General features: G+C 69.1%; 56 protein-coding genes and 1 riboswitch (1 of these 57 running past the window's edge). Of the genes, 35 read left to right on the top strand and 21 right to left on the bottom strand.

All coding sequences use genetic code 11. The features are described 5' to 3' along the window. Positions 1–57: 57 nt before the first annotated feature. Positions 58–259, bottom strand: a riboswitch (cobalamin riboswitch). A gap of 83 nt (positions 260–342) precedes the next feature. Together ASF08_RS19700 and ASF08_RS19695 are read right to left on the bottom strand one after the other, a co-directional pair. After that, on the bottom strand, positions 343–1,446 hold the full coding sequence (locus ASF08_RS19700; protein ID WP_056148804.1) for a catalase family protein: 1,104 nt from the start codon (positions 1,444–1,446) through the stop codon (positions 343–345). 163 nt (positions 1,447–1,609) lie between these two features. Continuing rightward, complete coding sequence (locus ASF08_RS19695; protein ID WP_056148875.1) at positions 1,610–3,085, bottom strand: glucan biosynthesis protein; 1,476 nt, start codon at positions 3,083–3,085, stop codon at positions 1,610–1,612. Positions 3,086–3,323: 238 nt separating this feature from the next. On the opposite strand from ASF08_RS19695, the gene mdoH reads away from it, so the two are divergent. Next, positions 3,324–5,219, top strand: a complete 1,896-nt coding sequence (gene mdoH / locus ASF08_RS19690; protein WP_156629660.1) for a glucans biosynthesis glucosyltransferase MdoH — start codon at positions 3,324–3,326, stop codon at positions 5,217–5,219. Between the two features lie 249 nt (positions 5,220–5,468). Next, on the top strand, positions 5,469–6,491 hold the full coding sequence (locus ASF08_RS19685) for a helix-turn-helix domain-containing protein (RefSeq protein WP_244474588.1): 1,023 nt from the start codon (positions 5,469–5,471) through the stop codon (positions 6,489–6,491). A 159-nt stretch (positions 6,492–6,650) separates the two neighbouring features. Here ASF08_RS19685 and ASF08_RS19680 read toward each other — a convergent pair whose 3' ends face one another. Together ASF08_RS19680 and ASF08_RS19675 are read right to left on the bottom strand one after the other, a co-directional pair. Further along, entirely contained in the window at positions 6,651–7,112 is a 462-nt protein-coding gene (locus ASF08_RS19680; RefSeq protein ID WP_018045965.1) for a hypothetical protein, read from the bottom strand. Positions 7,113–7,210: 98 nt separating this feature from the next. Further along, on the bottom strand, positions 7,211–8,386 hold the full coding sequence (locus ASF08_RS19675; RefSeq protein WP_056148796.1) for a trans-sulfuration enzyme family protein: 1,176 nt from the start codon (positions 8,384–8,386) through the stop codon (positions 7,211–7,213). A 106-nt stretch (positions 8,387–8,492) separates the two neighbouring features. Between ASF08_RS19675 and ASF08_RS19670 the strand changes: the two genes are divergently transcribed. From ASF08_RS19670 to ASF08_RS19660, 3 genes are read left to right on the top strand one after another with little or no spacing between them, the layout of a single operon-like run. Beyond that, positions 8,493–8,747, top strand: a complete 255-nt coding sequence (locus ASF08_RS19670; RefSeq protein WP_056148794.1) for a type II toxin-antitoxin system RelE family toxin — start codon at positions 8,493–8,495, stop codon at positions 8,745–8,747. A gap of 16 nt (positions 8,748–8,763) precedes the next feature. Further along, positions 8,764–9,192, top strand: a complete 429-nt coding sequence (locus tag ASF08_RS19665; RefSeq protein WP_018045962.1) for a helix-turn-helix domain-containing protein — start codon at positions 8,764–8,766, stop codon at positions 9,190–9,192. Further along, entirely contained in the window at positions 9,189–9,704 is a 516-nt protein-coding gene (locus ASF08_RS19660) for a TspO/MBR family protein (protein ID WP_056148791.1), read from the top strand. Before ASF08_RS19665 ends, ASF08_RS19660 begins: the two co-directional genes overlap by 4 nt. Positions 9,705–9,711: 7 nt before the next feature. Here ASF08_RS19660 and hemA read toward each other — a convergent pair whose 3' ends face one another. Beyond that, positions 9,712–11,055, bottom strand: coding sequence for a 5-aminolevulinate synthase (hemA, locus tag ASF08_RS19655; RefSeq protein WP_018045960.1), 1,344 nt, complete (start codon positions 11,053–11,055; stop codon positions 9,712–9,714). A gap of 343 nt (positions 11,056–11,398) precedes the next feature. On the opposite strand from hemA, the gene ASF08_RS25415 reads away from it, so the two are divergent. Both ASF08_RS25415 and murA read left to right on the top strand, forming a co-directional pair. Further along, positions 11,399–11,566: a hypothetical protein gene (locus tag ASF08_RS25415; protein WP_200931881.1), complete on the top strand. Its 168-nt coding sequence runs from the start codon at positions 11,399–11,401 to the stop codon at positions 11,564–11,566. Positions 11,567–11,704: 138 nt separating this feature from the next. Continuing rightward, the gene (murA, locus tag ASF08_RS19650) at positions 11,705–12,994 is read left to right on the top strand and encodes a UDP-N-acetylglucosamine 1-carboxyvinyltransferase (protein ID WP_056148788.1); all 1,290 of its coding nucleotides are present in this window, start codon (positions 11,705–11,707) and stop codon (positions 12,992–12,994) included. Positions 12,995–13,042: 48 nt separating this feature from the next. Here the strand turns inward: murA and ASF08_RS19645 are convergent, their stop codons facing one another. Next, complete coding sequence (locus ASF08_RS19645) at positions 13,043–13,408, bottom strand: hypothetical protein (protein WP_056148786.1); 366 nt, start codon at positions 13,406–13,408, stop codon at positions 13,043–13,045. A 216-nt stretch (positions 13,409–13,624) separates the two neighbouring features. On the opposite strand from ASF08_RS19645, the gene ASF08_RS19640 reads away from it, so the two are divergent. From ASF08_RS19640 to ASF08_RS19625, 4 genes are read left to right on the top strand one after another with little or no spacing between them, the layout of a single operon-like run. After that, positions 13,625–14,134, top strand: a complete 510-nt coding sequence (locus ASF08_RS19640; protein ID WP_056148785.1) for a DUF2948 family protein — start codon at positions 13,625–13,627, stop codon at positions 14,132–14,134. After that, positions 14,134–15,429 carry a histidinol dehydrogenase gene (gene hisD, locus ASF08_RS19635; RefSeq protein ID WP_056148783.1) on the top strand — a complete coding sequence of 432 codons (1,296 nt, stop codon included), beginning with the start codon at positions 14,134–14,136 and terminating at the stop codon, positions 15,427–15,429. Before ASF08_RS19640 ends, hisD begins: the two co-directional genes overlap by 1 nt. A 7-nt stretch (positions 15,430–15,436) precedes the next feature. After that, a complete protein-coding gene (locus ASF08_RS19630) occupies positions 15,437–15,952 on the top strand; it encodes a UPF0262 family protein (RefSeq protein ID WP_018045954.1) in 516 nt (171 codons plus the stop codon). A 39-nt stretch (positions 15,953–15,991) separates the two neighbouring features. Beyond that, positions 15,992–16,453 carry an arsenate-mycothiol transferase ArsC gene (locus ASF08_RS19625; RefSeq protein ID WP_018045953.1) on the top strand — a complete coding sequence of 154 codons (462 nt, stop codon included), beginning with the start codon at positions 15,992–15,994 and terminating at the stop codon, positions 16,451–16,453. Here ASF08_RS19625 and ASF08_RS19620 read toward each other — a convergent pair. Continuing rightward, positions 16,431–17,342, bottom strand: a complete 912-nt coding sequence (locus ASF08_RS19620) for a C40 family peptidase (RefSeq protein ID WP_443136827.1) — start codon at positions 17,340–17,342, stop codon at positions 16,431–16,433. The genes ASF08_RS19625 and ASF08_RS19620 overlap by 23 nt on opposite strands. Before the next feature lie 280 nt (positions 17,343–17,622). Between ASF08_RS19620 and ASF08_RS19615 the strand changes: the two genes are divergently transcribed. Continuing rightward, entirely contained in the window at positions 17,623–17,955 is a 333-nt protein-coding gene (locus ASF08_RS19615; RefSeq protein WP_018045951.1) for a hypothetical protein, read from the top strand. Positions 17,956–17,959: 4 nt separating this feature from the next. Here ASF08_RS19615 and ASF08_RS19610 read toward each other — a convergent pair whose 3' ends face one another. The 3 genes from ASF08_RS19610 to ASF08_RS19600 all read right to left on the bottom strand — a co-directional run bounded on the left by ASF08_RS19610 (position 17,960) and on the right by ASF08_RS19600 (position 20,402). Further along, a complete protein-coding gene (locus ASF08_RS19610) occupies positions 17,960–18,646 on the bottom strand; it encodes an SDR family oxidoreductase (protein ID WP_056148781.1) in 687 nt (228 codons plus the stop codon). Between the two features lie 88 nt (positions 18,647–18,734). After that, the gene (locus ASF08_RS19605; protein ID WP_056148778.1) at positions 18,735–19,451 is read right to left on the bottom strand and encodes an MgtC/SapB family protein; all 717 of its coding nucleotides are present in this window, start codon (positions 19,449–19,451) and stop codon (positions 18,735–18,737) included. A 48-nt stretch (positions 19,452–19,499) separates the two neighbouring features. Next, positions 19,500–20,402, bottom strand: coding sequence for an alpha/beta fold hydrolase (locus ASF08_RS19600; protein WP_056148776.1), 903 nt, complete (start codon positions 20,400–20,402; stop codon positions 19,500–19,502). A 337-nt stretch (positions 20,403–20,739) separates the two neighbouring features. On the opposite strand from ASF08_RS19600, the gene ASF08_RS19595 reads away from it, so the two are divergent. The 9 genes from ASF08_RS19595 to panC all read left to right on the top strand — a co-directional run bounded on the left by ASF08_RS19595 (position 20,740) and on the right by panC (position 29,075). Next, positions 20,740–21,753 carry an AAA family ATPase gene (locus tag ASF08_RS19595; RefSeq protein WP_056148773.1) on the top strand — a complete coding sequence of 338 codons (1,014 nt, stop codon included), beginning with the start codon at positions 20,740–20,742 and terminating at the stop codon, positions 21,751–21,753. Between the two features lie 26 nt (positions 21,754–21,779). Continuing rightward, entirely contained in the window at positions 21,780–22,712 is a 933-nt protein-coding gene (locus tag ASF08_RS19590) for a DUF58 domain-containing protein (protein ID WP_018045946.1), read from the top strand. 3 nt (positions 22,713–22,715) lie between these two features. After that, on the top strand, positions 22,716–23,183 hold the full coding sequence (locus ASF08_RS19585; RefSeq protein ID WP_056148771.1) for a DUF4381 family protein: 468 nt from the start codon (positions 22,716–22,718) through the stop codon (positions 23,181–23,183). Between the two features lie 4 nt (positions 23,184–23,187). After that, complete coding sequence (locus ASF08_RS19580; RefSeq protein ID WP_056148768.1) at positions 23,188–24,201, top strand: VWA domain-containing protein; 1,014 nt, start codon at positions 23,188–23,190, stop codon at positions 24,199–24,201. After that, entirely contained in the window at positions 24,198–25,127 is a 930-nt protein-coding gene (locus ASF08_RS19575; RefSeq protein WP_056148764.1) for a vWA domain-containing protein, read from the top strand. The genes ASF08_RS19580 and ASF08_RS19575 overlap by 4 nt, the downstream gene beginning before the upstream one ends. Further along, a complete protein-coding gene (locus tag ASF08_RS19570; protein WP_056148761.1) occupies positions 25,127–26,038 on the top strand; it encodes a tetratricopeptide repeat protein in 912 nt (303 codons plus the stop codon). Before ASF08_RS19575 ends, ASF08_RS19570 begins: the two co-directional genes overlap by 1 nt. Before the next feature lie 299 nt (positions 26,039–26,337). Beyond that, positions 26,338–27,591 carry a BatD family protein gene (locus tag ASF08_RS19565; RefSeq protein WP_056148759.1) on the top strand — a complete coding sequence of 418 codons (1,254 nt, stop codon included), beginning with the start codon at positions 26,338–26,340 and terminating at the stop codon, positions 27,589–27,591. Positions 27,592–27,702: 111 nt separating this feature from the next. After that, a complete protein-coding gene (locus tag ASF08_RS19560) occupies positions 27,703–28,119 on the top strand; it encodes a hypothetical protein (protein ID WP_244474587.1) in 417 nt (138 codons plus the stop codon). A 92-nt stretch (positions 28,120–28,211) separates the two neighbouring features. Then, on the top strand, positions 28,212–29,075 hold the full coding sequence (gene panC, locus ASF08_RS19555; RefSeq protein WP_056148758.1) for a pantoate--beta-alanine ligase: 864 nt from the start codon (positions 28,212–28,214) through the stop codon (positions 29,073–29,075). A 13-nt stretch (positions 29,076–29,088) separates the two neighbouring features. Here panC and ASF08_RS19550 read toward each other — a convergent pair whose 3' ends face one another. The 6 genes from ASF08_RS19550 to ASF08_RS19525 all read right to left on the bottom strand — a co-directional run bounded on the left by ASF08_RS19550 (position 29,089) and on the right by ASF08_RS19525 (position 34,211). Beyond that, positions 29,089–30,333 carry an extracellular catalytic domain type 1 short-chain-length polyhydroxyalkanoate depolymerase gene (locus ASF08_RS19550; protein WP_056148756.1) on the bottom strand — a complete coding sequence of 415 codons (1,245 nt, stop codon included), beginning with the start codon at positions 30,331–30,333 and terminating at the stop codon, positions 29,089–29,091. Between the two features lie 180 nt (positions 30,334–30,513). Continuing rightward, positions 30,514–31,239 (bottom strand): DNA polymerase III subunit epsilon, encoded by a 726-nt coding sequence (gene dnaQ, locus ASF08_RS19545; protein WP_056148867.1) that lies wholly within the window; start codon positions 31,237–31,239, stop codon positions 30,514–30,516. Positions 31,240–31,274: 35 nt separating this feature from the next. Next, positions 31,275–31,880, bottom strand: a complete 606-nt coding sequence (gene coaE, locus ASF08_RS19540) for a dephospho-CoA kinase (protein ID WP_056148754.1) — start codon at positions 31,878–31,880, stop codon at positions 31,275–31,277. Continuing rightward, entirely contained in the window at positions 31,877–32,719 is an 843-nt protein-coding gene (locus ASF08_RS19535) for a shikimate dehydrogenase (RefSeq protein WP_056148752.1), read from the bottom strand. Before ASF08_RS19535 ends, coaE begins: the two co-directional genes overlap by 4 nt. Before the next feature lie 26 nt (positions 32,720–32,745). Beyond that, entirely contained in the window at positions 32,746–33,360 is a 615-nt protein-coding gene (locus tag ASF08_RS19530) for a Maf family protein (protein WP_056148750.1), read from the bottom strand. A gap of 20 nt (positions 33,361–33,380) precedes the next feature. Next, positions 33,381–34,211, bottom strand: a complete 831-nt coding sequence (locus tag ASF08_RS19525) for a pyruvate, water dikinase regulatory protein (RefSeq protein WP_018045933.1) — start codon at positions 34,209–34,211, stop codon at positions 33,381–33,383. A gap of 604 nt (positions 34,212–34,815) precedes the next feature. Between ASF08_RS19525 and hemE the strand changes: the two genes are divergently transcribed. From hemE to ASF08_RS19505, 4 genes are all read left to right on the top strand, one after another. After that, positions 34,816–35,886: a uroporphyrinogen decarboxylase gene (hemE, locus tag ASF08_RS19520; RefSeq protein ID WP_056148748.1), complete on the top strand. Its 1,071-nt coding sequence runs from the start codon at positions 34,816–34,818 to the stop codon at positions 35,884–35,886. 9 nt (positions 35,887–35,895) lie between these two features. After that, positions 35,896–36,348, top strand: coding sequence for a protoporphyrinogen oxidase HemJ (gene hemJ / locus ASF08_RS19515; RefSeq protein ID WP_056148746.1), 453 nt, complete (start codon positions 35,896–35,898; stop codon positions 36,346–36,348). Next, positions 36,345–36,701 carry a lysozyme inhibitor LprI family protein gene (locus ASF08_RS19510; RefSeq protein WP_056148744.1) on the top strand — a complete coding sequence of 119 codons (357 nt, stop codon included), beginning with the start codon at positions 36,345–36,347 and terminating at the stop codon, positions 36,699–36,701. Before hemJ ends, ASF08_RS19510 begins: the two co-directional genes overlap by 4 nt. An 81-nt stretch (positions 36,702–36,782) precedes the next feature. Next, complete coding sequence (locus ASF08_RS19505) at positions 36,783–37,121, top strand: hypothetical protein (RefSeq protein ID WP_056148738.1); 339 nt, start codon at positions 36,783–36,785, stop codon at positions 37,119–37,121. Between the two features lie 55 nt (positions 37,122–37,176). On the opposite strand, the gene hisG is transcribed toward ASF08_RS19505, so the two are convergent. From hisG to hemH, 3 genes are all read right to left on the bottom strand, one after another. Next, positions 37,177–38,196, bottom strand: coding sequence for an ATP phosphoribosyltransferase (gene hisG, locus ASF08_RS19500; protein WP_056148736.1), 1,020 nt, complete (start codon positions 38,194–38,196; stop codon positions 37,177–37,179). Further along, positions 38,189–39,343: an ATP phosphoribosyltransferase regulatory subunit gene (locus ASF08_RS19495; protein WP_056148734.1), complete on the bottom strand. Its 1,155-nt coding sequence runs from the start codon at positions 39,341–39,343 to the stop codon at positions 38,189–38,191. Before ASF08_RS19495 ends, hisG begins: the two co-directional genes overlap by 8 nt. A gap of 98 nt (positions 39,344–39,441) precedes the next feature. Continuing rightward, the gene (gene hemH / locus ASF08_RS19490) at positions 39,442–40,524 is read right to left on the bottom strand and encodes a ferrochelatase (protein ID WP_056148732.1); all 1,083 of its coding nucleotides are present in this window, start codon (positions 40,522–40,524) and stop codon (positions 39,442–39,444) included. 127 nt (positions 40,525–40,651) lie between these two features. On the opposite strand from hemH, the gene ASF08_RS19485 reads away from it, so the two are divergent. The 10 genes from ASF08_RS19485 to ASF08_RS19440 all read left to right on the top strand — a co-directional run bounded on the left by ASF08_RS19485 (position 40,652) and on the right by ASF08_RS19440 (position 50,797). Next, positions 40,652–41,605 carry a class I SAM-dependent methyltransferase gene (locus tag ASF08_RS19485; RefSeq protein ID WP_056148730.1) on the top strand — a complete coding sequence of 318 codons (954 nt, stop codon included), beginning with the start codon at positions 40,652–40,654 and terminating at the stop codon, positions 41,603–41,605. Between the two features lie 120 nt (positions 41,606–41,725). After that, positions 41,726–43,246: a bifunctional metallophosphatase/5'-nucleotidase gene (locus ASF08_RS19480; RefSeq protein ID WP_056148729.1), complete on the top strand. Its 1,521-nt coding sequence runs from the start codon at positions 41,726–41,728 to the stop codon at positions 43,244–43,246. Next, positions 43,243–43,932 (top strand): uracil-DNA glycosylase, encoded by a 690-nt coding sequence (locus ASF08_RS19475; RefSeq protein ID WP_056148727.1) that lies wholly within the window; start codon positions 43,243–43,245, stop codon positions 43,930–43,932. Before ASF08_RS19480 ends, ASF08_RS19475 begins: the two co-directional genes overlap by 4 nt. Before the next feature lie 115 nt (positions 43,933–44,047). Beyond that, a complete protein-coding gene (locus tag ASF08_RS19470) occupies positions 44,048–44,467 on the top strand; it encodes a hypothetical protein (RefSeq protein ID WP_056148725.1) in 420 nt (139 codons plus the stop codon). 95 nt (positions 44,468–44,562) lie between these two features. Next, the gene (gene rlmN / locus ASF08_RS19465) at positions 44,563–45,849 is read left to right on the top strand and encodes a 23S rRNA (adenine(2503)-C(2))-methyltransferase RlmN (RefSeq protein ID WP_056148723.1); all 1,287 of its coding nucleotides are present in this window, start codon (positions 44,563–44,565) and stop codon (positions 45,847–45,849) included. A 9-nt stretch (positions 45,850–45,858) separates the two neighbouring features. After that, on the top strand, positions 45,859–46,341 hold the full coding sequence (locus ASF08_RS19460; RefSeq protein WP_056148720.1) for a hypothetical protein: 483 nt from the start codon (positions 45,859–45,861) through the stop codon (positions 46,339–46,341). A gap of 81 nt (positions 46,342–46,422) precedes the next feature. Then, positions 46,423–48,159: a gamma-glutamyltransferase gene (gene ggt / locus ASF08_RS19455; protein ID WP_056148717.1), complete on the top strand. Its 1,737-nt coding sequence runs from the start codon at positions 46,423–46,425 to the stop codon at positions 48,157–48,159. A gap of 72 nt (positions 48,160–48,231) precedes the next feature. Next, entirely contained in the window at positions 48,232–49,011 is a 780-nt protein-coding gene (locus ASF08_RS19450; RefSeq protein ID WP_018045919.1) for a lysophospholipid acyltransferase family protein, read from the top strand. Between the two features lie 199 nt (positions 49,012–49,210). After that, a complete protein-coding gene (locus ASF08_RS19445; RefSeq protein WP_051074345.1) occupies positions 49,211–49,594 on the top strand; it encodes a hypothetical protein in 384 nt (127 codons plus the stop codon). 105 nt (positions 49,595–49,699) lie between these two features. Then, positions 49,700–50,797, top strand: coding sequence for a DUF2125 domain-containing protein (locus tag ASF08_RS19440; RefSeq protein WP_056148714.1), 1,098 nt, complete (start codon positions 49,700–49,702; stop codon positions 50,795–50,797). A gap of 248 nt (positions 50,798–51,045) precedes the next feature. On the opposite strand, the gene ASF08_RS19435 is transcribed toward ASF08_RS19440, so the two are convergent. Together ASF08_RS19435 and ASF08_RS19430 are read right to left on the bottom strand one after the other, a co-directional pair. After that, positions 51,046–52,005 (bottom strand): prephenate/arogenate dehydrogenase family protein, encoded by a 960-nt coding sequence (locus tag ASF08_RS19435; RefSeq protein WP_056148712.1) that lies wholly within the window; start codon positions 52,003–52,005, stop codon positions 51,046–51,048. Further along, positions 51,998–52,497, bottom strand: partial view of a pyridoxal phosphate-dependent aminotransferase gene (locus ASF08_RS19430; protein WP_056148710.1) — the end only. 622 nt of this gene lie beyond the right edge of the window; the window shows 500 of its 1,122 coding nt (coding positions 623–1,122); its start codon lies off the right edge, out of view; the stop codon is at positions 51,998–52,000. Before ASF08_RS19430 ends, ASF08_RS19435 begins: the two co-directional genes overlap by 8 nt.

Below are 52,497 nucleotides of genomic sequence, written 5' to 3'. Positions count from 1 at the left end.
TCGCGACATGCGAACGCCCCGACACCCCACCAGGACACCCCGCCCGATGCGTTTCGCGTGTGACCACGACTGACGGCAGGTCTCCTGGCTCGCGGGTCACCGCCCTCTCATCGTCTTCCCAGAGGCCGGAGGCTCCAGTGACGTGTTGATGATGGGCTCGCCGCTTACAGTTGCGGGGGCAGCCGCGGCATCGGACGCAAGATCCTCACCCCGTTCCCTTTTGATCCCCCGAGGGGGAACCGTCATCGTCAGGCTAGGTCGGCCGCGACGGGAGGGTCAATGGCGAGATGTTCCCGCATCGACCATCGCCGCCGCCCTGTCGCATCACGGCAACGTCCGGCATCACTCCGGGAGCGAGTCGAGGTTCCTCGGCTCCTCGATGCGGCGGCCGTTTGTCTCGGCCCGGAAGCGCTTGCCCATCTCGTAGGCCGATTTGCGCATGCGCATGATGCCGCCCAGCGGCCGGTGCGCGGCCAGCCCGTGCCACGGGCTGAACGACAGGCCGTCATCGACGAAAGCCGCGCGGGCCTCGCTCCAGCTCGTCTGCGGCGCGGCGGTGAGGGTGGCGATGGTGCGGTAGGGGCTCGTTGCCTCCGACCAGACCACGGAGGCGTCCTCCACCGGCATGTCGTCGAGGTTCAGGCAGAGCTGCGCCCGCAACTCCCAGGTGCCGCCATGGCGGCGGAAATGCGCCAGCACCGCCTCGCGGATCGCATTGGGGGCGCTCGTGTCGTCCAGCGGCTTGTCGGTGAGCGCCGTCAGGTCCGGCGAGACCGGGACGAGCGCGATCTTGGCGATGTGATCGCCGAAGCGCAGCGGAACCTGGCTGTAGAAACTGTCGCCCAGAATGTGCGTCTCGGGCTGTCCGCCCAGCGTCGCCAGGGCCGGGCTCGGCGAACCGGTGGCCGCCACGACCGCGCTCTGCACGCCGCGCAACGCCGCCGAGGCGACCTTCTTGAGCCCCTCCGCCCGATCCGTGGTTTTGGCGAGGAGCTTCAGGGTCGCCAGGAACTGCTTCGGTCCCGGCGCCGAGAAGGCCGGCCCGTTGACGAGCACGAAATCCTGGGTGGCGTCCCCCTCCGACCCCTCCAGCCGTTCGCCTTCGACACCGACGATCTTGATCGCCACGCCGCGCGGAGTGGAGACGCTGTCGTCCAGGATATCACCGGGGATGGTCGAGAAGCGCATCACCACGGGGTAGCGCCCCGCCTGCGCGAACAGGCCCTGCGCCAGTTCGGGGGATAGGCCGGGCGCCACCTCCAACTCGGCCCTCAAGGCGCCATGCGCCTTGGCATGGACGCTGCGGATGGCATGACCGCCATGGGCGAGGGTCGTCTCGCTGATGGAGCGCATGGTCTCGTTCAGGGACCGGCTGGTCTCGGCCTCGTCGGCGTCAGGGGTCTCGACGGCGGGCGTGTAGCGCAGGTAGGGGGTCTCGATCGCCAAGGGTGCTGCTCCGGGGGATGGCGGATGCCGCGCCCCGAGGCGCTTCTAAGGCCTTGAGGGAACCGGGCGGCTCCGCAACTTGGTGGTGTTCCAAGTTGAGAATCCCCGACCGGTGCTCCCGTTCCGATCCCTGCGGCAACTCGCCAAGTCGTGAAATCGGCGATCAGGCGGCGTTGTCCCAGGTCTCGCTGATCGGACGCCCGCCGCGCATGAGGCGCGCGCGCAGGATGACGTCACCGGGCGGCAGCGGCGTCGGCGGACGCCATTCCACGTAGAGGCGCCAGCCCCCGGTCTGGGGCACCCGCTCCACCACCGGATCGACCATGGCGCCGGCGCTGGCCGAGACCTCGGCCGCGATGTCACCGTCTGGGCCGGTGGGCAGGCCCGGTCCTTCGAAATCGATGACGTAGAGGCGCCGCTCCGGACTCGGCGGCGTGGTCGGCCGCAGGCGCTCGGCCGAACCGACATGGGTGGAGACCACCCGGGCGAGCGCGCTCAGTACGGCGGTGTCCGGTTCGGCCCCGATGGTGGCGAGCGTGTAGGCGAGGTCGAGGGCGCTTCCCGCCGTGACGGGTGCGGCCGGCACGAAGGCGGCGACGATGTTGTCCATGTACTCTTCGCGGGACGGGATCTCGAAGAGCTGCACCGCCCCGGCGCCGAACCCCGCCTGGGGCGTGACCCAGAGGCCGGGCCGGGCCTCGTGTCGGGCCTGGACGTCGAGATAGGCGGCAAAGCTTCGCTCGCGCTGGAGAAGTCCGAACCCATCGAGGGGATCGACCCGGAACGCCGAGATCTGCGGATCGCGCCGTCCGTTGCTCAAGGGACGCCATAGGCGGTCGTCCTTGGTCGCCACCACCAGCCCGTCGGAATCGTGAACCTGCGGCCGGAAATCGTCGAAGGGCGCGGCTCCGCGCGCGCCCGGACCGTTCGCTCCGTGCAAGAACATGCTGGTGAGCGGCGCGAGGCCGAGACGCGGGATCGCGGCGCGGGGATGCAGCGAGGCGGTGACGACCATCCGCGAGGTCTCGCCGGGTTCGACCACGAAGCGGTAGGCGCCCGCGAGGCTCGGCGAATCGAGGAGCGCCAGGATCGTGACGGCGCGGGCCTCGGCCTTCGGCTCGCAGATCCAGAACGCCGTGAAGTCCGGAAACTCCTCCGCTCCCGGACCGCCGGTCTGGATCGCGGCACCGCGCGCCGACAGGCCGTATTCCTGCGTCTTTCCGCGAAGCCGGAAATACGAGGCGCCGAGGAAGACCAGGAATTCCTCCTGGTGAGCCGGCTTCCTATCGTCGAAGGCGTGATGCAGCCGGAAGCCGGCAAAGCCGAGATCGCGGGAAAAGTCCTGCCCGGCGAGGTCGGAGCCGAGATCGAACAGGCCCGACTGGTACAGGATCGGCTGCGGCGGCCCGTCCGGCGGCTGGAGGAACAGGGCGACGCGCTTCTTCTGCAGGAAGCCGCGATGGAACAGCTGCAGCGAGAACGAACCACCGAGGCGAGGGGCCGCGTCGGGGCGGAAGGTGATCGCGCGGTAGCCGTCGTAGCTGAGGCCGGCGAGCGGGGCCGGGAGATCGTCCGGAGCGGGCCGGTAAGGTGAGGCCGCGAGGCGGCGGGCCTGGGCCACGACGCCCTCGAAGGTCATCGGCGCGTCGCGCGGTGGGTCGAGAGTGTCGGCGGCCATCGTTCTGGCGGTATTCAGGTCGACGGCACTAGGCATTATGATGCCTGCTGTCAGACCGAGCGCGGTTCGCAAGGTCTGCCGCCGCGAGAGGGGCTCGCGTCCCGAACGCTCGTCTCCACCGTCGTCCCGTGTCATCGATGCCCTTCGTGTCGTGACGGATGACGGCCCATCTCAGCCTTGATCGAGTGTCCATCGCCCCATGTCCATCACCCGGTTGTCGCACGACGCATCCCAAGCCGGAATCCCGGACCCGGTGATTCCCGCGAGCCGGCCGAGCGAGACGCCCTCGTTCGAGGCGCCGTCGCTCCTGTGGCGGCGGCTCCTGCTGGCGGTGCCGACCCTGGCCACCGCGGCGGCGATCGCGTGGCTCGCCGTGTCCGCCTATGGACGCCCCGACGGCGCCTTGGGCTGGGCCGTGCTGGTCCTGTTCGGCCTCGTGATGGCGTGGCAATCCTTCGTCGCCTGGCAATACGTCTACGGACTCGTGGCGGTCGCGTTCGGCGATGCGGCCAAATCCGCGATCGAGATCCGCTCGGCCACGGTGCCGGCCACCGCCTCGGGCCTGAGCCGCACGGCGGCCGTGGTGGCGATCCATGCCGAAGATGCGGTGGCGGTGTTTGCCGCCCTTCGCGTCATGGCCCGCTCGCTCCAGCGTGGGGGCGGCGACGGGTCCGATATCGACATCTTCGTCCTCTCCGATACGCGCGACGGCGCCATCGCGGCGGTGGAGGAGCATGAATTCGCGCGGATCGAGGCCTGGGCGCGCCTGAACGGCCCCGGCCTGCCGCGCTTCCGCTACCGGCGGCGCCAGGACAATGCGGGCCGCAAGGCCGGCAACATCGCGGAGTTCTGTCGGAGCTACGGCGACGAGTACGATTTCATGATCGTGCTCGATGCCGACAGCCTAATGACCGGCGCCGCCATGCGCCGCCTCGCCCGGCTGATGGAGGAAGCCCCCCGTGTCGGGCTGATCCAGACCGTCTCCTACGCCACCGGCCGGGACACGCTGTTCGCCCGTATCCAGCAATTCGCCGTGCGGCTCTACGCGCCGCTGTCGATCCGCTGCCTCGAGACCTGGCAGGGCGCGGATGGAAGCTATTGGGGCCACAACGCGATCCTGCGGGTCGCGGCCTTCGCCGACAATGCCGAACTGCCGGTGCTGCCCGGCAAGGCGCCGCTGGGCGGCGAGATCCTGTGCCACGACATCGTCGAAGGAGCGCTCCTGCGCCGGGCCGGATGGGAGGTCCGCCTCCTGCCGGAGATGGGCGGCACCTGGGAAGAGATGCCGACGAACCTCGTCGATCTCCTCGGGCGCGAGCGGCGCTGGTGCCAGGGCAACATGCAGCACCTGCGCGTCACCACCCTGCCGGGCCTGCGGGCGGCGAGCCGCTGGCACCTCATCGTCGGCATCCTGTCCTACCTCGCCTGCCCGCTCTGGGTGCTGTTCCTCGCCGCCGCCTCGATCCAGGCCGCCGTCACCGGCGATCTCGGCCTCCTGGCCTATGGGCTCACCGGGACGGGCCTCGCCGCCCATGCGCTGGCCGCCCTCGTCGTCGTCGTGATGGCCCTGCCGAAGCTCCTCAGCCTCGGCCATGTCCTGGCCTCGCCGACCCGCCGCGCGGCCTTCGGCGGCACCGCCTCGTTGCTGAAGAGCGCCGTGCTCGAACAAATCGTCTGGGTGCTGCTCTGGCCGGTCATGACGGTCTTTGCCGCGGGTGCCGTCGCCACCACCTTCATCGGCCGCGTGGTGCGCTGGGATTCGCAGGTGCGCGACGACCGTCGGGTGCCGTGGTCCGAGGCGATTCGCCTGCAGGTGGACGCCCTCGTGGCGGGTGCGCTGCTCGCCGGCCTGCTCGTTTATGCCGGCGATCCCTGGCTCGCCCTGTGGATGGGGCCGGTGGCCCTCGCGCTCCTCACGAGCCCGGCCTTCAGCGTCCTGACCAGCCGCGCCGATCTCGGCCGTGCCTCGCAGAAGAACGGCCTGTTCCTCTCCATCGACGACACGGACCGCGCCCCCGAACTCCTCGACCTGGCCTCGGTCCGCCGGGGCGAGGAGCGGGGCCTGCGCCTCCATCAGGAAGCCTGGGCGAACTGAGGAACCGGCCTCTCCGCGCCACGATGAGGCCGAAGGGGCGACGAAGGGGCGAGAGGCTGGAAGCCAGGTCCGAACCCGATCCGATCTTGCCGTGGATGCGGGCGCGCGGTGTCGCCCGGAGCGGTCATCCGCCCGCTTGCGACCCTTTTACGCTCCACGGACCCCCAACATCCATTTCGGTTGCCTCATCAAGGACTTCATGCCTAACGTCGTGGCTCGGACGGGTCGGGTGACGAAGGATTTGGCTCGTTGGGTGCAGACGACACGACGGCTGAACCGGGCCTGCCGTACTTCTGCCTGACGACGTCGGGCTTGCCTCCCGGAGAGGCTTTCGAGCGATGGCGCACACTCCTGGCGCCGATGTACGAGGTCAGTCCGACGACGCGATCCGCCGTCCTGCCTTTCGGCACCAACATCGCGTACCCGATCGACGACCTCGTCGCTCATCGCACCCTGCTCTCGACCCAGCGGCTCCAGCGCGATCGCCGACGTGTCGATGCCGGTTCCGACCAGTACATCGTCCAACTCTATCGGTCCGGCCGCTTTCAGGGCACCGTCGCCGGCAAAGCGGTCTCGGCCTCGGCCGGCACCGTGACCTTCATCGGCCGCCGTCATCTGCTCGATGGCATGCTCGACCGGGCCGATACGACCGGCATCGTGATCCCCTGCTCCCACCTCCACGGGCTACCGCTCGAGGACCATGACATGCTCTTCGATGCGGCCCGCAACCGGTTGCTCGCCGCACGCATTCTGGACCTCTACCGCCGCTTGCCGACCACGCGCCCCGACGACGCCCCGGCTCTCGCCGTCGAGTTCGTTGGCTTCCTGCGCCGCCTGCTCGATCCCTCGCGGGCCAAGGACGTGCTCGAAGGCCGCGAACTCGACGGCGGCCTGATGGCGCTGGCCAGGATGATCGTGCGGGAAAACCTGTCCCGGTCCGATCTGTCGCCCGCCTTCGTCGCCGGACAGATGCGGGTCTCGCGGGCCACGCTCTACCGGCTGTTCGAGCCGGAAGGAGGCGTGATGCACTTCGTGCAGGGCGAGCGCCTGAAGGCCATGCGCGACGCGCTGGCCGATCCGATGGAGACGCGCACCCTTGCCCGCTTGGCCGAGGTCTTCGGCTTCAGCAGTGCCTCGCAGCTCAGCCGCAGCTTCCGCAACCGCTTCGGCGCGCCACCCCAGGCTTGGCGGGTCGAGCGTCGGGTGGTTCAGCAGATCAGCGGTCAGGGGACGGTGCAGCACGTCTGGAAGTGGCTTCGCGAAACGCGATGACCTCGTCCAGATGGACCCGGTCGATCGACGCCGAGAGACGGCGGCCGCATGTCATGCCACGCCTCAGAGTTCCTGCCCCGCAGGTCAGGCCCACCGAGGTCCGGTGTGAGGCGCACTGATCCGGGCCTTCGAGCAGGCACCGGCGGGAGCCCCGATAAGCTAGGGTTTCTCCAGCACCTCGATCGGGTTGGTGCGCTGGCTCGGCCTGGGCTCGGCGGTGGCCGCACCGGCATTGCCGTCCGGCTTCTCACGCCGGGCGCCGGAGCTGGTATCGGCGCCGGGTCCGGTGCCCTGGGTCGGCACCGTGCCGCTGGCCAGTTCGAGGCAGGTCACCATCTCCACGTAGGACGGGAAGCCGCCGGCCTGGAACTGCTTCTCGCACTGGGTCTTGGCGGCCGGCGAGTAATCGCCCCAGCGGCGCTGGGCTTCCTTGCGCGCCGCCTCCTCCGAACGCAGGCAGCCCTCGACGGTGGCGTTGTCGCTGACGCTGGCCTCCGCACGGACCGAGGATTTGCAGGTCGCCTGAACGTCGAGCTTGGGCGGCCCATCGGCGGCCGGGGCCACATTCGTGAGGGCGACGAGCGCGAGGGCTCCGGTCAGGAGGGGAACAGGGTATCGCATTGGGTCGTCCTCGCTCGCATCGCGGCGACCGCCCGGCGGCGGTCCGTCCCTCGCACAATGCGCGAAGGGCGGGATCGCACCAAGAACCGACGAGGAAATCAGCCCAGCGCCACGTCGAGATCCGCGAACAGGTCGTCCACATGCTCGATTCCCACGGAGAGCCGCAGGAGATCGGGCGGACACGGCGTGCCCGGCCCCTCCACCGAGGCGCGATGCTCGATCAGGCTCTCGACGCCGCCGAGCGACGTGGCGCGCTTCCACAGGCGCACCCGCGCCGCCGTGGCGATGGCCGCCTCCTCGCCGGCCGCGACCCGGATCGACAGCATGAAACCGAAGCCGCCCTCCATCTGCCGCGCCGCCACCGCGTGGCCGGGATCGCCCGGCAGGCCGGGATAGAGCACCGAGGCCACGCGCGGATGCGCCGAGAAGCGCCGGGCGAGGTCCGCGGCGGAAGCCGATTGCGCGGCGACGCGAAGCGGCAGGGTCCGCAGCGAGCGCATCAGAAGATAGGCCTCGAACGGCCCGAGGATCGCCCCGCCGCCGGCCCGGATCGCGCCGATGCGCTCCCAGAACCCATCGGCGCGGGCCGAGGCCAGGACGCCGGCGACCACGTCGGAATGCCCGTTCAGGATCTTGGTGGCCGAGTGCATGACGATGTCGGCCCCGAGCCGCAGGGGCCGCGTGTGGATCGGCGAGGCGGCGGTGGAATCGATGGCCAGACGCGCCCCCGCCGCGTGCGCGATCTCGGCTGCGGCGGCGATGTCGGTGATGGTCCAGAGCGGATTGCCGGGCGTCTCCACCCAGACGAGCTTCGTCGTGCCCGGCCTGATCGCGGCGCGCAGGGCGTCGAGGTCGTCCATGGCGACGAAGTCGAGGCCCCAGCCCCGGCGCGGCGCTTCCTGCTGGAGCCAGCGCTTGAGCGCCCAATACATCACCAAGGGTGCGACAATGTGGTCTCCGGGCTCCAGGGCCGAGAAGACGGCGGTCGCCGCCGCCATGCCGGAGCCGAACAGCATCGCGCCGGCCTCCGCCTCCTCCAGCATGGCGATGACGGCCTCGGCCTCGCGGGTCGTGGCGTTGTCCGGCCGGGCATAGGAGAAGCCCGAACTGTAGCCGTTGTCGGGATCGCGGAGGAACGTCGTCGAGACATGGAGCGGTGCCACCACCGCCCGCGTCACCGGATCGACATGGCCCATGGCCTGCGCGGCCAGGGTGCGCTTGGTGAAGGGGGGGGTGGGATGTGCGGAGGAGGGGCCGTCGGCGGATTCGGACATGGGTTTCGTTCCGGCAGATGGGCCGCTTGACCCTTGGGAGAGACGTGGCGAAACAATAGCGGAATGCTATGTTCGACCGCGATGAGTTTCGCTATCCGCTAACGTTATGATGCAGGTCGCCTACAGCAAGGATGCCGTGAGGGCACTGACCCGCATGCCGGCGAACGTAGCAAGACTCATTCGAGCGAAGATCGACGAGTATGCCGGACATCCGGCCTCTCAGGCCAACAACGTCAAGGCTCTGAAGGGCCAGCTCGGCTTCTACCGCCTGCGGGTCGGCGACTGGCGAATTTTGTTTACCCAGGACGGGCAGATCGTCGCCATCATCAAAATCGCGCCTCGCGGCAGCGCATACGATTGAATCAGGACGGTTCGCCATGGGTGCCCAGACGATCGTGACGGCAGGAGGCGAGCGGCTCGTCGTGTTGCCGGAAGCGGAATACGAAGCTCTTCTCGAAGCCGCCGAGAATGCGGAGGATCGCCTCGCCGTCACCGAGTTCCAGCGCAAGCTGGCCCTTGGTGAAGAGGAGCTCGTGCCCTCGGCGATCGTCGAACGACTGCTCTCGGGCGAGAATCGCATCCGTGTCTGGCGCGACCATCGTGGAATGACGGCGGCAATTCTCGCGGACAAAGCCGGCATCGCACAGGCCTACCTGTCGCAGATCGAGACGGGGAAACGGGAGGGGACGATCGAGACCCTGCGCAGGCTCGCCTCGGCCCTGGCCATCTCCCTCGACGATCTCGTCGGGTTCGGCCCCCACGTCACCGGAACGGAGGATCGCGATACGGGTAAGACATCGGCATGACCACGTCTCACATTCCGTATCGCTCGCCGCTCTCTCCGATAGCGAGACTCGCGGTCGCCATCCTGCCCGTCGTGGCCACGTCGGTGATCGGCTCGCTCAGCACCACGCCGAACATCGAGGGCTGGTATGCCGGCCTGACGAAGCCCGGCTTCAACCCGCCGAACTGGCTGTTCCCGGTGGCCTGGACGATCCTCTACGCGATGATCGCGCTGTCGTTCTGGCGCTTGCTCGGGGTGTCTCCGGCGACGGGTCCGACGCGGCGGGCCTGGGGGCTGGCGGTCGGTGCCTTCGCCGCCCAACTGGCGCTCAACGCGGCCTGGTCGCCGGTCTTCTTCGCGGCCCATGCCCTCGGCTGGGCGGGGATCGTCGCCGCGGCGATGCTGGTGATGATCCTCTGGACCATCCGCCTGTCCTGGCGCTTCGACCGGTTGGCGGCGTGGCTGCTCGTGCCCTACGCCGCCTGGGTCACCTTCGCGACTCTGCTCACCGTCACGCTCTGGCGGCTGAACTGACCGCTTCCTACTCCGCCGCCTCGACGAACACCGTGCCGGCGCGGGGCAGGTCCAGGGTGTCCCAGGTCTCGGTGAGCGCCGCCGTCAGCCTGGCGATGCGGGCCGCGTCGTGGAACGGCGAGGGCGTGATCCGCAGGCGCTCGGTGCCGCGCGGCACGGTGGGGTAGTTGATCGGCTGGATGTAGATGCCGTGCTGCTCGAGGAGATGGTCGGCCGCCGCCTTGCACAGCTCGGCATCGCCCACCATCACCGGCACGATATGGGTCTCGGTGGGGAGCACCGGCAGGCCCGCCTCTTCCAACGCCACCTTGGTGAGGGCGGCCTGGCGCTGGTGCGCCGTCCGCTCCACCTGCGAGCGCTTGAGGTAGCGCACCGAGGCGCGGGCCGCGGCCGCGATGGCCGGCGGCAGAGCGGTGGTGAAGATGAAGCCCGGCGCATGGCTGCGCACGGCGTCGCACAGGACCGTCGAGGCGGTGATGTAGCCGCCGACACAGCCGAAGCCCTTGGCCAGCGTCCCCTCGATCACGTCGACCCGGTGCATCACCCCGTCGCGCTCCGCGATGCCGCCGCCGCGATCCCCGTAGAGGCCCACCGCATGGACCTCGTCGAGATAGGTCATGGCGCCGTATGTGTCGGCCAGATCGCAGATGGCGGCGATGTCGGAGACGTCGCCGTCCATCGAGTAGACGCTCTCGAAGGCGATCAGCTTGGGGCGGTCCCCGGCGGCGATCAGCAGTTCCTCGAGATGGGCGAGATCGTTGTGGCGGAAGATGCGCTTCTCGCAGCCCGAATGGCGCACGCCCTCGATCATCGAATTGTGGTTGAACGCATCCGACAGGATCAGACAGTTCGGGATCAGCTTGGCGATGGTGGAGATGCCGGCCTGGTTCGAGACGTAGCCCGAGGTGAAGACGAGGCCCGCCTCCTTACCGTGCAGGTCGGCGAGCTCGCGCTCCAGGTCCACCAGCGGCGAATTGTTGCCGGCGATGTTGCGGGTGCCTCCGGCGCCGACGCCGCAGCGGGCGGCGGTCTTGGTCATGGCCGAGACCACGTCCGGATGCTGGCCCATGCCGAGATAGTCGTTGGAACACCAGACGGTGATCTCGCGGGTGCTGCCGTCCGGACGGCGCCAGTTGGCCGTGGGGAAGCGCCCGGCGATCCGCTCGATATCGGCGAACACCCGGTAGCGGCGCTCGTCGTGCAGACGGTCCACGGCCTTGCGGAAGTAGCTCTCGTAATCGGTCCGGCCCTGCCCGAACGACGCGCGGGTGGACGATCCCTGGCTGGAGGAATCGCGGGGCGTCGTCGTATCGCTGATCATCGTCATCGCGGGCATCCGATTCACGGGCATCCGTCCTTCACGCTATGGCCGACCGCATGGCAGCGCCGCTCTCGGCGGCTCCGGCATCCGCTCGTCTGCATTCAGCAGCAGCATCGTTACAAAGGGCTTGTTCCGAAGCACCAAACTCTCCGCTGCGGGTCTCGACGACCATGATTCCCGCTGGCGCAACGATCTCGCTTCGCATGGCGCGGAAGGAATCAGACGGTGCTGATTTCGACGCCACGAGCCCGACGATACAGGCGAACTTGGAATTGGTTCAAGTCGACTCCTGCATTCCAGCTCTGCGCCTGTTGAGACCGGGTGGCAAAGCCGGTATTTCGCCCTGGCGACGAAGGGTCGCGCAGTGATCGCCATGAAGAACGACACCACGCGCAACGAACGGCTGAAGGCGGCCCTGCGAGACAACCTGAAGCGCCGCAAGGCCCAGACGCGGGTCCGCGGGCAGGCCAGCGCCGCGGCGGAAACCGGCGATGCCGGCGAGCGACCGGACGCGAAGCCGGATCGCGACGGAGACGGCTGACGATCCTTTTTCGGACAAAACTCACGTATAGGCGGCTCGATAAGGCCGTGCCGCGAGCGCACCGCCACTGTTTGCAGAACCAGGACGGCACCGCCCTCCCGTCACGGGAACGGGCAGGACGCCGCGCGAAGGACGACGATGGACCGGATCAACATCATCGGCGGAAAGCCGCTCCACGGCGTGATCCCGATCTCGGGCGCCAAGAACGCGGCCCTGCCCCTGATGATCGCGAGCCTGATGACGGGGGAATCCCTCGAACTCATGAATGTGCCGCGCCTCGCCGACATCCACGCCCTGCTGCGCATCCTCGGCAACCACGGCGTCGACCACATGGTGGTAGGCAAGCGCCCCGGTGATACGACGGAGACCGGCCAGACCATCCGGCTCACCGCCTCCAACGTCATCGACACCACCGCGCCCTACGAGCTCGTCTCCACCATGCGGGCGAGTTTCTGGGTCATCGCGCCGCTGCTCGCGCGCTTCGGCGAGGCCCGCGTCTCCATGCCCGGCGGCTGCGCCATCGGCACCCGGCCCATCGACCTGATGCTGATGGCCCTGGAGCGCCTCGGCGCCACCGTCGAGATCGATGGCGGATACGTGGTGGCGAAGGCCAAGAACGGCCTGCGCGGCGGCGAGATCCACTTCCCCAAGGTCACGGTGGGCGGCACCCATGTGGCGTTGATGGCGGCATCGCTCGCCAACGGCTCGACCCTGATCGAGAATGCCGCCCGCGAGCCGGAAGTGGTCGATCTCGCGGATTGCCTCATCAAGATGGGCGCCAGGATCTCCGGGGCCGGCACCCCGCGCATCACCATCGAGGGCGTCTCGCGCCTCAACGGCGCCCGCCACACCGTCCTGCCGGACCGGATCGAGACCGGCACCTACGCCATGGCGGCCGCCATGGTGGGGGGCGACGTGACCCTGGAGAACACCCGGGCCGACCTGCTGCACAGCGCACTCGACGTGCTGACGACGACGGGTGCCGAGATCACCAGCACCGCCGACACGATCCGCATCCGGCGCAATGGCGGCGGCATCGCTGCGGTGGACGTGACCACCGACCCGTTCCCGGGCTTCCCCACCGACCTGCAGGCGCAGTTCATGGCGCTGATGACCCTGGCCAAGGGCCAGTCCCACATCCGCGAGACCATCTTCGAGAACCGTTTCATGCACGTGCAGGAACTGGCGCGCCTCGGCGCCAAGATCCGGCTCGAAGGGGATCTGGCCATCGTCGACGGCGTGGAGCGCCTCAAGGGCGCCCCGGTCATGGCGACCGACCTGCGTGCCTCGGTCTCCCTCGTCATCGCCGGCCTCGCCGCCGAGGGCGAGACCAGCATCAACCGGGTCTACCATCTCGACCGCGGCTTCGAGGCGCTGGAGGCCAAGCTCGGCCGCTGCGGCGCCGAGATCAGCCGGGTCCGCTCCTGACCACCCTGTCCGACCCGGGAGGCGGTCCGCGCCTCCCGGACGAAGGCCCTATTCCAGCACGTTGCCGCGCTTGGGGCCGAAGCCCGGGATGTCGCAGCGGCAGGGCGACTGGATCGGGCTCGGATAGGCGGGGCAATTGCCGCGCGAGGTGACGCAAACGCTGCCCATGCGCTGGCGTCCGTATCGCGGCGGCAGGGGACGGCGCTCGCCATCGTCGTACGGCCGGGCATAGCGATCGTAGCGATCGTAGCCGCGCGACCGGTCGTCGCCGTAGGGCGACCGGTCGTAGGTGGGCCGGTTGTAGCCGTCGTCGGGATAGTGCGGAACCTGGGCTTGGGCTGACCCTAGGCCGGCCGCCACCGTCAGGACGGTGACGGCAGCAAGGGCGATACGACGTACAGGTCCGGCGGTCATGGCTTTGGATATCCCAATTCGGAAGTCTGCGAAGGCATAGTTCCTTCCGCATGAACGTCGTCTGACGTCGCCGCGGCGAACGGCCCGTCTCGCCGGCACGCTGCAATTGTTCCGGGCCGCGCGGTTGCCGCAGGGCGGCCGCCTCGCTACCTACGGCCGACCCACTTTCACACCCGGCGCCCGATCCGGCGGTGTCCGGCCAGATGCGAACCCGACATGGAGCTCCTCAAGCTCGCTGCCCTCGACGCGGAGGATCTCGCCATCCTCTCGGCTCATCTCCAGGATGCGGTCCTGCGCCCGCAGGACCTCGCCTATCTGGCGTCGTCGCACCGCTTCGTGCTGGTCGGGCGGCGTTTCGACTGGTCGACGCCGGATGCCGAGGCCCCGCGCCGGCGCCTCACCGGCCTCCATTTCGAGCGGGTCATGGCCGTGCGCGCACGCGGGATCACGCCCGGCTCCACCTCCGACGAGCCGCTCAGCCTGCTGGCCGTCACCTTCGAGCCGAAGGAGGACCCCTCCGGCACCGTCACCCTGGTCTTTGCCGGCAAAGCGGCGATCCAGCTCGATGTGGAATGCATCGAGGCGCGGCTGAAGGATCTCGGTCCGGTCTGGGAGGTGGAAGGCCGCCCCGACCACGAGGCGGCGGAAGCCGGCCGTGCCGCGATCCGGGGACAAGCGGGCACGGTCCCCTCCGCCAAGGACAACGTCTTGAAAGATTCCGCCTGATGATGCGCCTCGACAGCCGCGACGCCGATTTCGCCGCCGCCTTCGCCGGTCTTCTCAGCGTCAAGCGCGAGATTTCCGAGGATGTGGACGAGACCGTGCGCGGGATCATCGCCGGCGTGGTCTCCGGGGGCGACGCGGCCCTGGTGGACTACACCCGCCGCTTCGACCGGCTCGGCGAGGATTTTTCCGCCACCTCTCTTCGGGTGACGCCCGATGAGGTGCGGGCGGCCATCGCCGCCTGTCCGGCCGACGCCCTTGACGCCCTGCGGCTCGCGGCGACCCGCATCGAGGCCTTCCATCGCGGCCAGGTACCCGGCGACCACATGGCCACCGACGCGATCGGCGTGACCTCGGGCTGGCGCTGGACGGCGCTCGAATCGGTCGGCCTCTACGTGCCCGGCGGAACCGCGAGCTACCCCTCCTCCGTCCTGATGAACGCCATTCCCGCCCGCGTCGCGGGGGTGCCGCGCGTCGTCATGGTGGTGCCGATGCCGGAGGGGCAGATGAACCCCCTCGTGCTCGCCGCCGCCGACCTCGCCGGTGTCAGCGAGATCTACCGCGTCGGCGGCGCTCAGGCCGTGGCGGCGCTGGCCTACGGCACCGAGACCATCGCCCCCGTGGCCAAGATCGTCGGACCCGGCAATGCCTGGGTTGCGGCGGCCAAGCGCCGGGTCTTCGGGCAGGTCGGAATCGACATGATCGCCGGCCCGTCCGAGGTGCTGATCCTCGCCGACGGCCACGCCAACCCCGATTGGGTCGCCGCCGACCTCCTCGCCCAGGCCGAGCACGATGTGGCCGCCCAGTCGATCCTCATCACCGATTCGTCCGAGCTCGCCGACGCCGTGGAGAGCGCCGTGGAACGGGCTCTGGCCACCCTGCCCCGGGCCGACATCGCCCGGGCGAGCTGGCGCGATTACGGGGCGATCGTCCGCGTCCGCGATTTCGACGAGGCCGTCCCCCTGGTGGACCGCCTCGCCCCGGAGCATCTGGAGATCGAGACCGCCGACCCGGAGGCCCTGGCCGCCAAGGTCCGCAATGCCGGCGCGATCTTCCTCGGCAGCCATACGCCGGAAGCGATCGGCGATTACGTCGGCGGCCCGAACCACGTGCTGCCCACCGCCCGCTCGGCCCGGTTCTCCTCGGGCCTCGGCGTGCTCGACTTCATGAAGCGGACGACGATCCTGCGCTGCGATCCCGCGGCGCTGAGGGCCTTGGGGCCGGCAGCCATCGCCCTGGGACGGTCGGAGGGCCTCGACGGCCACGCCCGCTCGGTGGCGATCCGCCTGAATCTGTGAGGGGACGATGGCCGGCTCAGGACAACCAGAAACGGGACAATCGGCAGAGAAGGCGTCGTCCATCCACCGCCTCGCGGCGGTGACCTTCGACGAGGATTCCATCGGCCGGGGCAACCCCGACCAGGAGCACGAGCGCGCCATCGCGATCTTCGACATCCTGGAGGAGAACCACTTCTCCATTCCCGGACGCGAGGGACCCTACGCCCTCACCCTCGGCCTCGTGGAGAACAAGCTCTCCTTCGCGATCCGCCGCGAGGACGGCGAGCCGGTGATGACCCATCTCCTGTCACTGACCCCGTTCCGCCGGGTGATCCGCGACTACGAGATGATCTGCGAGAGCTACTACAACGCGATCAAGACCGCCTCGCCGACCCAGATCGAGGCGATCGACATGGGACGGCGCGGCCTGCACAACGAAGCCTCCGAACTCCTCCGGCAGCGCCTCGAGGGCAAGGTCGATCTCGACCACGACACCGCGCGACGCCTGTTCACCTTGGTCTTCGCCTTGCACTGGAAGGCGTGAGCGCCCTCCCCGTCGTTTGAAGCCCGAGGCAGTCACCGGATGGCGGAAGAGGCCGGCCCGAAGAAGACGCGCGTGCAGTCGGTGCTGTTCATGTGCAACTTCAACGCCGTGCGGTCCCTCGCGGCGGAGGCGGTGGCGCGCCACTATTTCGGCAAGTCCACCTATGTCCAGTCGGCGGGCGTCCGCTCCGGCGAGCCGGCCGACCCGTTCATGGTGGCGGCCCTCGACGAGATCGGCATCAACGCCTCCAAGCACCGGCCCCGGACCCTCCTCGAACTCGAGGAATGGGAGGGGCTGAACTTCGACCTCATCATCACCCTGTCGCCCGAGGCCCACCACGCGGCCCTGGAGGTCACCCGCACCAACGCCGTGGACGTGGAGTACTGGCCGACGCCGGACCCGACGCTGATGCAGGAAGCCTCCCGCGAGCAGCGCCTCGACGCCTACCGCGACGTCCGCGACGGGCTGATCACCCGCATCAAGACCCGACTGAAGGCGTGATCCGCCGGATCGACGTCACGGCGCCGTAGCTCTTCTCGGCGATGCGCTCCACCGCTCCCGCCAGGGGCTCCACCGCCACCGTCATGTGGTGGCCGTTGGCGTGGATGAGGCGGGTCTCGTCCAGCATCATCCCCACATGGCCTCGCCAGAAGACGAGGTCGCCCCGAACCAAGCCGTCGAGACGCGTGGGCAGCGCCGTGCCGAGACCCGCCTCCTGCTGGTCCGCGTCGCGGGGAGACGGAATGCCCGCCAGGGCGAGGCAGAGCTGGACGAGGCCCGAGCAATCGAGCCCGAGGCTGGTGCGCCCGCCCCAGAGATAGGGCGTGCCCACGAGACGCTCGGCGGTGGCGGCAGGATCGGGCTCCACGATGCCGACGGGCGCGCAATGATCGGCGAAGACGTAAGCGCCGTCGGCAAAGGCACCATCGTGAAAGGTATGGGCACCGTCGGCGAGGCGCAGGAAATCGCCCTCCCGCCCGGCGATGCCGAGCCCGGCGCCGAGGCTCACATGGCCCAGGGGCGGCCGCTTCATGTTGGCGGCCGGATAGAGGAATGTCCGCAGGGCCGTCACCCGGTGGGTCGGGGGCGGAACCTCTGGGGTGATGGCGGCCTCCGGCAGGTAGCCGACATAGCCGTCGTTTTCGAGCTGCACGAAGGCGAAGCCCTCTCCCGTGTCGTAGAGGGTGACGGGATCGCCCATCACCGCCTCGGTCTCGATCCCCGCGTCCCCGCTCGGCCTGCGCCGCAACGGGGCCGAGGCGGCGATGAGGCGGGCGCTTTGCCCTGCGACGTAGCGGGCGGCATCCACACGGCCCCGCAGCCGGATATCGGCCAGATCGGGGCGGGCCGGGACCAGCCTGGCGTCGGTGAGATCGGTAATGGGAAACATGGTCCGGCCAGTATCGGCGGCGGCGTGGCCGCATGCAACGGCGCGAGGATCGGGTCGCTCATCGCTTTACGGATGCGACATATCGACACCATATGATGCCCGTTCCATGGGCAATTTGACGACCATGCGGATGCAGGCAGAGCAACTTTCGCCGGATCTGCGGGAAAATCCGGCGGTGATGGGGGGATGCATGGAACGCGTGGGTGCGTCGTCGAAATGGTGCAATGCACTCTCTCCGCCGTCGCGCTATCCTCGGTCGGTGTGGAGCGCGGGCCGAGTCGTGAAGAAGACGCCGAAATCCTTTCAGGATCTGCCGCCGATCCGTGTCCGGCGCGAACCGCCGACGATCCCCGAGGCGATCGCCGCCGCTCAGGATCTCGCCGACGATCTCGAACAGCAGGTCGAGATCGCCGCCGGCCTGATCGGTCTTCCCCTCGACGAGGTGCGCCCGCACGTGCTCGCCGCCGAGAAGCCGAAGCCCGAGCGGATCTCCGAGCGCATCCTCACCGCCGGCGGCCCGAGCCGGGCGCCGCGTACCGTCATCGTCGAGCGCCGCACCCGCCCGCCGGTGGTGGTGGAGCGGCGCGGCCGCCCCCTCGACGGACGGCGCTGAGCGCCTACCAGGCCAGGGTCGCGCCGGTATAGTCGAGATAGGCGATGCCGGTTTTGCCGAGCCGGGCCTCGATGACATCCGTGAGTCCGGTGACGCTCGTCGTCACGTCGATATCCGCCTCCTCTCCGCCCATCTCCGTGCGGACCCAGCCGGGATGGAGGAGGAGGACGCCAAATCCCTCGTCGCGGTGACGAATCTCGAAGCTGATCGCCAGGGTGTTCAACGCCGCCTTGCTCGCGCGGTAGGTCTCCCATCCGCCGCTCTCGTTGAGGGCGACACTGCCGAGGATGGAACTCATGAAGGCGATGAGGCCGTTGCCCGCCAGCCGGTCGCGGAACAGCTCGGCGAAGCGGATCGGGCTGATGGCGTTGGTCAGGTAGACCTGCGCGGCGACATCGCGCGGGACGTCATGGGCGGGGTCGTGCGCCTGGGTCGCGACGCCCGCCACCACGAAGATCAGGTCGTAGCGCTGGTTCGCAAGCCGGCCATGAAGGGCGGCCACCGCCCCGTCATCGTCGATATCGGCGGTCTCGATGGAGAGCGCATCGGAGGCGAGCGCCGCCAATCCGGCGGAGGGCGAGCGCTGCGTGGCGGTGACCGCCCAGCCGCGGGCGAGGAACGTTTCCACCAATCCGAGGCCGAGGCCGCGCGAGGCCCCGACGATCAATGCGTTCTTGCGTGCTTCGGTCATGGCAAGGGCTCTCCACCACCGGGGCGGAGCCCGGCATCACGGGTCTAGGTTGGTCGTTTCCACGCGGCGGCAATGGCCGCGAGCGCGCTCAATCGGCGGTCTGGACCGACCAGGTCGCATGGCTGATCCGCTCGTCGCGCTCCAACCCGGCCACCACGGCATCGAGTTCGGCGGAGTCCACCGCCGTCGCCACCAGGGTCGCCACCACTTCCACCGTCTCCTCGCCGCGTTCCACCACCTCGGTTCCGCCGACGGGGTAATGCGCCGACTCCAGCCGTTCCACGAGAAGGTCGCGGGCGGGGCCGGCATGTTCGGCCGGAACCGTGATCTGCACTTCGTAGGTGGCCTCGGTCTGGCTCTCGTCGATGGGAACGCGGTTGATGGCGTTGACGAGGGGCCGCAGCAGGGTGTTGCCGGACAGGACCGCCGCCGTGACGAAACAGGCCTCCAGGGGGAAGTCGGCGCCGGCGAAAGCCCCCACCGCCGCCGAACACCAGAGCGTGGCGGCGGTGTTGAGGCCGCGGACGTTCATCCCCTCCTTCATGATGACGCCGGCCCCGAGGAAACCGACGCCCGAGATGACGTAGGCGACCGTGCTCACCGCGCCGCGCGTTCCTTCGAGGCGCATGCCGAGATCGACGAAGGCCGCGGCCCCCACCGCCACCAGCACGTTGGTGCGCAGGCCCGCCGTGCGCTGGCGATACTGCCGCTCGGCCCCGATCATCGTGCCGAGGACGAACGCGACGACGAGGCTGATGGCGGAATTGACGAATTCCGGGAGCGGCGAGGCGAAGAGCGCGGTCATGGGCGCTGCATGTCGCCGGCCCATGACGAAACGGTGACGCTTCGCGCGTCAGTCACCGAGAAAGGACCGCAGGGCCTTGAGGGTTTCGGGAGCGTTCTCCTCAGCCAGGAAATGGCCGGAGGTGATGTCCACGGCCTCGGCCTTCGGCGCGAAGGTGCGCTGCCACGCCGCCAGGGGGGTCTCGTGCGAATGGTCGAGATAACCGTCCCCGGTGAGGATCAGGGTCCGGCAGGACAAGGTCTTGCCCGCCGCGAGGTCGTCGAGATCCGCCTCGCGGTCGCGGGTCGCGCCGGCCCGGTAATCCTCGCAGCAGGCGTGGATGCGCTCGGGAACGGTCCAGTTGTCGCGATAGAGGCGCAAGGCTTCCCGAGCGAAGGGGTCGAGGCTTCGGGCGTTGCTCCATTGCCGGAGGAGCCCCTCGAAATAGGCGACCGGATCGCGGCCGATCTCCTCCTCCGGACGGGGGGCCGGCCGGGCCAGGGATGCCCAATGCGACGACACGTCGGGATCGGCTTCGATCCGCTCCCACTGGACGAGGGTGGGCAGGATATCGAGGAGGGCGAGGCGCTCGATCCGGCCCGGCTCGTCGAGGGCGAGGCGGTAGCCCACCCGCGCGCCGCGATCGTGACCCACGAGTGCGAAGCGGACATGGCCGAGCCGCTCCATGACCGCCACCACGTCGCGTCCCATGCGGCGCTTGGAATAGACGTCGTGGCGGGCGTCACCCTTGGGCGCTTCCGACCAGCCGTAGCCTTTCTGATCCAGGCACACCACGCGATGGGTCTCGGCCAAAGCCGGCGCGATGTGGTGCCAGCAGGCATGGGTCTGCGGAAATCCGTGGAGGAGGATCACGGGAGGCGCATCGTCCCGGCCGCCGCTGCGGGCGAAGAAACGCCCCTCCGGAATGTCGATCCAGTCCGCGCTGAAGCCGGGGAAGAGGTCCGCACTCATGGTCTGCTCCAGTCTGCCCGCTGGGTTGAGACGGAAACCGGGAGGCCGTCCCTCGGTTTCCACCGGCGTCGCGCGGGATGCGACATAACGCCGAATTCCGGCCTAAATCCTTCGGATCGGCAGAGAAATCCGCTCTGCATGCACTCGACTTCATGAAATCCCGGTGGTCGGGCATTCTGCCCGATCTCACCCTCGTGTTTCACGGGAAACGTCCCACGGGATTGACGCCGGTGCTCCGCTGCATGCACACCCGATCGACATAGGGATCTCTTAAGAATCCGCCCGAGGAGACGCGCATGGTGCTGTACGCCGGCCCTGCCACGATCATGACCCGCTCATGAGTAATGCGACATTGGCCACGCGTCCCGCCACCTCGACGGTGCCGGTCGCCGACGAGGCCCTGCGTGCCCGCGTCTTCGCCCTGCGCGATGGGTTGAGCCATGGGCTCATCGGCGCGGAGACCCTGGTGGAGCGCCTGCTCATCGGGCTTCTCACTGGTGGCCATCTCCTCATCGAGGGTGCGCCCGGCCTCGCCAAGACCCGCGCGGTCAAGCGCCTGTCGGACGGGCTCGACGGCAGCTTCGCCCGCATCCAGTGCACGCCCGACCTGATGCCGGCCGATCTCACCGGCACCACCGTCTGGCGCCAGGATGCCGGCGATTTCGAGTTCCTGCCCGGCCCGCTGTTCCATTCGCTGATCCTCGTGGACGAGGTGAACCGCGCCCCGCCCAAGGTCCAGTCGGCGCTACTGGAATCCATGGCCGAGGGCCAGATCACGGTCGCCGGTCACACCCATGTCCTGCCCGACCCGTTCATGGTGGTGGCGACCCAGAACCCCATCGAGCACGCGGGCACCTTCCCCCTGCCGGAAGCGCAGCTCGACCGCTTCCTCCTCCACGTGGTGGTGGAGATGCCCGACGAGGCCTCCGAGCGCCGCATCCTCGACCTCGTCGAGGGCGAACTGAACCACCATGCCGAGGCGATGTCGGTGAAGCTCACCGTGGCGGAGATCCGCGCCGCGCGCGCGGCGGCCTTCAACGTCCACGTCTCGTCGGCCCTCAAGGATTATCTGGTGCGGCTCGTGGCCGGCACCCGCACCGACAAGGCCGCCCCGGATCTCCGCGCCTCGATCGAGCATCCGGCCTCCCCGCGCGGGACGCTGGCGCTGATGCTCGCCGGCAAGGCGCGGGCCTATCTGCGCGGCCGCGACCACGTGATCCCGGAGGATATCTCCGATCTCGCCGCCGACGCCCTGGCGCACCGGATCGGTCTCACCTGGCGCGCCGCCGCCGAGGGACAGACCGCGCGGGGCATCATCACGGGCCTCGTCCAGCGGGTCCGGGCGCTCTGAGGCGGAATGGTCGCGTAGACACAGCCATGGCGTCCAATCCCGGCCTCCCGACAGGTTCCGCGCACGGACCCGGCATCCATCTGTCGGGCGAGGCCCTGATGGGCCTGCGCCACCTTGCGCGGCGCGGGATCTCGCCGGCCACCCGCACCCTGGCGGGCCTTCCCGGCGGCATCGTCACGCGGCGGCGCGGACGCGGATCGGAGCCCGACGACGTGCGGCTCTGGTCCGAGGGCGACGACCGCCGCCATATCGACCGCAACGCCACCGCCCGCACCGGCATCCTCCACGTGCGGACCCACCATGACGAGCGCGACCGAGCGGTGGTGCTGCTGGCGGATTTCCGCCCCTCCATGCTGTTCGGCACGCGCCGCGCCCTGCGCTCGGTGGCGGCGGCCGAAGCCCTGGTGCTGCTGGGCTGGCGCATCGTCGGCGATGGCGGCCGGATCGGCCTCGTGGCCGCGTCCTCGGGGGAGCCGGTGGTGGTCCGTCCCGGCGGCGGCGAGCGGGCCATGACGGCGGTGACGGGTGCGCTGGCCATGGCCCACGCCCAGGCGCTCGCGGCCTCGGACAGGACGGACCCTCCCCTCGACCGAAGCCTCACCGTGGCGGCGAGCCTGCTTCCGTCCGGCGGACATCTCGTCATCGGCAGCGCGCTGGACGCGCCGGGGCCTGAATTCGACCACCTGCTCACCGTGCTGGCCGAGCGCCTGTCGATCCGCCTCGTCCTCGTCAGCGATGCGTTCGAGCGCAGGAAGCCGGCGGGGTTCTTTCCGTTCGCCACGCCGGATGGGCAGCGCGGCACGGTTCAGGTCGGGCGTTCCGCCGCCAATACGGACGGCGCACCCGACGACCGACTCATCGCCTATGCCCGACGCGGGATCGAGGGCCTGCGCCTCGACGCCGAGGCCGGCCCCGAGGCCTATGCTCCGCTGATGGAACGTCTCGATGCGGTGCTGTAGCGCGTGACCCCCCTCGCCTCTCCCACCGATCTCACCCAGCTGCGCGGCCTGCACCTGCCGGCCGATGCGGGCAGCGGCGCGCAGGGCGAGGTGGTGCTGGCCATCGCGCTGGGCTTCGTTGCGGCCCTTCTCGTCGGCCTCGTCAGGCTGATGCGGGCGCGCTCGAAAGCCTCGGTGCGGGCTTCGGCCCTGCGCGGCCTCGCCGAGACGCGGGCGCTTCCCCCGGAGGCACGCCTCATCGCGCAGGCCCGCCTGTTGCGGCGCCTCGCCCGGACGCTCGCCGGCGACGAGGCCGCCTCGACCCAGGGACGCGACTGGGCCGCCACCCTCGACCGCCTCTTCTCCACGGATGTCTTCAGCGAGGGCGTCGGCAGGGTCGTGACGGAGGGCCTGTACCGGCGCTCCTCCCCGGCCGACGTCGAGACCCTCGATTCCGAACTCGGCCGCCTCTTCGCGCGGATCAGGGCCTGAGCCGATGCCAGCCTGGTTCACCGCCTTCCTCTCGGCCTTCGATCTCGCCGCACCCCTGGCGCTGCTGCTCCTGCCGCTGCCCTTCCTCGCGGCCCGGCTGCTGCCGCCCGAGCGGATGGGATCGAGCGGCGCCTTGCGCGTTCCGGCCACCGTCGTGATGGGCTCCGCCCGGGGGGATGGCGTGGCGGCGCGCGGGCGCGGTCGCTCGTTCCTGATCTGGACCCTGTGGGCCGCCCTGGTCGCGGCGCTCGCCGGACCCCGCCTCGTCCTGCCCGCCACCGCGCTTCCGGCCTCGGGCCGTGAGATCATGCTGGTGATGGACCTGTCCGGGAGCATGGAGAGGCGGGACTTCGCCATCGACGGCGAGACCGTGACGCGGCTCACTGCGGTGAAGCGGGTGGGCACCGACTTCATCCGCCGCCGGGCCGGGGACCGGATCGGCCTCGTGATCTTCGCCAACGAATCCTACGTGGCCGCGAGCCCGAGCTTCGACACCAATACGGTAGCGCGCGCCCTCGACGAGGCGACGATCGGCCTCGTCGGCCGTTCCACCGGCATCGGCGACGGTCTCGGCCTTGCCCTCAAGCGGCTGGTGCCGGCGACCTCCGGCGAGGCGTCCGACATTCCGCAGGCCACATCGAAGGTGGTGGTGCTGATGACGGACGGGGCCAACAATGCCGGCCAGACCACGCCGCGCGACGTGGCGGCTCTGGCCAAGGAACTCGGCGTCAAGGTCCACACCATCGCCCTCGGCCCCCGCGACATGTCCAATGCCGACGGCGAGCAGGATGTCGTCGATGCCGAGACCCTACGCGAGATCTCGGCTTCCACCGGCGGCACCTTCTTCCGCGTGAAGACCACCGACGACCTCATCGCCATGGCCGATTCCATCGACGCCATCGAGGGAGGCCGGGCCAAGGCCCCCCCGGTGCCCCTGCGCCAGGACCTCTGGCCCTGGCCGGCCGGCCTCGCTCTCTTGTGCGCGGCGGGCCTGCTGGCGGCGAGGCGCAAGGCATGAGCGCCCTCCTCTCCTTCGCGATCCTGCGGCCCTGGTGGCTCCTGGCGATTCCCGTCATCCTCGTCCTCGCCCTGCGCGCGGCCTGGCGCTCGGCCCCGCTGGGAGATTGGGCGAAGGCCGTCGATCCCGGCCTCATGGCATTCCTCGAGACGCGGGGGGCCGTCCTCGGCGGGCGGCGCCAAGCCAACCTCGCCGCCGCCATCGCGGCCGGGATCATCGCCCTCGCCCTCACCGGGCCGGCCATCGAGCGTCCCGATGCGGCCACCTTCCGCAACCTCGATGCGACGGTGGTCGTCATCGATCTCTCGCGCTCCGTGGCCGAGGGCGGTCATCTCAAGGAGGTCCGCCAGATCGCCGACAGCGTGGCCCAGGCAGCGAGCACCCGCAGCGTCGCCGTGGTGGTCTATGCCGGCGACGCCTATCTCGCCGCCCCGCCGACCACGGACCGCGACGCCCTCAGCCTCGTCCTCTTCGCCCTCGACGGCGACACCGTGCCCGATCGCGGCACCCATCCGGAGCGCGGCCTCGCCATCGCGCGCCGGACCCTGGAAGAAGCTGGGGTCATCGCCGGGGACGTGGTCCTCGTCACCGATGGCGACGGGATCGGCGATGCGGCCCTGCGCGAAGCCACTGCGATCCGGACCAAGGGCTGGCACCTCCATGCGGTGTTCGTGCCGGCCACCAAGGCCCTGCCGGACGGTTCGCCGAAACCCGACCGGACAGCTCTCGACCGCGTCACCGGCGCGGGCAATGGCGTGACCGTCGATCTCGACAGGCCCGCCGCCCTCCTCGACATCGTGGGTGCCAGCACGGCGCAGCATCTGGCGGCGGGCGGCTACACCGTGCTCGCCTTCGCCGATCTCGGACGCTGGCTGATCCTGCTCGCCCTGTTTCCCGCCCTCGTCCTGTTCCGCAGGAGCGCCTGATGAGCACGGCGCGTCTCTCCCTGTCCGATCGTCTTCCTCTCCCCCGGCATTGGACCGGCTGGGCGAGGATCGCCGGCATCGCGCTGGCGGGAGCCGGCATTCTCGGCCTCACCCTGGTCTCCGAGCCGCGCACGACGCTCGGTCGCAGCCTGATGAGCCTCGGCCTGCCCGGTGCCGCCGTCACCATCCTTGCCGATCCGGCCTGGCGCGGCCCCGCGCTCTACGAGGCGGGTCGCTACGAGGAGGCCATCGCCATCTTCCGGAACGGCGGTCGGCGCAACGCCTACAATCTCGCCAATGCGCTCGCGCGTTCCGGCGACTACCAGGGCGCCATCGACGCCTACGACGTCGCTCTGCAATACAACCCGCGCGATGCGGATGCGCAGGCCAACCGCTCCCTCGTCGCGCGTCTCGTCGCCGAGGGGCCGGGCGATCCGGGCAAGGGCGGCGGCCTCGCCAATGCCACGGCGACGGTGGGCTCGCGCTACAACAAGACCTCGAACCAGGACCCGAACGACGACATGAAGGCCTCCTCCGTCGGTGAGGGACTGGCCGGCAACAAGGAGGGGGGCACCTCCTCCTCGACGCCGGGCAACAGCAAGGTGGCGCGGCGCGGCAAGGCCGAGCAGCAATCGGTCGATTCCGGCAAAGGGGAAGCGAGGGGCTCGGCCAGCGATGCCGCCGGTCGTGGACGCACGGGCGCCGGTTCCGCCATGGTCGCCGCCGCTCCGGAACGCGAGGTGCGGCGCGTGACGAAGAGTTTCGAGGCGCACGAAATCCGCCCCGACCGCCTCTGGCTCCAGACCCTGCCCGACGATCCGGGCCGGTATCTCAAGCTGCGCCTGAAAGCCGAGCAGGCGGTGCGTGTGGAAGCGGGCACGGCGGTCCCGGCGGGAAGCAACCCATGGTGAGCTTTAGCGGAGAGATGCCGGTGTATCCCCCCTCTCCCCGCTCGCGGGGAGAGGGCCGAAGGCACCTCGTCGTGCCTTCGGTAAGCGGAGGCGAAAGCCGGAGCGAGGGTGAGGGGGCTCGTCCGAAAGCGACTCCTTCGGACGAGCCCCCTCACCCTCGGCTGCCGCCTCGCCGCGACGACGACGGGGTCGTCGCGGCCCTCTCACCGCGTGCGGGGAGAGGAGAACGTCTCACGCTGTCCGATCATGACCTTCCAGCCCACAAAGGGGGAAGGGATCACGCCCGGCGCGGCATCCTCATGCTCGGCGCGTTCCTGCTCCTCGCCGCTCCGGCCCATGCCGAAATCTCCCCCGGCGACCTCACCCTGACGGTGACGCCGGAGCTCAACGGCAACGCGGCGCCCTTTTCGCGAGAGATGGTGCTGCTCCACATTCGCGGCGTCTACCGGCAGGCAATCCTGCTGGAGGAGGTGGTCCAGCCGTCGCTGGCGAATTTCAGCTGGACCCAACTCGGTCGCGACACTTGGTCGAAGACCCGCCTGCCGGACGGACAGGTGGCGGTGGCCTTCGACCGCACCATCGCGATCTTCCCGCACCATCCGGGCGACTTCACCATCGACCCGTTCATCCACCGCCTCACCATCAACGATGGCGGCACCCGCAAGGTGGTGGACGTTCCCTCCGTCCCGGTCTCGCTGCCCGTCGCCACCTGGACGAAACCGGTGGGCGGTCCGGACGTAAAGGAGCCGTGGTGGCTGCCGGCGCGGGACGTGACCATCACCGATTCCTGGAGCCCCGACCCCGAAACGGTGAAGATCGGCGAGACCACGAGACGCATCGTCACCCTGGAGGCGCAGGGGCTGGTGGCCGAAGGGCTGCCACCGCGGCCAGTGATGCGCACACGCGGCATCCTCACCTTCGCCGGTCCCGTGACCCGCGAGACGATCATCACGCCGACGGGGCCGGTGGCGCGGGCGACCTATCAATGGGACGTGCGCCCCGCCGTCACCGAGATCGTCCCGCTCGATGCCATCACCATTTCCTGGTTCGACACCGTCTCGCGGACCCTGCGCGAAGCGGAAATCCCGGCCCGCCAGATCGGTGGCGGCCTGCCCGATCGGGACGAGGACGCCAAACCCGTCGCTCCGGCCTCGCCGATGCTGGTCGCGGCTGCGGCCGTGGGCGCTTTCGGGTTCGGCCTCGCCCTCATCGGCTTTGGCATTCCGAGACGCTCGCGGACCCTGCGCCTCGACCGTGCGACACGCCGCGAGCTCACACGCCACGCGGAGGCCGGCGACGGACTGGGTTTCCGCGCCGCCCTCGACCCGGTCTTCGAGCGCGAACCCGAACTCGCGCGCCTCTGGCGCTCCACTCCCGTCATCGCCGAGGCGCTCTCGGCCCTCGACGCGTCGCTCTATGGCCGAGCCGAGGAAGCGAAGCCGGACCTCGTTCTTTTAGCCGGCAACCTGTCGAAGCCGTTCAAGATCGACAGGCCTTCCGCCGAGCCGGTCACCCGGTTGGCGGATCTCGATGGTCGGGCTTTGCGGCGGTAACCTTTCATTCACCCTGTTCTGAGAATTTCGAGCCTCGTCCAGGGACGGTGAGTTGGGCGGTGAACGCCTGTCGACAGGGCTTCCGGCAACGGGAGCACGCAGCGGGATGACATGAGCCGAGGGCGCGAGACAGCAGGAGGCCATGCCGCGAGGGTACTGATCGCGGCGAGTTTCGTCGTGACAGGCCTCGTCGCGTCCGTCTTGTGCGGCCCGGCCCGGGCCGCCGACGCGCGGGAGCGCTGGTCCACCCCCTACGGCGTGGAGGCCAACCGCCCTGTCCCGGGAGCCGAGCCGCCGCCGCGTTACTTCCCACGCGCGGACGAGGACAGCACGCCGCGACGGGAGCGTGCGAGACCCCGACGGGTCGCCTGCATCCCGAGAAGCGTGCCCATCCCCACCGACGCGCCGGACGATCCGAGCTATGTCGGATCGACCTACGGGCTCGGGAAACCGAGCTATTACGGCTTCAAGCCGGCGCTGGGCGTGGACGATCCCTTCGGCCGGTCCCTGCTGCCCTATTGCAACTGACCTCTGCCGCTCGCGGCATCTGGCTTTCCGGCGCCGAGTTGGGATAGTCGAAGGCCTATCGACGTCCCTCAGAGCCCTGCCGAAGAGCCCCGATGAGCAGCCAAGCCTCGCCCGTCACCCCGGTCCGGTTCGACGCGGTGGATCCCATTCGGGCCTGCATCCGCGCCTGGAAGGCGGCGGGCGACCGTGTCGTCCTCGTGCCCACCATGGGTGCCCTGCACCAGGGTCACCTCTCCCTCGTGAGCCGGGCGCGGGAACTGGGGGAGCGGGTCGTCGTCAGCATCTTCGTCAACCCGACGCAGTTCGGGCCGAGCGAGGATTTCTCGCGCTATCCGCGCGACACCGAGGCCGATCTCGCGCTCCTGTCGGAGGCGGGCGTCGATGCCGCCTACTGTCCCACCGTGGAGACGATGTATCCGGCGGATTTCTCCACCAGCCTCACGGTGGCGGGCATCAGCGAGGGCTTGTGCGGCGCTTTTCGGCCGGGCCATTTCTCCGGCGTCGCCACGGTGGTGACGAAGCTCGTCAATCAGGTCCAGCCCGATACCGCCCTGTTCGGCGAGAAGGACTTCCAGCAATTGCAGGTCATCCGCCGCGCGGTGCGCGACCTCGACATCCCCGTCGCCATCGGCGGCGTGCCGACGCTGCGGGAGGAGGACGGCCTCGCCCTCTCCTCGCGCAACCGCTACCTCGATGCGGACGAGCGGCGGATCGCACCCCTTCTCCACCGCGAGCTGGTGACCATCGCCGAAGGGTTGAGAGCGGGAAACGCGGCCTCGGCGCTCGTCTCCGCCTCGACCGAACGGCTGATCGAGGCCGGGTTCAGCACGGTCCAGTATCTCAGCGTGTGCGATGCGGACACGCTGGCCCCGGTGGAACACGCCACGGGACCGACCCGCATCCTGGTCGCCGCCTATCTCGGCTCGACGCGGCTCATCGACAACGTCGCCGTTTGACGGGACCGGAGGGTCAGTGGCGCGGCCGGTCCAGACGGTGAGCCATGAAGAAGTCGACCATCGCCCGTGACGCATCCGGGCCGCGCGGATCGGTGTAGCTGCCCGCCGGGTCGCCACCCGACCAGGAATGGCCGAGGCCGCGCACCAACCAGCTTTCCACCACGACCCGATCGGACGCGTCGGCATAGCGCGTGCGGATATAGGCCAGGCCGCCGGGGCCGGTTCCATCCGATACGGACGGCTGCAGGGCCTCGACGCCGGCCTGGATGAGAACATGATCGCCGTTGCGCGGATGGACGGTGCCGTCACTCTCGCCATGGACCATGATGGTCGGCACCCGCGCGGTCTCCGCCGGCGGGACCACTACGGACCCCGACGGCCCGAGACGCATGGTCGTCAGTGCCGAGGAGATGTCACCGGCGCAACCCGCGGCGAGACCCGAATGCACGCCGACGGCGGCATAGAGGTCGGGATAGGCCAGGGCGATGTTGGCGGCGGCGGCGCCACCGGCCGAGAGGCCTGCAATATACACCCTGCGCGCATCGACCTTGTACTGGCTCATCACCGCGCGGGTGAGACCCGCGATGATCTCGGCCTCACCGGAACCGCGTTCCTGGTCCCCGGGCTGGTACCAGTTCCAGCACCGCTGGCCGTGCGCCCTCATGCTCTGGGCGGGATAGACGACGAGGAATCCCTCCGTCTCGGCCAGACGGTTCATGCCGGTGCCGGCCGCGAAATCGTCCGGCGACTGGGTACAGCCGTGGAGCATGACGAGGAGGGGAGGCTGGGCAACCGTCCTGCTCGGAACGTAAAGCTTGTAGTCGCGTGCGCCCGCATCGTTGGCGAACGCATGCTCGGTGAAAGTCCCCTCGCCGGCGGGAGGAGCCGGGACCTTGCCGTCCCGGAACAGGTTGGTGGGATCGAACCCGGAGAATCCCGACGGCGCCGATCCCGGCGCGACCACGCCCTGACCCGCCTGCCCGGATGGCGACGACAACCCGAACTTCCGCGCCACCTGATCCAAAGCCTCGCGCAGATGGTCCTGCAGGCCCTCCGTCATCGAGCCGGCCTTCGGATGGCCGGGCTTTGCGGCCTCGCCGCCTCCGACCTGGACCATCTGTCCCGACGTCTCGGCATCGTGCCGGCCGAAGAGGCCGCGTTGGATGAGATCGGCTGCTTCCTGCAGGCGTCCTGCCCCCGTCAGTTTGGTCGCTTCGACGAGATCGTCCATACGCGTCCGGTTCGGGTGATCAGCCATCGCATGATCGCTTTCTTGGGTGCTGGGAGAGTGGACGACGGATCCGATCGATGCTGGATACACAGACATCCCGCATCGACGATGGGCTTGATTCGCCTCCGCGCCGACTCGATGTGCAAAGATGTAGGCTGGTTCTATTGCATTGCAATATGTCTTTTATTGCATTGCACCTAACGGGTTTCACTCACCGTCGTTCTCGCTGACGTAGTCGCGCCAGATCGGGCTGGAACCGAGGGTAGCGACGAAAGCCGCGTGCTGGCGCACTTCCAAGGGGTCCAAACGGTTGCGCAATCGGCGCGGTTCCACGGCGATGGGTCCGTCGCCCGAGGCGATGGCCCGGGCCGGCTCCGTGGTCTCGACCATGGCGAGGCCGAGGCTCGTCTGCTTGCCGCCGAGGAGTTCGATATAGACCTCGGCCAGGATCTGGGCGTCGAGGAGCGCCCCGTGTTTGGTCCGCCGCGTCGTATCGATCCCGTAGCGGACGCAAAGCGCATCGAGGCTGTTGGAGGCTCCGGTATGCTTGCGCCGCGCCATCTGCAGGGTGTCGACCACCGCCCCCAGGTCGATCTGCGGCGGCCCGCTGTCGCCGAGCCGGGCGAACTCCATGTTGAGGAAGCCCACATCGAAGGGCGCGTTGTGGATCACGAGGGGGGAATCGCCGCAGAAGGCGACGAAATCGTCCACGATCGCCGAGAAGACGGGTTTGTCGGCCAGGAACGCGTCGGAGAGACCGTGGACGCCGAACGCGCCCTGCGAGACCGGCCGTGTCGGATTGACGTAGCGGTGGAAGGTCACCCCCGTCTGGATGTGGTTGATGAGCTCGACGCAGCCGATCTCGATCAGCCGGTCCCCGTTCTTGGCATCCGTCCCGGTGGTCTCGGTGTCGAGGACGATCTCACGGAGCATGGTGCGGTCCATTCGAGGGAATACGAAGCAAGCGGTCAGGCCGTACCTGCGCCGACGAGGCGTTGGATGAGAGCGTCGACCTGATTTTCGGCATCAGCAAGGCCAAGCCCGGTATCGATGAGGAAGTCTGCCCGGGCGCGCTTGTCGGCATCGGGCAACTGCTTGGCGAGGATCGCGGCGAACGCCGCCTCGGACATGCCGGGGCGAGCCAGCACACGCTGCCGCTGAACCTCGGGATCGGCCGTCACCACCAGAACCGCATCGCATCTGTCTTCCCCACCGGTCTCGAACAGGAGGGGGATGTCGAGGATCACCAGGGAGGCGTCGCCGTGCTCCTCGAGGAAGCGCTGTTCCTCCCCTCGGACGAGGGGATGGATCGCGGCTTCCAGCCGGGCGAGAGAATCGGGCCGGCCGAGCACCTGGTCCCGCAGGCGCGCGCGGTCGACGGAGCCGTCCTCCGCGATGGCGTCGGGGAACAGGCCCGCGATGAGGTGCGCACCCGCTCCCCCCGCCGCGTAGAGACGCCGCACCGCCGCATCCGCGTCATGGATCGGGACGCCGCGCCGGGCGAATAGGGAGGCAGTGGTCGATTTCCCCATGCCGATGGAGCCGGTGAGGCCGAGGATGAACGGCCGGGTCATCGCTTCGCGACCAGATCGGCGACGATGAGGGCACGCAGTTCCGGTGTGACCACCGGACGGGTCCCGAACCAGCGCTCGAAACCCGGCACGGCCTGATGCAGCAGCATGCCGAGCCCGTCGACCACACGATGCCCTCGCACCGCAGCTGCCGCCAGAAGCGGGGTCTCCAGAGGCGAATAGACGATGTCGGCCACGGCACATTCAGCCGGCAAACGATCCAGCTTGATGTCGAGGGGCGGCTTGCCGGTCATACCGAGGGAGGTGGTGTTGACGAGAAGCCGTGCGCCATGAAGGGCGTCGTCAAGCCCGTCCCAGTCGATGGCCTCGACGCGGGACGGGTCGAGCTCCACAATGGCCTCGGACCGCGAGCGCGTGCGGTTGGCAACCCGGATGCGGTTCGCCGGACCGTCGAGAAGGCCCGCGACGACGGCCCGTGCCGCTCCTCCCGCTCCGAGGATCACGACGTCTCGCGCATCGGCGCCGAGCCAGTCCGCCCCGAGGGTCTCGTCGAGATGAGCGGTGAAGCCGGCGGCATCGGTGTTGTCGCCGACGAGACGTCCCTGCCCGTCGAAGGAGAGCGTGTTGACCGCGCCGATCCGCCTGGCCGCCTCCGTCAGCACCTCGGCCCCGGCGAAGGCGGCTTCCTTGTGCGGCAGGGTCACGTTTCCGCCGGCGAACCCGGCAGCCTTCAGGCTGCGCAGGAAGGCCTCGAAATCCTCCGGCGCCACGTCGATCCGCTCATAGGACCCGTCGAGCCCAAGGGTCGAGAGCCAGTGTCCGTGGATCATCGGCGACCGAGAATGGGCGATCGGATGACCGACGACGAAGGCTTTGATCATGAAGGGGTCTCGCGCGGCGTTCGGGATCAGAAAGCAAGGCAGCCATGGCTGCGCAACCGGTCGAGCAATCCGGTCAGCGGGAGGCCGAGGATCGTGGCATGGGCGCCCTCGATGTCCGCGAACAGATGGATGCCGAGGCCTTCCAGCTGGTATCCCCCCACCGTGCCGGTAACACGCTCATGCCCGGCGATCGCCAGATAGGTGTCGATGGCGGACGCGCTCAGGTCCCGCATGGTCAGACGGGCCTCGTCGTGGAGGAGATCCGGCTCCCGTCCCGGTACGATGAGGGCGGCGGCGGAATGCAGGGAATGGGTCCTGTTGGATAGCCGGCTCAGCTGATGTTTCGCCGCGTCGAGGGAGGCGGATTTGTGAAACACCTCCCCCTCGCAGGCGAGAACCTGGTCGGCGGCCAGGACGATCCTGTCTTGGGCCTTTCCCGCGACCGCCCGTGCCTTGGCCAGGGCCAGCCGGCGGGCGAGATCGGCGGGAGCGAGGGGGCCTGAATCGGCCTCGATGCCGCGCTCGTCGACATTCGGGACCACGACCTCCACGTCGAGGCCGGCGGCTTCGAGGAGATGCCTGCGCGTCGGCGAACCGGAGGCGAGGACGAGCGGCCGTTCGGGCAGCCAGAGACGGGTCATGACGGATCTCGCTTCGCGTTTCACGCCACGAGGAACTTGAGCCGGTGCTCGCGATGGAGATCGAGGATCGCGGCGGCGGTCTCCTCGATGGACCGCCTCGTGACGTCGATGGTCGGCCAGCGGTGTCGGTTGCAGAGTTTGCGGCAGGCGGCGATCTCGTCGGCGACGGCGTCGCGATCGACATAGAGGGAGGTGTCGTCGGCCTTCAGGCTCAGCAGGCGGTTCTGCCGGATCTGCACGATCCGCTCCGCAGACGCGAGGAGGCCGACCACGAGGGGCTTGCGGGCATTCTCGAGATTGGGCGGCACCGGCATACCCGGCACGAGGGGGAAATTCGCGGTCTTCAGCCCGCGATTGGCCAGATAGATCGCCGTCGGGGTCTTCGAGGTGCGGCTGACGCCCACGAGGATCACGTCGGATTCGTCGATGTCGAAGGGCAGGTTGCCGTCGTCATGGGCGAGGGTGAAGTTCATCGCGTCGATGCGCTTGAAATACTCGGCGTTCAGCATGTGCTGCGCCCCCGGCCGGGCCGTCGTCTCCGCGCCGAGATAGGATTGCAGCAGGGCGTGGACCGGCTGGAGCACGGAGAGGCAGGGCGATCCGGTCTCGCGGCAGGCCGCCTCCAGCCGCTCGGTGAGGTCGTGCCCGACGAGGGTGTAGAGGACGAGGCCCGGCGCCGCCTCGATCTCGGAGATCACCCGTTCGAGCTGGGCCGAGGATCGCACCAGCGGATAGACATGCTCGATGGCCGAGACGCCCTCGTACTGGGCGGCGGCGGCGCGACCCACATTGATGAGGGTCTCGCCGGTGGAATCCGACACGAGATGGAGGTGGAAGTAGCTGCGACTCATCGGAAATTCCCATCCCAGGCCGGCGGACGGGCGTAAGGGATCTCCGGGTTATCCACCACACCTGACGGCCGGAGTCGACAGGTGGGGATAAAGCACCCCTGTCCGGGCCGGGGGCGGAACCTTCCCCCGCGTTGTCGACTCTCGCGTCAACATGCAGAACGACGACCCTCGCCCCGATCCCGATTTGGGAGATTCAGGGAGGGTTCGGGCACGGGGGACCCATCACGGCGCGCAAGTCGCTGATTAGACTTCCCGTTCTCGAAAGTTAGCGCGAACCCGTTAAAGCCCCGTTAACGGCGGTCGCGCGGGGATGGGGTGTGGACAAGTTCGCGGTCCCGTCATCCCCCGTCTAAAAGAAAAAACAGAGTCCTAGAATCTCTCTTTTCTTATTAGATAGACGGGACGGGGACAGGGATTTTCGGCCACCTCCAGAGGCTCTCGCAGGGAAGAGGGCTTTCGGAAGTGGGCATCGGAGAAGCGGGGACGTCCTGCGGTAAAACAACGTCCCTCGGCAAAACATCTTCCCGAGACGGGGCAGGGAGGTCATAGCTCTGTTCCAAGGGGAGGGTACCTTCCCATCAAAATGGACCGGGCGGATACGCGGATGACTCGACGTGACGGCACCGATCGTGCGCTGCTTCAGGTTCTCGACGGCAAACCGTCCCGGATCCCTCCCGCTTGGATGATGCGGCAGGCCGGGCGCTACCTTCCGGAATATCGCGAGGTCAGGGCGAAGGCCGGCTCGTTCCTCGACCTCTGCTACAATCCGGATTTCGCCACCGAGGTGACCCTGCAGCCGATCCGGCGGTTCGGCTTCGACGCGGCGATCCTCTTCTCCGACATCCTCGTCGTGCCGGACGCCCTCGGGCAGAATGTCCGCTTCGTCGAAGGAGAAGGCCCGCGTCTCGACCCGGTCCATGGCCGGGACGAATTCGCCCGCCTGAAACAGGCCGACGATCCGAGCATCTTCCAGCACCTGGAGCCGGTCTTCGAGACCGTCCGGCGCCTGCGCTCCGAATTGCCGGCCGAGACGACGCTTCTCGGGTTCTGCGGCGGTCCCTGGACGGTGGCGAGCTACATGATCGGCGGACGCGGCACGCCTGATCTCGCTCCCGCCCGCGCGCTCGCCGATACCGAGACCGCCCTGGTTGAAGCACTGATCGACCGCCTTGTCTCGGTGCAGATCGAGTACCTGTCGCGCCAGCTCGAAGCCGGCGCCGATGCGGTCCAGATCTTCGAATCCCATGCGGGCTCGCTGCCGCGGGCGCCGGGCGCCACGGCGGACGCCCTCCAGCATTGGAGTTTTGCTCCCATCGCCCGCATCGTCGATGGGGTCAGAGCACGTGTGCCGGGCGCGAAGATCATCGTCTTCGCCCGGGGCTCGGGCCTCGAAGGCCATGCCCGCGTGATGGCGGAGACTGGCGCGGACGCCGTCGGGGTCGATTGGAGCGTCGACCTAAAGGCCCTGCGCGGTGCCGTCACGCCGCGCACGGTGACTCAGGGCAACATCCACCCCGAAACGCTGATCGAGGGCGGTGAGGCCCTCGACGCGGCCGTGGACGGGGTGCTCGAGGCGACGGAAGGGCTGCCGCACATCTTCAACCTCGGCCACGGCATCACCCCACAGACGCCGATCGCCCATGTGGAGCGGATGCTCGCCAGATTGCGGCGCTGACCTCGGACCATGGCCGACACGCTCTATCCTTGGATCAAGGCGATCCACGTCATCGCCGTCATCTCCTGGATGGCGGGGCTGCTCTACCTGCCGCGCCTCTTCGTCTACCACGCGTCCCTGCCCAAGGGGCCGGCCTCCTCGGCCCAGTCCGAGACGTTCAAGGTCATGGAACGCCGCCTGATGAAGGCGATCATGAATCCGGCCATGATCGTCACCTGGCTGCTCGGCCTGTTCCTCGTCTGGCAGAGCGGGTTCTACGCATCGGGCTGGATGCAGGCGAAGTTCGCCCTGGTGCTCGCCATGAGCGGCTGCCACGGCTGGTTCTCGCGGATGGTCAAGGATTTCGCGGCCGACCGGAACGCGCGGAATCACCGTTTCTACCGAATGGTCAACGAGGTTCCGACGCTCCTCATGGTGGCCATCGTCATCCTCGTCATCGTCAAGCCGGGATTCGGGTCATGATCGCATCGCATCGCTTCCGGGTCTGGTGGGGTGCCGCCGCGATGATACTGGCCGCATCCGGCGCCGAGGCCGCGAGCTTCCCGTGCGAGAAGGCGGAAACGCCCGACGAGAAGGCGATCTGCGGCCATCTCTCCCTCAACGACCTCGACGTGGAGATGGCGGTCCGGTTCGAGATCCTGCGCGGGCTCCTGCCCATGGGCGGCAACGCCAAGCTGCGCGACGACCAGGAAGCCTGGCTGCAGGAACGGCACAGCTGCGCGGCGGACGTCACGTGCCTAACCAAGGCCTACGAGGCCCGCCTGAAGACCCTGCGCGGCGTCTTTTCGGAGTTCGCCAAGCAGGGGCCGCTTTAGAATGCCGCCCAACACTCCCGGTCCCGGTCAGTGCTCGCCCACGGCATGACGGCGCAGCAAGAGCTTCGTGAGAGACACCGAGTGGAATGGCTGGAGCCGTGGGAGTCGGTGGAACCGGTACGAACGGATGACCCCTCCGCCTTCGGCCGGGGCTGGGAAGCCGAACTCCGCAAGGAGGTCGTGCCGGGGCACGTCCTCCACGGCCTGGCGGTCACCTTGATCGCCCGTCGATACGATCGGGACGACGCCCTTTTTCAGATGCAGGACGGAAGGGTCGCGCAGGTTCACCTGACATGGAAACAGGCGCCGGAGCTCGACCCGCGCTGGCCGGAAACCGTCCTCTACCCCTCGTTGCAGGCCTGGGCGGATACGGGCCAGCGCCGTGACCATGACGAATGGCTCGCCGACAACGGCCAATGACCGCCTTCAGCGGAGCCGAACCCGGATCCCTCCTGGTGTCGTCGTCGGCCGGGCCTCAGCCCAGCCGCGTGAGCAGGCGGTCGATCAGCGGGTTGTCCGGGCCGAAAGCGTAGTCGATCCGCCTGACGCTGACCGCGCTCGCTCCCGATTTCACGAGATCGTCCACGAGGTCGAACGTGGCGTCCACCGGGCAGTGCAGCACGATCTCGGCGCTCCGGTTTTCCGGCACGCCGTAGGGCAACTGCGCATCGTGCAGGGCGCTGATCCCGGCGAGATCGAGATCGCCGTCGGCCGGCATCGCCGCACGGATCTCGCGGGTGAGGCGCGCGCGCTCCTCCGCCGCGATCCGACCGAGCACGGTGCGCAACGCCTTCTTCTGGCTTTGGCCCCAGGGCGCCGTCAGCGAGGCGACGAGATTGGCCTCCGAGCGCAGGATGATGCCGTCGTCGAGGATCTTGAGGGCGTTGGCGGCGAGCGTCGCCCCCGTGGTGGTGATGTCGACGATGATCTCCGCCGAGCCCGAGGCGGGCGCACCTTCCGTGGCGCCGAGGCTCTCCACGATGCGGTAATCGGCGACGCCGTGCTCGGCGAAGAAGCGCCGGGTCAGGTTCACGTATTTCGTGGCGATGCGCAGGCGGCGCCCGTGGCGGATGCGGAGTTCGGCCGCGACCTCGTCGAGATCGGTCATGGCGCGGACGTCGATCCAGGCCTGCGGCACCGCGACGACGACGGTGGCCTGCCCGAAGCCGAGCGGCGTCAGCAACTCGACCTGGCCCCGCGCGTCGGGAAGGCTCTCGCGGATCAGATCCTCACCGGTGACGCCGAGATGGGCGCTGCCGCTGGCGAGCTGGTTGGCGATCTCGGAAGCCGAGAGGTAGCGCACCTCCACATCCGGCACGCCGACGAGCTTGCCGCGATAGTCGCGGGCGCCCGCCCCTTGGGCGAGTTTCAATCCCGCCCGCGCGAAAAACGCGGAGGCGTTCTCCTGCAGGCGGCCTTTCGACGGGACGGCGAGGACGAGGGGGCCGTCGACCGCGCCTTGCGAAGCCTGGGAAGTCGGAACGGTCTCAGCCACGGGACGATCCTTCCGACGTGAGGACACGGGACAGCCAGACGGCGCAGCCCACGGCCGGGATCGGCGTGGGACTGCCCAGATGCTGGAGCAGGCCGTCGTAGCGGCCGCCGCCGACGAGGGGAGCTGTCCCCTGCCCCCGCGTCACCTCGAAGATGAAGCCGGTATAATAATCGAGGTTGCGGGCAAAACTGCCTGAAAACCGGAACCGCTCCACGTCGAGACCGCGCGCGGCGATGAAGCCGGTCCGCTCCTCGAACAGGGAGAGGGCGGCCTCCAGCGGCGCGTAGGTGATGCCCGCCGAGGCGGCGAGCTCCCGCATGGAGTTGGCGGCCTGATCCGGATCGCCCGAAATGGCGCGGTAGCGCTCGACGACGGCGCGGTTCTCGGCGTTGAGCCCGGCGCCGCCATTGGCCCGTGCCGAGGCCTTGGCGAGGAAGCGTTCCGCGATCTCGCCGGCGCTGCGTCCGCCCACGCGGGAGATGCCGGCGATGGACAACACGTCCTCGACGAAGGCGCGCACGCCTTTGGGATCCTGGCCCTGGATCGCCGCCAGCAACCCGACATGCGGGTCTTCCACGCTCGCGACGGTGGTGACGTCGTCCAGCGAGCGGCCCGCCGCGAGGGCCCGCAACGTCCGCCGCTTGGCGGCGGGCGGCACGCCGAGCCCGTCGAGCAGCGCGTCGATGACGCCCATGTCGCCGAGCCTCACCGAGACCTCACCGGCTCCGAGCAGGTCGAGGCCTTCGAGGGCGAGGCCGAGCACTTCGGCGTCCGCCGCCGGGATGTCGGTGCGGCCGATGGATTCGATGCCGGCCTGGAGGAACTCCTCCGCCTCGCCGGAACCGAGCCGGAAGACCGGGCCGAGATAGCTGTAATCGGCGGTGGCGCCCACGCCCCGCGCCAGATGCTGGCGGCAGACCGGAATGGTGAATTCCGGCCGCAGGCAGAGTTCCGCGCCCGCCGCGTCCTGCGTCACGAAGATGCGACGGCGGATGTCCTCGCCGGAGAGTTCGAGGAACGGCTCCACCGGCTGCAGCACGGCGGGCGTCACCGGGCCGTAGCCGCCTTGCGAGAAATGCGCGAGGAGCCGCGTTCCCTCATCCGCTCGCACGGTGTCGATCGGATCGACTGCCTCCGGTCTCGTCATGGTTCACCCGCCGCCTGATGCCGCGTCCTTTATCAACCGCGTCCGGTCTTGGCGACCATCAACCGCATCCGCTCTCGACGAACGGATCCTGCGGCTTTTCAGAGCCAGCCCTGAAGCTCGCGGCGGACCACGTTCTCGATCACCTTCATCCCGAGATCGCTGTCGTTGAGGCAGGGGATGTAGGCGAAGCGCTCGCCGCCATTGTCCTCGAAATAATGGCGGTTCTCGCCGTCGAGCTCCTCCAGGGTCTCGAGGCAGTCGGCGGTGAAGCCCGGCGCCACGATGGCCATGCGCTTCACGCCGGATTTGGCGAGGGTCTGCACGGTCTCGTCGGTATAGGGCTTGAGCCATTCCTCGTTGCCGAAGCGCGACTGGAAGGTCGTGCGCATCCGTTCCGTCGAGAAGCCCAGGGCCTCGCGGATGAGGCGGCCCGTCTTCACGCACTGGCAATGGTAGGGATCGCCCTTGAGGAGGTAGCTCTTCGGCACCCCGTGGAACGAGGTGAGGATCACCTCCGGCTCGAAATCGAGCTTGGCGAGGCCCTCGCGGATCGAGGTGGCCATGGCCTCGATATAGACGGGGTCGTCGTGATACGGCGCCGAGACTCGGACGGTCGGCTGCCAGCGCATCTGCATCAGCGCCTTGAAGGCCTGGTCGCAGGCCGTGGCCGAGGTGGCGGCGGCATATTGCGGGTAGAGCGGCACCAGCAGGATGCGGTCGCAGCCCTGGTCGAGCAGCGCCTGGATGCGCAGGGACACTTCCGGCTTGCCGTAGCGCATGGCCCAGTCGACCACCACCGAATCACCCATCGCCGCCTGCAGTCGCTCGGACTGCCCGCGGGTGATGGTCTTGAGCGGACCCTCGTTGCGCTCGTTGTTCCACACGCTGGCATAATCCCGACCCTTCGGGCCGGGACGCTTCGTGAGGATGATGAGGTTGAGGATAGGCCACCAGATCAGACGCGGCACCTCGATGACGCGCCGGTCGGACAGGAACTCCTTGAGATAGCGGCGCATGGGCCAATAGCTCGTGCCCTCCGGCGTGCCGAGGTTCATCAGGAGCACGCCGACCCGGCCCCAGCGCACGGGCGGGTGGTCGGAGGGCAGGCTGGCGGTCGCGGAGGAGTTGGTCTGCAACGGCTTGATGTCCTTGAGGGACGTCGGTTCGACGCGTTCGTTCATCGGGTTCCCGAGCGCCCCGGCAGGGCGCGGTTTGTCAAAGCGGTCTTCGTGGCGCAGTTGTCTGGCGCAGCATATCTATCTAGAGCACGAGACCTGCCAGCGACCATCTCGTCAATGAAGGCGCGACATGCCGTCTCCCCGGTACTTCTTCAACCACTTCATGCCGTTCATCGGCTACCCCTATAAGGGGGGACCGACGGTCTGCAATCTGTGCGGATCGGCCGAGACGGTGACGGTGGCCGAGACCGACCGGCGGCTGAAAACGCTGAAATCCGTCGCCTGCGTGCAGTGCGGCCTGATTCGCACCGACCCGATGCCAACGCCGGACGAACTGGCGCATTATTACGCCCATGCCTACCGGGCCGATTACCAGCTCGCCTTCGCCGGCGGACCGCCGCGCCACCACCTGAACCGCTCGGCCCGCGAGGCGACCTTCCGCGCCGACCTGCTGGCGCCGAAGCTGAAGCCCGGCGCGCGGGTTCTCGATTTCGGCTCGGGCTCGGGTGAGTTCCTGGCCGCGGCCCGCGCCAAGGGCTGCGAGGCCATCGGCATCGAGCCCGGCCGCGACTATGCCGCCTATGCCCGCGAGCATCACAAGGTCGAGGTTCTGGACGACGCCGACGACGGACGCTTCCCCGCCGGGCATTTCGACGTGATCTCGACCCATCACGTGTTCGAACACCTGCGCGATCCGGCCGTGGTGATGGAGCGCCTGTCGCGCTGGCTGAAGCCCGACGGCGTCATCTACGCGGCGGTGCCCAACATGGCCGCCACCGGCAAGCCGCCCCACGAGCGTTTCCACTTCGCCCATGTCCACGGCTTCGTGCGCGAGACCTTCGACCTCAACGCCCGCCGGGCCGGCCTCGTCCCGCATCCCGAATATTGGCGCGAGGACACCACCGTGGTCTACCGCAAGACCGACGCCCCCGTGGGCGAACTCGCCAATCCCGGTCTCGCCGAGCGTCTCGTCGTCGAGCTCAAGGGCACGCCGGCCGCCGCCTATCTCGTCTCCGGCGCCTGGATCTGGCCGATGCTCCGCCGCAACGCCAAGGCGGTGCGCGACGGTTTCGCCTCTCGCTGAGGTCCGCGTTCGGGCCTGACGCCGGAACGCGAGGGCCGATGTTGCATCGGCTTCATCGATCGCGTCCACACTGGCTCTAGCCGGAATCTCGATCGCCCGGCCCTTCGGAGACCTGTCGCGATGCCTCGTCCTACCCGTCGTCAGACCCTGAGCCTCGGTCTCGGGGCGGGTCTCGCGGCAGGTTTGGCCGCGCCCGCCGGTGCCGGGGAGATCGAACCGACTTTCACGCTCCTCCTCGTCAACGACATCTACCTGATGTCCGAGGTCGACGGTCGCGGCGGCTTCGCCCGGCTCAACGCGGTGGTGAAGTCCGAGCGGGCGCGCGGCGTGCCGGTGCTCTACGCCCATGCCGGTGACACCCTCTCCCCCTCGCTGATGTCGGGGTTCGACCGCGGCGCGCATATCGTCGAGCTTCTCAACATCGCGCCGCCCGATGTGTTCGTGCCGGGCAACCACGAATTCGATTTCGGCCCCACCATCTTCGCCCAGCGCATGGGCGAGGCGGCCTTCCCGGTCTTCGCCGCCAACCTGCGCGGTGCGGACGGCAAGCCCCTCGCGGGCCTCCGCGACAGGATGGTGGTGACGCTCGGCGGAATCCGGGTCGGCCTCGTCGGCATCACCCTCGCCAGCACGCCGGAAAAATCGCAATCCGGCGATCTCGTCTTCGGTCCCGAGATCGAGACGCTGCGCGCGGCGGCCCAGGCCCTTCGCGACGAGGGGGCCGAGCTCATCGTCGGCGTCTGCCATACGGCCCGCGTCACCGACGAGGCGATCGTGGCGGCGCGGATCGTCGACATCCTGCTCTCGGGCCACGACCACGACCTCATCGTGCAGTATGACGGTCGCAGCCTCCTGGCCGAATCGAGTTTCGACGCCCGCTACGTCACCGCCATCGACATCGCCGTGACGGTGAAGGGAACGGGCAAGACCCGGACCCTGTCCTGGCACCCGACCTTCCGCATCCACGATACCGCCGACGTCACGCCGGACCCCGAGACCCTCGCCCTGACGCAGCGGCTCGAGGCGCGGCTGGCGAAGGAACTCGACGTGCCGGTGGGGACGATCAGCGCGCCCCTCGACAGCCGCATCTCGACCGTGCGCCTCCGCGAAGGCAGTTTCGGCAACCTCGTCGGCGATGCGCTGCGCGCGGCCACGGGGGCGGAGATCGCCATCACCAATGGCGGCGGCATTCGCGGCAACCGGCTCTATCCGGCCGGCACCGTGCTGACCCGGCGCGACATCCTCACCGAGCTTCCCTTCGGCAACTCCACGGTTCTGGTCTCGCTGACGGGCGCCCAGGTGCGGACCCTGCTGGAATCGGCCCTCGCCGATCTCGGCCGCCCGGCGGGTCGTTTCCCGCAGGTCTCGGGTCTCGTCGTCACCGTCGATCCGGGGGCGAATGCGGGACACCGGATTCAGTCCATTCTCGTGGACGGACAGCCCCTCGACGAGACGCGCACCTATACGGTGGCCTCCAACAATTTCCTCTACGATGGCGGCAACGGCTACGGCCTCCTCGCCGACGGGCGCACCCTCATCGGCGCCACGGACGGCAAGCTCGTCGCCAACGAGGTCATGGCCTATATCGCCCGGCATGACCCGCTCTCCGTCCCCGATGGCGGCCGGATCGTGATCCGGTGACGGCGCCCGGCCCGCTGAGCCTGGCCCTCGACGAGTTCCGCGCCACGGGCTCGTCCTGGCTGACGCTGCCCTTCTTCTCCAATGGGGCGGCGGATGCGGTCTGTGCGCGCGTCGACGAGCGGATTGCGCAAGGGGCGAGCGTCCTGCCCTCCCCCGATGCGGTCTTCCGTGCCCTCACGCTGACGCCGCTGGAAGCGGTGAAAGCCGTCATCCTCGGGCAGGACCCCTACCCGACGCCGGGCGATGCCAATGGCCTCGCCTTCTCCTATGTCGGTCCCCGTCGGCTTCCCGCTTCCCTCAAGGTGATCCTCGCTGAACTGCCGGGCACGACGGCGAGCGGCGATCTCACGCCCTGGGCGAGACGGGGCGTGCTGCTCCTGAACTCGGCCCTCACCGTGGAGGCCGGCAAGTCCGGCGCGCATCTGCGCTACGGCTGGTCCGCCCTCACCGACGACGCCGTGAAGGCCGTCTCGGCCCGTCCGACGCCCGCGATCTTCCTGCTCTGGGGGGCGCAGGCCCGCGCGCGGTCGGCCCTCATCGACCGCGAACGATGCGGGGTGATCGAGACCGGGCATCCCTCTCCCCTCAACCGCCTGCGGGATTTCTCGGGCACGCGGCCCTTCGACGAGGCCAATGCCTGGCTGGCGGGCCGGGGCCTTTCCCCCATCGACTGGTCGCTCGGTTGACGCGGTGAAACGGTCGCTTTGACAGGACGGCCCGGCGGTCTATCTCGGATGGGCAGCATAAGCGGAACGTAAGAATCCGCGCCGCCCCAAGAACGCTTCCGAGGAAACGCCGTCCATGCGCCTGAAACCCGTTCTCAGCCTGTGCCTTGCGGCCGGCCTGCTCGCACCGACCCTTGCACAGGCCCAGATCCGCAACGCGCCTCCGCCCCGTGCCCTGGAATTCGCCGCCTACATCTTCGCTGCCGCCAATGTCTGCGGCTACCAGATCGGCGTCGAACAATTCGATGCCCTGCTCCAGAAGCAGAATGTCAGCGCCGCCGATGTCGGCCCGCGCGGACCTTTCGGCAACAAGGTCCAGACGATCTTCGCGCTGATGTCGAATCAGATGCAGCTGAACCGGGAGCAGGCCTGCCTGGCCGTCGCCGGCGAATACGGCCCCGAGGGCAATGTCGTGAAGAATGTGCTGCTTCCCATGGGCACGGCCTCCCCACCCGCCGAAGCGACACCTCCGGCCGAGCCCAAACCGGCGCAGTAGACCCCGCCATTCCGTGCACGCATCGGGACACATTCGCGTTCCGGTGCGGGATCGCCTATATCGGACCGATTCCAAGTCCGAAGGTTGAGTGATCCATGGCGACGGCGTCGGTCGACACCGCCGGCCGCGACGAAAGCGTCGTGGCCGCAATCGAGAAGCTCCCCGAGTTCCAGCCGGACGCCGTTCCGCCGGGCCGCTCGTCCCTCATCGGCCTCACCCGCGAGGAGTTGAAGGGGCGTCTGGCCGTCATCGGCGTGTCGGAGCGCGAGCAGCGCATGCGCTCGGGCCAGCTCTGGCACTGGCTCAACGCGCGCGGCGCCACCGATTTCGACCAGATGACCAATGTCGGCAAGGGACTCAAGGCCGATCTGGCGCGGGCCTACACCCTGGAGCGGCCGGAGGTCGTCACCGAGCAGATTTCCCGCGACGGCACCCGCAAGTGGCTGCTGCGCATGGCGCCCACCGGCAAGCACGACCACAATCGCGGCGCCGAGATCGAGTGCGTCTACATTCCCGGCCGTGGGCGCGGCACCCTCTGCGTCTCGTCTCAGGTCGGCTGCACCCTCACCTGCAGCTTCTGCCACACGGGCACGCAGCGCCTCGTGCGCAACCTGACCGCCGCCGAGATCACCGCGCAGGTGGTGGTGGCCCGCGACCGGCTGAACGATTGGGTCGGCCAGAACCCGGTGGCCGCCGGCGAGGACGAGACCCGCCGCGCCGTCACCAACATCGTCTTCATGGGCATGGGCGAACCCCTCTACAACATCGACAACGTGATCGATTCGGTGGGCGTGATGTCCGACCAGGAGGGCCTCGGCCTCTCCCGTCGGCGCATCACCGTCTCGACCTCCGGCGTCGTCCCGCAGATGCAGCGGCTCGGTGAGGAGGCCCACGCCATGCTGGCGATCTCGCTCCACGCGGTGCGCGACGACCTGCGCGACACCCTGGTGCCGCTGAATCGCAAATATCCCCTGGCCGAACTGCTCGCGGCCTGCCGCCACTATCCCGGCCTCAACAATGCCCGCCGCATCACCTTCGAATACGTGATGCTGAAGGGCGTCAACGATTCCGATGCGGATGCACGCGAACTGGTGCGGCTGCTCAAGGGCATCCCGGCCAAGATCAACCTGATCCCGTTCAACCCCTGGCCCGGCAGCATCTACGAATGCTCCGACTGGGAGCGGATCGAGCAATTCTCCGAGATCGTCTATGAGGCCGGCTACGCCTCGCCGGTGCGGACGCCGCGCGGCCGCGACATCCTCGCCGCCTGCGGCCAGCTCAAGAGCGAGACCGAGAAGCTGCGCGCCCGCGCCCGGATGATGCTGGAAGACGGGATCGGCGCCGAGGGCGTCTATGCCGGGGCCGATGACGACGAAGGCTGAGCGCGTCCCATGCGGTTCCTCGGCCGCCTGATCTGGGCGAGCCTCGCCCTGTGCCTCGCCATTCCCTGCGGGGCCCTGGTGCTCGTCCTTGCCATCCTGGTCGATCCTGTCTCCAGCGAGGCGCTGACCCGGCTCGGCCTGTTCGGGTTCCTGCAGGGGATGACCGACCTCGCCTCCGGGATCGGTCCCGACGCGCTGCTTCTCCTTGCCGCCGGCATCGCCCGCGCCGGGTTCGTCCTGCTGGTGCTGCCGCCCCTCGCCATGGCGCTCATCGGCGAGGCGATGAACCTGCGCAGCGCTCCGGCCTATGCTGTCGGCACGGGGCTCGCCACCGCCCTCGTGCCGTGGCTGATGCGGGGCGCGCCCGCCTCCCTCGCCGCCCCCAACCTCGCCGTCGAGGGACGGGTGACCGCCCTGCTTTTCCTTGCCGGAGCGGCCGCCGGGCTGGTCTATGGCTGGATCGCCATACGCGACCGGCCCGTGGGGGCCTGAACGGGCACCGCTGCCGCTGCGTTGGCTGCGACGGGCATCGGCGCAGGATGCCGTGGGAGAGCCTCGCATGACGGATTGGGCATGACCGGACATCGCTTCAGCCTCGCCCTGACGCTACTCACGATGCTGTCTGGACCGGCCCTCGCCCAGGCGGCCCCGGAACTGCCCCCGATCCCCTCCGACGACGCCCGCATCCTCCCCGTCCTCGGGACCCACGGCATGGTCTCCTCGCAGGACGCCCTGGCGACCCGCGTCGGTGTCGCGATCCTGAAAGGCGGGGGCAATGCCGTCGATGCCGCCGTGGCGGTGGGCTTCGCTCTCGCGGTGACGCTGCCGCAGGCGGGCAATCTCGGCGGCGGCGGGTTCATGCTCGTTCGCCTCGCCGGCACCGGCGAAACCGTGGCCATCGATTTTCGCGAGACGGCACCCGCCGCGGCGACGGCGGACATGTTTCTCGCCGCCGACGGGCAGCCCGATCGCGGCGCCTCCATCCGCACCGGCAAGGCCGTGGGCGTCCCAGGCTCCGTGCGCGGATTGGCCGAGGCTCACCGCCTCTACGGCTCCGGCCGCTTCACCCTCGCCGATCTCATTGCCCCGGCCAGGGCTTTGGCCAGGGATGGGATTCCCGTGGAGGGCGGGCTCGCCGATTCGCTGCCCCGCGCCGCCGACCGCCTCGGGCGCTGGCCTTCGAGCCGGGCCGTGTTCTTCCGCGACGGGCGTCCGCTCCAGCGGGGCGAGACCCTGGTCCAGCCCGATCTCGCCGCGACCCTCGCGGCCATCGCCGAGCATGGACCCGATGCGTTCCATACCGGCCCGATCGCGGAGCGGATCGCGGCGGCGGCGAGACGCGTGGGCGGAGTGCTGACGCCTGCCGATCTCGCCGCCTATCGCCCCGCGATCCGCCAGCCCATTCGCGGCACCTACCGCGGCTACGAGATCGTCTCGATGCCGCCGCCGAGTTCCGGCGGCGTCCATCTCATCGAGATCCTCAACATCCTCGAAGGGTTCGACCTGGCCGCGATAGGCGCGGGCAGCGCCCAGGCCCTCCACATCCTCGCCGAGGCGATGAAGCCGGCCTATGCCGACCGCGCCACCTGGCTCGGCGATCCGTCCCGCTCGGAGGTGCCGGTGCGGGGCCTCACCGCCAAGGCTTATGCCGCGACCCTGCGCGCCGCCATCGACCCCGCTCGCGCCCGCCCGGCCGAGGCGGTGAAGGCCGGCGACCCGCTGCCTTACGAATCCGACCAGACCACCCACTATTCCGTGGTGGACCGCGCCGGGAACGCCGTCTCCACCACCACGACCCTCAACTTCTCCTACGGGCTCGGCCTCGTGGCGGAGGGGACCGGCGTCCTCCTCAACAATGAGATGGACGATTTTTCCGCCAAGACCGGGAGCGTCAACGCCTATGGCCTCGTGGGCGGCCCCGCCAATGCGGTGGCGCCGGGCGCCCGGCCGCTCTCCTCGATGACCCCGGCCATCGTGCTCAAGGACGGGCGCCTCGTCCTCGTCACCGGAAGCCCGGGCGGCAGCCGCATCATCTCCACGGTGCTGCAGGTGATCGTCAACGTCATCGATTTCCGCATGAACCTCGCCGAGGCCGTCACCGCCCCGCGCATCCATCACCAATGGCGGCCCGACGTGCTGTTCGCCGAGGACGGGCTCTCGCCGGACACCCTCGCCCTGCTCCGGGCGAAGGGACACGCGGTGCGGGTGGGGTCGAGTTCGGGCTCGGCTAATTCGGTGATGACGGGTGACGGGCTCGTGGCCGGGGCCGCCGACACGCGCCAGCGCGGAACCCTGGCCGAGGGCGAATAGGGCGGTTCGGGTCGGGCGGATGGTGCGGCGGGACGGCGCGCGCTACAGGAAGGGCATCATTCCGGGTTTCCGATGCATATCCTTCGCTCCATCGCCTTCAACATCGTCTTCTACCTCGCCACCGCCCTCATCGCGATCGGCGGCTTGCCCGCCCTCGTCTCGGAGCGGGCCTGCATCCGTGTCGCCCGGTTCTGGGCCAAGGTGAGCCTGTGGCTGCTGCGCGTGGTCGGGGGCGTGCGCGTGGAGTTCAGGGGGTTGCACCACCGCCCCCCCGGCGCGCTGCTGGTGGCGTCCAAGCACCAATCCGCCCTCGAGACCCTGGCCCTCGTCACCGCCTTCCCGGATTTCGCCTATATCCTCAAGCGCGAGCTGCTCTGGATTCCGCTCTTCGGCTGGTTCCTGTCCCGTTCCGGCATGGTCGCCATCGACCGCTCCAAGGGCACCCGCGCCATGGCGGCGATGAACGAGGCGGCGGCTCGGGCCATCCGCGACGGGCGCCAACTCATCATCTTCCCCGAGGGCACCCGCAAGGCGCCGGGTTCGCCCCCCGCCTACAAGCTCGGCATCACCCATCTGTACGCGGCGCTCGGCGTACCCTGCCTGCCCGTCGCCCTCAACAGCGGTCTCTACTGGCCGCGCCGCCAGCTGACCCGCCGCCCCGGCACCACGGTGATCGAGTTCCTCGCCCCCATCGCTCCCGGCCTCGACCGCACGGCGTTCCTGGAGGAGATGCAGACTCGGATCGAAGCCGCCTCCGATGCCCTCCTGGCATCCGGCCGTGCGGATCTGGCGGCACGCGGTCATGCCGTGCCCGGGACCGGTGCCGTCGCAGAACAATCCAGGACCGCGTGAGCGCTCAGTCTATCCACAGGCTGTGGATAAGCCGGTCTAAGGCACCCTGCGGGGAGCGAAAGCGCGACTCTTGACGGAAGGAAATTGTTAAGATTACTCTGGAACAAAGGGCGAACGGAAAAGCCGCGTTTGTTCTCGCCCCGCAAGGCGCGGAACACGGCTTTCACCGAGGCCCATCCTCTGATCAGGAGATCCATCCATGCGCGAAGTACGTCTCAGGACGACGGCCAGCCTGCGTGGAACTCCTGCCCTGGTGCTGAGCGCCTGGCGCGGCCGGTCCGGCCGCCGTTACGTCGTCGGCATTCATGAACTGGCCGAGCTCGAACTCGACGACATGGGCGAGGCGGTGGTGATGGCCGTGCGGCGGGACTCCGCCGGGATCGGCGAACTCATCGCCGTGGCCGCGGCCGGATCGAGCCCGCGCGAGCGGCTCACCCGCAACTGGATCGCCCGTGCGCGCCATGGCGGCGCCACGGAGATGCATGTCCACCGCCTGGCCGAGGATGAGGCCGAGCGGTGCGAGATCGTCGCCGATCTCCATGTGGATCGGCCTATGGACCAGATCACGAGCGTCGCCGCCTGAATCGGCGGGCGGCCATGCTTTCGCCGCGTTGAGACCCGCCAAAGCTCAGTCACGAAGGATACCCCGTCGACGGCGACGGGGCTTCGAGATCGAGGCGAGTGGACGATGGCGCAGGCACCGGATTTGACGGCCAGGAAACGGCCATCGCGGACCGGCCTGTTCCTGCCCTACATTCTCCTCCTCGCCGTTGTCCTGATCTGGAGCGCGGGTTGGTTCTGGATTCGCGGCAAGGCCGGGTCCGAGATGGATGCCTGGATCGCCCGCGAGGCCTCGGCCGGGCGCAACTGGACCTGCGCCGACCGCACCATCACCGGCTATCCCTTCCGGATCGAACTGCGCTGCGCCTCCCTCGCCTTCTCGCGGGCGGACAGCCGCTTCACCCTCGGACCGTTGACCGCGGTGGTTCAGGTCTATCAGCCGCGCCAGGGTATCCTGCAGGCGAGCGGGCCGTTCCACGTGGAACAGGACGGCCTCGTCGCCGACGCCACCTGGACCTCGCTGGAAGCGAGTTTCCACGGCACGTCCGACGGCTTTACGCGGGCCTCCCTGGCGGTGGATGGGCCGAAAGTCAGCGTGACGAATGCCGCGCCGCAGCCCATCGACGTGGCGGCCAAGCACCTCGAATTTCACGCCCGGCCGACCCCCGCCCGTTTCGCCACGGAGGGTGCCGTCGATACCAGCCTGCGGCTGACGCAGGCGGCCGTGCCCGTGCTCGATCCCCTCCTCGGCAACACCGCCCCCGTCGACATGGCGTTGGATGCCACGGTGAATCAGGCGGCCGTCATCCGGACGGGACAGGTGGCGCGTGAGCTCGAAGCCTGGCGCCGGGCCGGCGGCAGCCTCGACATCGCCCTGCTCTCCCTGGCCAAGGGCGACCGCCGCCTCCAGGCCCAGGGCAAGATCACCCTCGACGACGAGCACCGTCCCGCCGGACAGATCGATATCCGCGCCGCCGGGGTAGAGGCCCTGGTCGGGCAGGTCATGGGCCAGCGTTTCGGGGCCGAGAAGGGTGCCCTGATCGGAGGCTTGGTCGGCAAGCTGCTCGGTGGCGGAAGTCGCCGCCAGGACGCTGAAGCGGCCGCCACGCCGGCGGCGGCGGGAGATCCGTCCCTCAAGGCGATGCCGCCCCTGCGCCTCACGGACGGACGCCTGATGCTGGGTCCGTTCCCGATCCCCAACGTCCAGGTGCCGCCGCTGTACTGAGAGGCCGTTCGACCCAAGTACATGAGCCGTGATGGTCCAGCATGAAACATTCATGCCTGCACGACCTCATCCTGAGGTGCCGGAGCGAAGCGGAGGCCTCGAAGGAGCCCTCCAGTTCGCGCAGTGGCTTCTGGAACCCTCCTTCGAGGCCGCTACGCGGCGCCTCAGGATGAGGTCGTGGGTGAGAGAACGGACGTCTTTGCTCGGGGGCGACGGCAAACCAGCCCACTAGTTCATCTTGCGAGACCCTACCGCCCCGAGACCGGTTCGTCCTTCGCAGGCTCCGGCGGGGTGCGGCTGCGGCCGAAATCCGCTTCCGCCGTCTCCTGCCCCAGGGCGACGATGCCCCGGCGGATGGCGCGGGTGCGGGTGAACAGGTCGAACAGCGCGTCCCCGTCGCCCCAGCGGATGGCGCGGGCCAGTGCCGCCAGATCCTCGTTGAAACGGCCGAGCATCTCCAGCACCGCGTCCTTGTTGGTGAGGAACACGTCCCGCCACATGGTCGGGTCTGAGGCGGCGATGCGGGTGAAATCGCGAAACCCGCCGGCCGAGAACTTGATGACCTCGGATTGCGTCACCGCTTCGAGATCGGCGGCCGTGCCGACGATGTTGTAGGCGATGAGATGCGGCACGTGGCTGGTGATGGCGAGCACGAGGTCGTGATGCTCCGGCGTCATGCTCTCGACGATGGCGCCGAGCCCCTCCCAGAAGGCCTGGACCCGCGCGGTGGCGGCCTTGTCGGTGCCCTCCGGCGGGGTGAGGATGCACCAGCGGCCCGAGAACAGGGTCGAGAAGCCGGCATCGGGTCCGGAATACTCGGTGCCCGCCACGGGATGGGCCGGGACGAAATGGACGCCCTCGGGCAGATGCGGCGAGACGGCAGCGACCACCGAGGCTTTCACTGAGCCGACATCGGACACGATGGCGCCGGGTTTCAGATGCGGCGCCATCGCCTCGGCGACGGCCCCCACGGCCCCCACCGGCACGCACAGGATGACGAGGTCGGCGCCGGCAACGCCCTCGGCCTCGCCCGTGGCCTCGTCGGCGAGGCCGAGGGCCTGCACACGCTCGATCACCGCCGGGTCGCGGTCGATGGCGACGATGCTCCGCGCCAGCCCGTATTGCCGCGCGCCCCGCGCGATGGAGGAGCCGATCAGCCCGAGGCCGACGATGGCGAGGCGCTCGCAGACGGGGTTCGCCTCAGGCACGGATGCCGTCCTTCACGAAGGCGGTGAGCGCCGTGACGAAGGCGCGGTTGGCCTCCTCGCCGCCGATGGTGACGCGCAGGGCGTCCGGCAGCCCGTAGGAGATCACCCGCCGCACGATGATTCCGCGCGCGGACAGATAAGCGTCGGCCTCGGCGGCGCTCCGATTCGGCTCGTCGGGAAAATGGACGAGGATGAAGTTCGCCACACTCGGGGTGACCACGAGGCCGAGGGATGAGACGACCTCCGTCATCCAGGCGAGCCAGGTCTCGTTATGGGCGACCGCCGCCGCCACATGCGCCTCGTCGGCGATGGCCGCCGCACCGGCCGCGATGGCGCTGCCCGACAGGTTGAACGGGCCGCGAATGCGGTTTACCGCGTCGATCACCCCCGCCGGGCCCACCATCCAGCCGATCCGCAGGGCCGCGAGGCCGTGGATCTTCGAGAAGGTGCGGGTCATCACCACGTTCTCGGATTCGAGGACGAGTTCGAGGC

This window comes from Methylobacterium sp. Leaf85, from assembly GCF_001422125.1.
GTDB classification, from domain to species: Bacteria; Pseudomonadota; Alphaproteobacteria; order Rhizobiales; family Beijerinckiaceae; genus Methylobacterium; species Methylobacterium bullatum.
The sequence above is the reverse complement of the archived record's forward strand: the minus strand, read 5'-3'. Positions and strand labels throughout refer to the sequence as shown.

Excerpts from the sequence above, each read along its gene's own strand:
- ASF08_RS19695 (WP_056148875.1), bottom strand. The coding sequence starts at position 3,085 with ATGACCTTCGAGGGCGTCGTGGCCCAGGCCCGCCGCCTCGCGGCCTCA.
- mdoH (WP_156629660.1), top strand. The coding sequence starts at position 3,324 with ATGTCCATCACCCGGTTGTCGCACGACGCATCCCAAGCCGGAATCCCG.
- ASF08_RS19680 (WP_018045965.1), bottom strand. The coding sequence starts at position 7,112 with ATGCGATACCCTGTTCCCCTCCTGACCGGAGCCCTCGCGCTCGTCGCC.
- ASF08_RS19675 (WP_056148796.1), bottom strand. The coding sequence starts at position 8,386 with ATGTCCGAATCCGCCGACGGCCCCTCCTCCGCACATCCCACCCCCCCC.
- ASF08_RS19670 (WP_056148794.1), top strand. The coding sequence starts at position 8,493 with ATGATGCAGGTCGCCTACAGCAAGGATGCCGTGAGGGCACTGACCCGC.
- ASF08_RS19665 (WP_018045962.1), top strand. The coding sequence starts at position 8,764 with ATGGGTGCCCAGACGATCGTGACGGCAGGAGGCGAGCGGCTCGTCGTG.
- ASF08_RS19660 (WP_056148791.1), top strand. The coding sequence starts at position 9,189 with ATGACCACGTCTCACATTCCGTATCGCTCGCCGCTCTCTCCGATAGCG.
- hemA (WP_018045960.1), bottom strand. The coding sequence starts at position 11,055 with ATGCCCGTGAATCGGATGCCCGCGATGACGATGATCAGCGATACGACG.
- ASF08_RS25415 (WP_200931881.1), top strand. The coding sequence starts at position 11,399 with ATGAAGAACGACACCACGCGCAACGAACGGCTGAAGGCGGCCCTGCGA.
- murA (WP_056148788.1), top strand. The coding sequence starts at position 11,705 with ATGGACCGGATCAACATCATCGGCGGAAAGCCGCTCCACGGCGTGATC.
- ASF08_RS19645 (WP_056148786.1), bottom strand. The coding sequence starts at position 13,408 with ATGACCGCCGGACCTGTACGTCGTATCGCCCTTGCTGCCGTCACCGTC.
- ASF08_RS19640 (WP_056148785.1), top strand. The coding sequence starts at position 13,625 with ATGGAGCTCCTCAAGCTCGCTGCCCTCGACGCGGAGGATCTCGCCATC.
- hisD (WP_056148783.1), top strand. The coding sequence starts at position 14,134 with ATGATGCGCCTCGACAGCCGCGACGCCGATTTCGCCGCCGCCTTCGCC.
- ASF08_RS19630 (WP_018045954.1), top strand. The coding sequence starts at position 15,437 with ATGGCCGGCTCAGGACAACCAGAAACGGGACAATCGGCAGAGAAGGCG.
- ASF08_RS19625 (WP_018045953.1), top strand. The coding sequence starts at position 15,992 with ATGGCGGAAGAGGCCGGCCCGAAGAAGACGCGCGTGCAGTCGGTGCTG.
- ASF08_RS19620 (WP_443136827.1), bottom strand. The coding sequence starts at position 17,342 with ATGTTTCCCATTACCGATCTCACCGACGCCAGGCTGGTCCCGGCCCGC.
- ASF08_RS19610 (WP_056148781.1), bottom strand. The coding sequence starts at position 18,646 with ATGACCGAAGCACGCAAGAACGCATTGATCGTCGGGGCCTCGCGCGGC.
- ASF08_RS19605 (WP_056148778.1), bottom strand. The coding sequence starts at position 19,451 with ATGACCGCGCTCTTCGCCTCGCCGCTCCCGGAATTCGTCAATTCCGCC.
- ASF08_RS19600 (WP_056148776.1), bottom strand. The coding sequence starts at position 20,402 with ATGAGTGCGGACCTCTTCCCCGGCTTCAGCGCGGACTGGATCGACATT.
- ASF08_RS19595 (WP_056148773.1), top strand. The coding sequence starts at position 20,740 with ATGAGTAATGCGACATTGGCCACGCGTCCCGCCACCTCGACGGTGCCG.
- ASF08_RS19590 (WP_018045946.1), top strand. The coding sequence starts at position 21,780 with ATGGCGTCCAATCCCGGCCTCCCGACAGGTTCCGCGCACGGACCCGGC.
- ASF08_RS19580 (WP_056148768.1), top strand. The coding sequence starts at position 23,188 with ATGCCAGCCTGGTTCACCGCCTTCCTCTCGGCCTTCGATCTCGCCGCA.
- ASF08_RS19575 (WP_056148764.1), top strand. The coding sequence starts at position 24,198 with ATGAGCGCCCTCCTCTCCTTCGCGATCCTGCGGCCCTGGTGGCTCCTG.
- ASF08_RS19570 (WP_056148761.1), top strand. The coding sequence starts at position 25,127 with ATGAGCACGGCGCGTCTCTCCCTGTCCGATCGTCTTCCTCTCCCCCGG.
- ASF08_RS19565 (WP_056148759.1), top strand. The coding sequence starts at position 26,338 with ATGCTCGGCGCGTTCCTGCTCCTCGCCGCTCCGGCCCATGCCGAAATC.
- ASF08_RS19560 (WP_244474587.1), top strand. The coding sequence starts at position 27,703 with ATGAGCCGAGGGCGCGAGACAGCAGGAGGCCATGCCGCGAGGGTACTG.
- panC (WP_056148758.1), top strand. The coding sequence starts at position 28,212 with ATGAGCAGCCAAGCCTCGCCCGTCACCCCGGTCCGGTTCGACGCGGTG.
- ASF08_RS19550 (WP_056148756.1), bottom strand. The coding sequence starts at position 30,333 with ATGGCTGATCACCCGAACCGGACGCGTATGGACGATCTCGTCGAAGCG.
- dnaQ (WP_056148867.1), bottom strand. The coding sequence starts at position 31,239 with ATGCTCCGTGAGATCGTCCTCGACACCGAGACCACCGGGACGGATGCC.
- coaE (WP_056148754.1), bottom strand. The coding sequence starts at position 31,880 with ATGACCCGGCCGTTCATCCTCGGCCTCACCGGCTCCATCGGCATGGGG.
- ASF08_RS19535 (WP_056148752.1), bottom strand. The coding sequence starts at position 32,719 with ATGATCAAAGCCTTCGTCGTCGGTCATCCGATCGCCCATTCTCGGTCG.
- ASF08_RS19530 (WP_056148750.1), bottom strand. The coding sequence starts at position 33,360 with ATGACCCGTCTCTGGCTGCCCGAACGGCCGCTCGTCCTCGCCTCCGGT.
- ASF08_RS19525 (WP_018045933.1), bottom strand. The coding sequence starts at position 34,211 with ATGAGTCGCAGCTACTTCCACCTCCATCTCGTGTCGGATTCCACCGGC.
- hemE (WP_056148748.1), top strand. The coding sequence starts at position 34,816 with ATGACTCGACGTGACGGCACCGATCGTGCGCTGCTTCAGGTTCTCGAC.
- hemJ (WP_056148746.1), top strand. The coding sequence starts at position 35,896 with ATGGCCGACACGCTCTATCCTTGGATCAAGGCGATCCACGTCATCGCC.
- ASF08_RS19510 (WP_056148744.1), top strand. The coding sequence starts at position 36,345 with ATGATCGCATCGCATCGCTTCCGGGTCTGGTGGGGTGCCGCCGCGATG.
- ASF08_RS19495 (WP_056148734.1), bottom strand. The coding sequence starts at position 39,343 with ATGACGAGACCGGAGGCAGTCGATCCGATCGACACCGTGCGAGCGGAT.
- hemH (WP_056148732.1), bottom strand. The coding sequence starts at position 40,524 with ATGAACGAACGCGTCGAACCGACGTCCCTCAAGGACATCAAGCCGTTG.
- ASF08_RS19485 (WP_056148730.1), top strand. The coding sequence starts at position 40,652 with ATGCCGTCTCCCCGGTACTTCTTCAACCACTTCATGCCGTTCATCGGC.
- ASF08_RS19480 (WP_056148729.1), top strand. The coding sequence starts at position 41,726 with ATGCCTCGTCCTACCCGTCGTCAGACCCTGAGCCTCGGTCTCGGGGCG.
- ASF08_RS19470 (WP_056148725.1), top strand. The coding sequence starts at position 44,048 with ATGCGCCTGAAACCCGTTCTCAGCCTGTGCCTTGCGGCCGGCCTGCTC.
- rlmN (WP_056148723.1), top strand. The coding sequence starts at position 44,563 with ATGGCGACGGCGTCGGTCGACACCGCCGGCCGCGACGAAAGCGTCGTG.
- ASF08_RS19460 (WP_056148720.1), top strand. The coding sequence starts at position 45,859 with ATGCGGTTCCTCGGCCGCCTGATCTGGGCGAGCCTCGCCCTGTGCCTC.
- ggt (WP_056148717.1), top strand. The coding sequence starts at position 46,423 with ATGACCGGACATCGCTTCAGCCTCGCCCTGACGCTACTCACGATGCTG.
- ASF08_RS19450 (WP_018045919.1), top strand. The coding sequence starts at position 48,232 with ATGCATATCCTTCGCTCCATCGCCTTCAACATCGTCTTCTACCTCGCC.
- ASF08_RS19445 (WP_051074345.1), top strand. The coding sequence starts at position 49,211 with ATGCGCGAAGTACGTCTCAGGACGACGGCCAGCCTGCGTGGAACTCCT.
- ASF08_RS19440 (WP_056148714.1), top strand. The coding sequence starts at position 49,700 with ATGGCGCAGGCACCGGATTTGACGGCCAGGAAACGGCCATCGCGGACC.